Origin of the sequence: Microbacterium sp. 1154, from assembly GCF_031455375.1 — a bacterium.
Lineage (GTDB): Bacteria > Actinomycetota > Actinomycetes > Actinomycetales > Microbacteriaceae > Microbacterium.
In genome coordinates, this window is record NZ_JAVDSN010000001.1 from 1,021,222 (window position 1) to 1,077,478 (window position 56,257).

Genomic DNA, 56,257 nt, shown 5'->3' on the forward strand with positions numbered 1-56,257 from the left:
GCACCCGCGCGTCGTGCCGCTGCTCATGACGGAGCGAGCCTCGGCCCCCGTCCTCCTGGCGCAGTACGAGGACTTCGCGGCGGCCGCGGAAGCCGCCGGGTGGACCCTGCGTGAGGTCATCCCGCTGCTGACCGCCTTCGAGTCGTTCATCCTCGGCAGCGTCCTCGACATGTCGGGGCCGGCCGTGGTGTTCGACCCGACCGGGCAAGAAGAGGCCTTCCCGCGGTTCTCGGCGGCCTTCGCGACCCTCGCCGACGAAGACCCCGAGGACCCCGTGGCCACGCGCGCCTTCGAGTTGGGACTCGACATGCTCATCGCCTCCGCGCGGCCCCGGTAACACCGAACCCCCGGCCGCGCTCGAGGCAAGTCCTCCCCGGAGGGGATTGCGACCTGGGACGATCTCGGAATGGATGCCACCACCGACGAGCCCGCGATCCTCCCCGACCGGCCGCGCACAGACGCGCGCCGCCCGGTCGCTCTGATCGTGGGGGTCGTCGCGACCGTGCTGTTCGTGGCGCTGCGCGTGGCCGTCGACCTCGACGGAGGGGCGCCGCTGGCTCTCGACCAGTGGTGGGACGACGCGATGGCCTCGCTCGCCGACCCGGTCGCGGTCATCGTCGCCTGGATCCCCGCCACCGTGGGTGGCACGATCGGCATGATCGTCATCGGCGTCGCGACCACCATCGTCTTCCTCCTGGTCAAGCGACCGTGGGACGCGCTGAACGTCGCGGCATCCATCGCCCTCGTCGTACTCATCGGGGCGCCGCTCGCGGCCGTCATCGCCCGGGCCCGACCGGTGGATTCGCTTGCCGAGACCCAGGCGACCTCGTTCCCCTCGGGCCACACCGCCGTCGCGACGACGATCGCGGTGACCCTCGCGCTGATCCTGCGCCGCGGCTGGATCTGGGCGGCGGGCGTCGTGTGGGTGCTGCTGATGATGTGGAGCCGCACCTACCTGCACGCGCACTGGCTGAGCGACGTCACTGCCGGTTTCCTCGAGGGGGTGGCGGTGGCCACGCTCGTCTGGGCGCTGGTCGAGGTGTGGCGCGTGCGCCGGGCGCAACGCCTGGTCGCGGGGTCGGACTGAGCGCTAGGGTTCCCGGATGACCCGCGCCGCGACCGCCGCCGACAAAGCCCAGGACTCGACCGCGTTCCGCGTCGCCGCGCGGATCGGATACGTGGTCCTCGGGCTCCTCCACCTCTTGATCGGTGCGATCGCGGTGTCGATCGCCACCGGGGGCGGCGGCGACAGCGCCGATCAGAGCGGAGCCCTCCAACAGGTGGCCGAGGCTCCGGCGGGCGTCGCTCTGCTGTGGGTCGTCGTCGTCGGGCTCATCGCGCTCGCTGTCTGGCAGATCGCGGATGCCGTCGCCGAGCGCGACTCCGACGACAAGAAGCGCTGGGCGCACCGCGCGAAGTACGCCGGAACGGCTGTCGCGTACGGCGCGATCGCCTTCACCGGCTTCACCATCGTCACGGGTGGGCGCTCGGACTCCTCCGAATCGTCGCGCACCCTGAGCGCGCAGCTGCTCGCTCTGCCCGGGGGCATCGTCCTCCTGGTCGTCATCGGTCTCGCGGTCGCGGCGATCGGCGTCGCCTTCGTCGTCCGCGGGATCACGAAGGCCTTCATGAAGAACCTGTCGAGCCCGGGCGGGACGGCCGGTCGTGGCATCCGGACCTTCGGGATGATCGGCTACATCGCCAAGGGGATCGCGGTGGGCGTCGCCGGCATCCTCTTCGTCGTCGCGGCCTTCGCGCACGACCCGAACGCCGCCGGTGGCATCGACTCGGGATTGCGCTCGCTCGCGAGTCTGCCGTTCGGACAGGTCGTCCTGTGGCTCGTGGGGGTGGGGCTGGTCGTCTACGGGCTCTTCTGTTTCGCCCGGGCGCGGTACGCCCGCATGTGAGCGCGCTGATCAGGGAGTGACGACGCTCACGCCGGCCTCGGCGAGAGCGGCGGACAGCTCGGGCGACGGTTCGGCGTCGGTGATGAGGTAGTCGGCCTTCTCGAGAGGGGCGACCTGGGCGAACAGTCGTCGGTCGAGCTTCGAGGAGTCGGCGAGGATCGCGGTGCGATCCGCCCGCTGGATCATCTCGCTCATCATGGTCGCGTCGCCGAGGTTGCTCGTGGAGAAGCCGGAACCGTCGACCGCGCCGACGGCGATCAGGGCGTAGTCGCAGCGGATGTCGACCTCGGGAGTGTGCGAGTTCATCGACAGGGTCACCGGCCCGGTCGTCGCCTGCGTGATGGTGCGCACCGCTCCGCCGAAGATGTACAGATCGCGGAAGACGCTGGGGGAGATCTCGGCGGGGATGCGCAGGTTGTTGGTCGCGATCGTCAAGTTGCGGTGATTGCGCAGGGCGCGGGCGACGGCCAGCGTCGTGGTGCCCGCGTTGAGCATGAGGACGGACCCGTCCTCGATGAGATCGGCCGCGAGGGCGGCGATGCGCTCCTTCTCGGAGATCTGCATCTGCAGGCGCACGTCGAGGCCCCGGTCGCGACCGGGGACGGACATCGCGCTGACGGCACCGCCGTGGGTGCGCACGACGATCCCTTCGCGATCGAGCTGGTCGAGGTCGCGGCGGACCGTGTCGATCGAGACGCCGAAGTGCGAGGCGAGGTCGACGACGGTCACCTGGCCCGACTCGGCGACGTAGGCGGCGAGCTCGGCCTTGCGACCCGCCGGGAGGCGTCGCTTGACCGTGGCGGGGGATGCGTCCATGCCGTCATCTCTAGCACAGGGCCGCATGGCTGGCCGCAGAATTTGTGCGAAAACGGCAGAGAACAGCACGTATGACCCGCTCCGTGCCGCGAATAACGCGGTTGTCTGCCGAAATTGTCACGAATTTGCATCGAACGCTTGCGAGGTGGCGCAGAGCAGCGCATACTCGTGCTGAAAGACGCAAGAAGGCGCAGAACAGCGCGAAATGCGGCAGATCTCAACGAGGAGAAATGATGGACAACAGCGGGCGCCGGCGTCGGAACGCCATCAAGCTCGTCGGTGTCGCAGCAGCGGCCACGACCCTCCTGGCGATGGCGGGGTGCTCGTCGAACAGCTCGGGAGCCTCGTCCGACGGCAACGTCACGATCGAGTTCGCCCAGTGGTGGGAGCCCGAGCTCGGTGACGGACAGTTCCGCGGACTCATGGACGAGTTCGAGAAGGAGAACCCCGGCATCACGGTCGACCTGGTGAGCGGCCCCTACGCCTCCACCAAGGAGCAGCTGTTCGCCGGAGCGGCTTCGGGCACCATGCCCGACGTCGTCGGTCTCGACGGCGCGTGGGTGAGCGACTTCGCCAAGCAGGGGGTGATCGCCGACCTGTCGCAGCTGATGAGCGACTCCGGCTACGACGAGAGCCAGCTCGCCAGCCAGATCAAGGTCGACGGCAGCACGTACATGATCCCGGTGGTGAACTTCGTCTACCCCATGTTCACGAACGACGGGATCCTCTCGCAGGCCGGGGTCAGTTCCCCGCCCTCGACCCGCACGGAGTTCGCCGACGCGGCCAAGAAGATCAAGGCTCTGGGCGGGGACGTGTCGGGATGGGTCCTCCCCCTCTCGCTCGAGGCTCCCAACGGCGTGCAGAACGACGTCATGTCGTGGGTGTGGGCCTCGGGCGGGTCGATGCTGAAGGACGGCCAGCCCGATCTGACCAACGCCGACGTCACGTCGGCCACCGACTACATCCAGCAGCTGTGGGACGACGGGGTCATCGCCCCGGGGTCGTTCACGATGAAGGAGCAGGACAAGGTCGAGGAGTTCACCAACGGACGTGTCGGCATGATGATCGACTCGCTCGCGCACATCAACCTGATCCGCCAGTCCAACCCCGACCTGAAGTTCTCGATCTCGGCCATCCCGGCCGAGGACGGCTTCACCGGGGAGCGCGGCATCCCCTACGCCTCCTGGGGGATCGGTGTGGCCGAGAACTCGCAGCACAAGGACGCCGCCTTCAAGCTCGTGCAGTTCCTCATGGGCAAGGACGTGAACAGCGAGCTGTCGACGATGGCGAAGGCGTTCCCCGGCAACACCGAGAGCGTGCCGACGTTCGTCGAGGACGACGAGCTGTTCAAGACCGCTTTCGACATCTACAAGAAGGGCTACCCGGCGAACGAGTTCACGGGTCTCCCCGTCGCCGAGGAGCTCATGCGCCAGTTCGGCACGCAGCTCCAGTCGGCCCTCGACGGCCAGCAGTCGATGAGCGATGCGCTCACGAAGACGCAGGACGAATGGACGTCGGAGTTCTGATCCGACCCCGCACCGGGATGCCGCACCGCCACCGCTCGCGGTGCGGCATCCCGCTCAGCGAAAGCCGCACATCATGACCATGCGCACCCTCACGCCCCCCGACACCGAGGTGATCGTCACCGGACGACCCGCCTCCCGCCGCACGCGGCAGCTCCGCAAGGCCGGTGAGGCCTACGCGTTCCTGTCTCCGACGCTGATCCTGCTGTTCGTCCTGATGATCGTCCCGATCGTCATGGTGATCGGGTACTCGTTCCAGGACAACGTCATCCTCAACAAGAGCCCCGAGGTCGTGGGCCTCGACAACTACGTCGCGATCCTCACCGACTCGGGCTTCTGGAAGGCGACGGGCAACACCCTCTTCTTCACCCTCACGAGCGTCGCCGCGCACCTCGTGCTGGGCCTCTCTTTCGCGCTGCTGCTGAACAGCCGCCTGATCGGCGCCGTGCCCCGGGCCGTCTTCCGCGGCCTCTACGTGCTCCCGTGGTTGTTCACGGTCGCCGTCATCGCGGTGCTGTGGCGGATGCTGCTCGCCCCCAACGGCATCGTCAACTTCCTCCTCAACACCAACATCGAATGGCTCGCCTCCCCGCAGCTCGCCCTGGGCACGGTCACCTTCATCAACATCTGGGCCGGCTACCCCTTCTTCATGGTGAGCCTGCTCGCCGGCCTCCAGGGCATCCCGAGTGACCTCTACGAGGCGGCGACCGTCGACGGCGCGAGCCCCGTCCAACGCTTCTGGAACGTCACGATCCCGCAGCTGCGACCGATCATCGTGAGCCTGCTGCTGCTCGACCTCATCTGGACGTCGCAGCAGTTCGCCCTGATCTGGCTGACCACGGGCGGCGGTCCGATCGACGTCACCGAGATGCTCAGCACCTTCACCTACAAGCTCGCGTTCGCGAAGTACGACTTCTCGATGGCCTCCACCTCTGCCGTGCTGGTTCTGGCGATGTCGATGATCATCGCGGTGCTCTACGTCCGCCACCAGAAGGCGAGGGACTGACCATGGCCTCGACCACCACCACCCCGCGTCGGCGGGCCACCCGCACGGCCACGCGTCGCCGCCTCGCGAAGGCCGGCGTGCTCATCGGGCTGCTCATCGGCGCCGTCTTCGCCGCCGGCCCCGTGCTCTGGATGCTCTCGAGCTCGTTCAAGTCGAACACGCAGATCTTCGAGCTGCCCCCGCGCCTGATCACCGACACGTTCTCGTTCGACGCGTACATCTCGATCTTCACCAACCCCGAGACCGTGCGCTTCTTCATCAACAGTTACGTCGTGGCCGGGGCGGTGACGATCCTCACGCTGCTCGTGGCCATCCAGGCGGCATATGCCTTCAGCCGCTTCGAGTTCCGGGGCAAGCGCATCGTCAACGTCATCATCGTCAGCGTCCAGGCGGTTCCGCCGATCACGCTGCTGATCCCGTACTTCGGTCTGATGGTCGGACTCGGGCTGTACAACACCTACCCGGGCCTCATCTTCACCTACATGGTGTTCACGCTGCCCTACGCGATCATCATGATGACCGGCTACTTCAACACCCTGCCGAAGGAACTCGACGAGGCCGTCCGGGTCGACGGCGCCGGCTCCTTCACCGCCCTGTGGCGGGTGCTCGTGCCCATCTCCATCCCCGGGATCGTCTCGGTGGGCATCTACACGTTCATGATCGCGTGGAACGAGTTCCTCTTCGCGCTCACCCTCACGCGCACCATCGACATGCGCACGGTGCCGATCGGCATCCAGCTGCTCATGGGCCAGCACTCCTACGAGTGGAACCAGATCATGGCGATGAGCATCCTCGGCTCGATTCCGGTGCTGCTGCTCTTCCTCTTCTTCCAACGCTTCTTCATCAGCGGCCTCACGGCCGGCTCGGTGAAGAGCTGACTCCCGCACACCCAACCCCGAACAAGGAGAAATCCGTGCTCTACACCGGCAAGTCCATCCTCGACGTGGCGAACGCCCACAGCTTCGCCATCCCGGCCTTCAACATCAGCGACTGGGCGATGTTCACCGGGATCATGGACATCAGCGAGGAGAAGAACGCTCCGGTCATCATCGCGATCCACCCCGACGAGGTCTCGCACATCACCACCGACCTCCTCCCCGCGATGCACGCCCGCGCGCACCGCTCGAGCGTCCCCGTCGCCATCCACTGGGACCACGGCGGAACCTACGAGCAGATCGTCCAGGCGATCCAGGCCGGCTTCACCTCGGTCATGATCGATGCGTCGCTCGAGCCCTTCGAGCAGAACGTCGCCCTCACCCGCAAGGTCGTCGAGGCCGCGCACGCGGTCGGCGTGCAGGTCGAGGGAGAGCTCGGGACCATCGGCGCGAACGACAGCTACGGCGAGTCCGGCGCGGCCGAGATCATCTACACCAACGTCGACGACGCCGTGCGCTTCGTCGAGCAGACCGGTGTCGACAGCCTCGCCATCGCGATCGGCACCTCGCACGGGCTCTACCCGGCCGAGAAGAACCCCGAGTTGCGCCACGACCTGCTCGAGCAGATCAAAGCCGCGGTCGGCATCCCCCTCGTGCTGCACGGCGGGTCGAGCAACCCCGACGGCGAGCTGAGCCGCGCGGTCGAGCTCGGCGTGAACAAGATCAACATCTCGAGCGACATCAAGGTCGCGTACCACGACCGCATGCGCGAGGTGCTCGGCACCGACCGGCGCCTGCGCGAACCCAACGCGATCCAGCCCGAGTGCATCGCGGCGATGAAGGTCACCGCCGCTGAGAAGATCGACCTGTTCGGCGCCGCCGGTAAGGCCGACCTGTACTGAGCGGACGGAGACCAGCGTCATGGGGGAAGACCTCGTCCTCGGACTCGGCGGGACCGTCGACTACGAGATCCGGTGGGATGCCGAGGTGCTCACGGCCCTTGCTGCGGAGCACGGCATCCGCCTCGACGAGCTGACCACCACGACGCCCATCATCGACGAGCGCGCGCTCGTCGTGACGGTGCTCGCCTTCCTCGCCACGGGCGGGGGAGGCGAGCGCTTCGTGCTGACCTCGGACATCGTCGAGCGATTCGCCGCGCACTTCGACAAGACCGTCACCCTGGGCGGGACGGGGGTGCGCGCGGGCATCGCCCTCGACCGGATCGGCGTTCCCACGGTGCAGCACCTCGTCAGCATCGACGACCACGTCCGGCGGCTCCTGCCGACGTCGATGAGGATCGTCTCGTCGGCGACCCGCGACACCCTCGACCCGCACCTGATCGTGCAGTACCCCGAGGCAACGACCGTCCGCGTGGTCGACGGGGCGGTGACCGCTCCGGCATCCAATCGCCTCATCTTCGCCAACGACGCCCCCAACCGCGAGATGGCGATCGCCGACGGGCTCGGCGATGCTCTCGAGACGGCTGCGGCGTTCCTCGTCTCGGGGTTCAACACGATGCAGGATGCCGCTCTGCTCGAGACCCGGCTCGCCGACCTGGGCGACGCGATGCGGCGTCTTCCCGCCGAGGCTCTCGTCTACTACGAGGACGCGGGGTTCTACCGGCGCGAGCTGTCGGCGCGCGTGCGGGAGCGTCTGCTCGATCGCGTCGACGTGTACGGCATGAACGAGGACGAACTGCAGGAGTACCTGGGGCGGTCCGTCGACCTGCTCTCGCCCGGTGACGTCGCGGCGGCCCTGGTCGAGGTGCACGAGCTCATCCCGGCGCGGGCTCTGATCGTGCACACGAAGTACTGGGCGCTCGCCGTCGGTCCCACCGCGGCAGAGCACGAGGCGGGCCTGGAGAGCGCCGTGCGCACCGCGGCGACGCGCTATCGGCTCGGCGACGCGTGCACGGCCGCCGACCTCGACGTCACCGCGGGTCTGCCGCGACACCCCGGGGGAGCGGCGGTCGTCGCCGCCCTGCGACGGGACGGGAGGGCGGTCGGGGTGCCCGCGTACGTCGTCGACACCGCCGACCCCACGACGATCGGCCTGGGCGACACCTTCGTCGGCGGGTTCCTCGCCGCGGTTCCGGCCGCCGCCCGCCACGCGACCGCGGCGGCTCTGGATCGCGCTCTCGACGCGGTGGGCGGTCGCTCCGGCTGAACCGCCGCCGCCGGCTATCCGTCACCGCGCGGCCGTGTCGGCATCCGGATCCGAGAACGGCCCGCACGCGGCGATCACACGGCGAAGGCTCACCGCGGCCTCCCACGCGTCGAGGGACTCTTCGTGTGCGTCGATGGAGCGGAGGCTCCCGGTGTATTGCGTGAGGGACTTCTCCGCTTCGCGCAGCTGACCGGCGGTGGCCTCGGGCTCCGGGGGCGTCGTGACCAGCCGCGAGACCGCAGCGATCGCGTCGGCGAGGACGCGTCGCACCTCGGCGGGTAGGCGGGTGTCGACCTCGGGACCGGCGGTGAGTCGCGCCAGCGCCGCGGCCAGTTCGCGGGTCGCGTCGGCCGTGCCGGTCAGGGCGTCGAGGCGTCGCCGACCGAGATCGCGCGGTGTCTTCACGCGGCGGCCGCGCGGGTTGTAGCGGCGGCTCTCATCAGCGAGGTCGACCTCTTCGCGGACGTCGGCGAGGGTGGCCTCGAGGTCGGCGGCGGCCCGGTCGGCCGCCTCGGGGTCGAAGGAGCGACCCGCGAGCGACGACGACATCGCCCGCAACGCCTCGCCGAGGTCGTCGCGGAGCCGGCTCAACCGGTCATCGGCCTTCTTCACCCGCAGCGGCGGCACGACGAGCAGGTTCACCACGACCCCCACCACCACGCCGAACGCCATCGTGACCAGATACGACACCGAGTAGCCGTCGGGGTCGGCGCCGCCGAGCAACAGCACGAAGAGTCCGGCGATCGCCACCCAGTCCCGCCCCACGCCGAGGGCGCGCACGCCCGCGAGCAGCACTCCGATCAGGATCACGGCGGCGACGGCGACGATGCGGGGCAGGCCCATACCGACGACGGCGAGGCTGGCGAGGCCCAGGCCGATGCCGAGCGCGAGACCGACCACGGCCTGCACGCCGCTCGAGGCGGAGCGGGCGACCGTCGGGTACATGCTGACGAGCACACCGAGCGGGGCGTAATACGAATACTCGCTCTGCGCCAAGGGGACGAAAGGGGCGAGGTACCAGGCCAACGCCGCAGCGGCGGCGGTCTTGGCCGCGAGCAGCAGCCGGTCGGCGGTGATCGCATCGGACCACCATCGGCGGGGATCGAAGGAGGCGGGGACGGTCATGAGCGGAGGGTGCGCGGGCGAGTCGACACCACCCCATGCTCCGTGCCGGCGACCGAACCACCGCGGGGGTTGCCCCCATCGGAAGGCCGGGTTAGGCCTCAGCGGCCGGGGCGATACGCGTCCCAGAGAACGCGGGAGTGGCGGGCCTTCGCGCGCTCGACCCCGTCCTCATCGTGGCGGGCGGCGCTGATCCACTCGGCGAGACGGCTGGCCATGGCGCCCAGCACCATCGTCAGGTCGGCGTGAGCGGCGGGGGGTACCGCGGCCTCGGCCGCTGGCATCCGTCCCTTCGGCGCGAGCTCGTCATCGACGTGCCGAAGGACGAGGCGCGCGACCCCGACGGCGTGGCTGTTGACGACGCAGTGCGCGGCCCCCTCGATCTCCCACCGCCGAGCCTTGTGCGCGCGGGCCACGAGGCGCGAGTGCAGGCGGCGGGGGGAGGGGCGGTCGTGCTCTCCCCGAATCAGCAGCAGCGTCGCTCGTCCCGCGCCGATGCGGTCCGAGATGCGGTAGCGCAGCATGTGCGGGAGCGCCTCGAAGAAGTAGAGGAACCCGCACAGCAGGTAGGCCGACACCGCGAGCAGGGCGATGTGGATGGACTCCCGCACCGTGGACTGCACGAAACGCACGCCCTGGACGATCGCGTTCGACTCCGCCTCGTCGACGACGGGGCTCACCAGCACCGCGTGCGAGAGACCGGGCCGCCGAGCCAGCACCTCGGTGACCACCTGCGTGCCCATCGAGTGGCCGATCAGCACGGGGTCGTCCAGACCGTAGTGGTCGAGCACCCCTTCGACCTGGTCGGCGAAGAAGGCGGCGCTGGGGGACTCCCCGGATGCCGGGACCCCGCCGAACCCCGGAAGGTCGAGGGCGTACACCTCGCCCTTCTCGGCGAGCAGGGGCGCGAGGAACTCGAAGTACGTCGAGGCGACACCGATGCCGGCGATGAGGACGAAGGACCGCCCGGTATCCGCCTGGGTGGACACGCGCGTCACGCGTGTGCGGGCCGGGCCGCGGCGAAAGGTCTGGACGTCGACGTCGGCGGGGCGCTCGGTTTCGGGCATCGCCCCAGGATGCCCTACCCGCCCGGGCGGCGTGTCAATCCCGGTCCCCGTGTCGGATGCCCCGCCTAGCCTTCCCTCATGAGCGATACCTCCCGTGAAGAAGAGACCCTGGGTGCCGTCCGCGAGGGCGACAACCCCGCCGAGAAGGATCCGTCCGACTGGGTGACCGGCGACGAGCCCATGACCGCCCCGCAGCGCAGCTACCTCGACACGCTCGCGCGCGAAGCCGGTGAGGAGATCCCCGCCGATCTGACCAAGGCCGAGGCCTCGGAGCAGATCGACCGCCTGCAGAACGAGACCGGCCGCGCCACCGAGTGACCTCGAGGCGTCCCGCCACCTGGTCGTCAGGACGCGCGGGGCGCCTCTTCGTCTGCCGAGATGTCGTCGATGTCCTGCTGTTCTCCGCGGGCGATGTCGTCGAGGAAGTCGGCGACGATTCGTCGTTCGGCCGGGCCGAGGCGTTCTGCCGCGGCGGCTGCCGAGGCGCTGCGTACGGACAGGATGCGTCGAGCGGGGGAATCGGCATGGATCGTCTCGCGCACCACGATGGAGCGCCGGTCACCCGGATAGGGCACGCGCTCGACCCATTCGGCATCTGCGAGCCGGTCGATGAGTGCCGTCGTCGCCGCCGACGAAATGCCCAGCATCGACGCGAGCATGCGCGGGGTCACGGGCTCGTCATCGTCCGAACGCTGCAACAGGAACCGCAAGACCTTGGCGTCGTTGGGACCGATGCCGAGAGAGTGCAGAGCGTGACGCTCGGACGCGATACCGGAGTCGGTGAGGCCGTTGAGAGCCTTGACGACGTCGTCGGCGGAAGTCGCGTCTGCCATCTTTCCTCCTCAGATCTCTCGGCGGGTTAGTGTCTTCGGCGCCAATCAAGTAGGTAACCGTTGTACTTCGATGGTACCCGTCCCTCACGTGCACCGGCAGGGGGCTGCGCGCGGACTGGCATAAGATGCCCAGGTGGAATCAGGGTCCGAGTCGCGCTACTGGTACGGCGCGAGCGAAGAGGATCGTCGTCGTCGAGCGGTGGAGGTCCTCCAGGCTTTCCGCGTCTACCGCGCCGCCGAGGTCGCGATGCGTCGTCGCACGCGCGAGTCGATGTCGATGGGGGAGAACGAGTTACTCGTCCTGCGCTACCTCATCCGGGCTGCCGGCCAGAACCGTCAGGTCTCGCCGAGCGAGCTCACCCGGTACCTCGGGGTCTCCACGGCCTCGACGACCGCGATCGTCGACCGTCTCGAGAAGACCGGCCACGTGACCCGCGTCCCGCACCCGACGGACCGTCGCAGCATCTTCATCATGGCCACCGCCGCCAGCGACGACGAGGTCCGCGCGACGCTCGGATCGATGCACAGCCGGATGATGGCGGCGGTCGTCGACATGAGTCCCGAAGACAGTGCCGCGGTGATCGCCTGCCTCGGACGGCTCCAGGATGCCGTCGACCAGGTCGACCCGCACCCCGTCGACGCCGACTCCGCCCACTGAGATCGCGGACTGCCGTCACCTCAGGAGCCGGTCGGACTCGGTTCGTCGACGAGAAGCAGACCACCGGACGAGTTCGCCGACGTCGCGAGCGCCTCGACCCAGGCGCGACTCAGGAGCGCCGGTTCCGGCTCGTCGAAGACGAACCGCAGCGGAATCGACGGGTGCAGCCACACGGTGCTGCGCCCCACTTCCTGACCGGGACCGTGCGTCCACGACAGGGTGAAGCTCTCGCCGCGGCGCAGCTTGGTCGCGATGACCACCTTGACGTGCGCCAGAGCGCGATCCTCGATCTCGATCGGCGTCGCGACGTCGCCGTAGTAAAGCGTTCCCACACCGGCACGTTAGCCGTGCGCGAACCACCTTTCGACGGGGGTTGATTTCGCACGCCCGGACGTGGCATCCCGGAAAGCGGCCGGACGTGCGTTCCTCGGATAGGCTCGGGGGCATGGGTAGATTCATCTACGACACCGTTGCCAACGCGGTCGACATCGATGACCGCACGCTTGCGCACCTGCGCATCGTCGTGATGAACAAGCTTCGGCGTTCCGAGTCGTTCATGTTCGACGTCGAGGTCGGCGACGGCAGCGGTCGGCGCAGCTTCTGGATGCACCCCTCCGTGCCGATCCAGTTCCACTTCTACGGCAGCCGTCAGCCGCGCATCAACCGCGTCTGGGTCGAAGACCTCATGCTCGCGGCATCGGGTCCGAACGGTCTGGCGATCACGCCCGAGCCCAGCGAGGACGCCCTCGTCGAAGAGGGCTGAGCCTCAGCTCTTCTCGGCCTCCTCGGCCGGACTGATGTCCTCGGGCACGAGCATGATGCCGCCCGACGAGTTCGCGGAGTCGGCGAGTCGCTCGATCCACTCGCGGCTCAGCGTGGTCGGCTCGCTGTCGTCGAAGACGAAGCGGAGGGGGATCGCCGGGTGCAGCCAGAGCGTGCTGCGACCGCGTTCCTCGTCGTCGCGGTGGCGCCACGACAACGTGAAGCTCTCGCCGCGGCGGAGCTTGGTCGAGATGACGACTTTCAGGTGAGCCAGGGCGCGGTCCTCGATGTGGACGGTCGTGCCGCTGCCGCCGTAGTGAATGGTCCCCATGACGCCCACGATACGCCAGAGGGCGCCACGGATACGCGGCGGGATGCCAGGTGTCAAGACCGCCGGGCGTGGTGGGCACGCCTGACACGCTGGGGAGATTGCACGGAAGGAGGGCGCCGTGACCAATCCCCCCACACCTCGGCATCCCGAATGGTGGAACGACCCGGACGATCTCCCGGATGTGTTCCAGGGCTTGATCGGCATCGACGTCATCGACGGCGAGCTGGTCCCTCGAGCGACCGCGGAACCACCCCGGGGGTGATGCTCCCAGCGGCCTCGTAGTCGGGGTGGCTACGGTCGAGGGCATGTCGGACCCGCTGGACGAACAGCAGATCACGGTCTCGAGCGCGGCCCTGCGAGCCATGCGCGACGAGTTCCAGCGATTCCTCATGGAGTACCGTTTCGGGCTCGCCGAGGTGGAGACGAAGATCTCGATCCTGCGCGAAGAGTTCCAGGAGATGCACGCGTACAACCCGATCGAGCACGTCTCGAGCCGGGTGAAGTCGCCGGACAGTCTCGTGGACAAGGTCCGTCGCAAGGGCATCGAGACCGACTTCGACTCGATCCGCGCCTCGATCACCGACATCGCCGGCATCCGGGTGACGTGCAGCTTCATCGACGACGCGTACCGTCTCTCGAACCTGTTGACCCGGCAGGACGACATCACCGTGCGGGACGTGAAGGACTACATCGCCCACCCGAAAGCGAACGGCTACAAGAGTTTGCACGTGATCGTGGAGGTGCCGGTCTTCCTGTCGACCGGACGCGTCGACGTGCCCGTCGAGGTGCAGTTCCGCACGATCGCGATGGATTTCTGGGCCAGCCTCGAGCACAAGATCTACTACAAGTACGACCGTCTCGTCCCCGACGAACTGCTCGCCGAGCTCAAGAACGCCGCGGACACCGCCGCCGAGCTCGACACCCGCATGGAGCGATTGCACCGCGAGATCCGCGGAGCGCATCCCGGAGTGGTCTCGCTCTGACGCGGGCGACACAATGGAGCGATGAGCGACGACGACCCCCGCGTGGACCAGGTCGCCGTCGAACTCCTCGTCCTCCCGCCCTCGCGCTTCACCGCCGCCCGTAACGAACGGGCCGCCGCCGAGGGGGGAGCCGTCGGGCGGAGAGTGGCGAAGCTGCGCAAACCCACGGTCGCCGCCTGGGCGGTCAACCTGCTCGTGCGCGACGGGCAGCTCGGCGAGGCGGTCGAGCTCTCGCGTGCCCTGCACGAGGCGCAGGAGGATCTGGATGCCGCCGAGCTCGGGCGGCTGGGCCGCCAGCGCCGGCAGCTGGTCTCCGCGCTCGCCCGTCGGGCGGGAGAGCTCGCCGCCGAGGCGGGCGTCCCGCTGAGCGGGGCGATGTCGGACGCCGTCGAGAAGACGGTGAACGCCGCCGTGGTCGACGCGACGGCGGCGGCGGCCGTCCTGACCGGACGCCTGGTGTCGGCGATCGACCTCGCCGAGCTGCAGGACGGAGCGCTCGGGGAGGCGGTGGCAGGTTCCGTCCCGAACGATGTGCCGCAGCCGGCGCCCGCGCGCGACGACCTCGCCTCCCGCCGAGCGCGCAAGGCGGCGGAGCGGGCTGTGCGCGACGCGGAGCGCGCCAAGGCCGACGCCGACCGTGAGAGCGCCGCCGCCGATCGACGCGTGGACGCGGCGACCGAGCGGGCGACGCGCGCCCGCGAGCGGGTGGAGGGCCTTCGCGCCGACCTGGAGCGCGCCGAGAAGGACGCCGCCGAGGCCGACGCAACGCTCGCCCAGCGCACGAGCGAGCAGACCCGCGCGCGCGATGCCGTCCGGGCCGCGGCCGACGCCGTCGAGCGCGCCGAAACCGCACGTGACGAAGGGCTCGATCGATGAGCGGATCCCTGCTGTCCACGCTCCTCGACGAGGCCCGCCGGCGCCTCTCCGACGCTCCGCGCGAACGGCTCGGCGAGCTGCAGGAGGGGCGCCGGCTCCTCGGCATCCCGCGGGCTGCCCGCATCACGCCGCGCGGGACGGCCTGGCATCTCGGGGCCCTCCTGCTCACCGACGATGCTCTGCTCGCAACGGGCGACATCGTGCGCTCGCGCCCGGAGGTGCGGCGCGGGTTCGCGGCGGAGTCGCAGCGTCGCCGCGCGGAACTGTCGGCGGCGGCGGCGAGGGGTGGCGTGCCCGAGGGGGAGACCGTGCACATCGGTTGGCAGGTCATCGACCCGACCGCGGTCGGTGCGTCGACGACGCCCGTAGCACTCCGCGACGGCGAGACCCTCGTGCGGTGGAGCGCGGCCGGGGGCTACATGCCGTTGGGGCGGTACCTCGACGAGCGCATCGAGCTTCTGCGCCACCCGCCGGAGCGGGCCTGAAGACCCTCGCGCATAGTCGGGGGTAGACCACCTGTCAACAGCCGTCACCGTCGCGGTTCGCGGAAACGACGCTGGTCTATCGTGAGCGACGTGCAGCAGGTATGGCCAGGATCCAGTTATCCCCTCGGGGCCACTTACGACGGTAACGGGACGAACTTCGCCCTGTTCAGTGAAGGAGCAGAAAAGGTAGAGCTCTGCCTCTTCGATGAGGACGGAACGGAGACGTGCTTCGAGCTGATCGACGTCGACGCGTTCGTCTGGCACGCCTACCTTCCCAACATCCTCCCGGGCCAGCGGTACGGCTACCGCGTGCACGGGGAATACGACCCCGCGAACGGCAAGCGCTTCAACCCCGCGAAGCTCCTCCTCGACCCCTACGCCAAGGCCGTCGAGGGTCAGGTCGACTGGGGCCAGGCCGTCTTCAGCTACGAATTCGGCGATCCCGACTCGTTCAACGACGAAGACTCCGCCGCGCACATGATGAAGGGCGTGGTCGTCAACCCGTTCTTCGACTGGTCGGGCGACCGCCAGCCCAAGATCCCGTACGCCGAGTCCTTCATCTACGAGGCGCACGTGCGCGGCCTCACCCAGCTGCACCCCGACGTGCCGGAAGAGCTGCGCGGCACCTATGCCGGCATCGCCCACCCGGCCGTCATCGACCACCTGAAGAAGCTCGGCATCACCGCGATCGAGCTCATGCCGGTGCACCAGTTCGTCAACGACTCCACCCTCGAAGAGAAGGGGCTGTCGAACTACTGGGGCTACAACACCATCGCTTTCTTCGCCCCGCAGAACACCTACTCCTCGACCGGTGACCACGGCCAGCAGGTGCAGGAGTTCAAGGCCATGGTCAAGGCGCTGCACGCGGCGGGCATCGAGGTCATCCTCGACGTGGTCTACAACCACACCGCCGAGGGCAACCACATGGGCCCGACCCTCTCGATGCGCGGCATCGACAACGAGGCCTACTACCGCCTCGAAGACGACGACAAGCGCTATTACACGGACTACACCGGCACGGGCAACAGCATGAACGTGGGCAACCCCCACACGCTGCAGCTCATCATGGACTCGCTGCGCTACTGGGTGCTCGAGATGCACGTCGACGGCTTCCGCTTCGACCTCGCCTCGACCCTCGCGCGCGAGTTCTACGAGGTCGACCGCCTCGCGGCCTTCTTCGAGCTCGTGCAGCAGGACCCCATCGTCTCGCAGGTGAAGCTCATCGCCGAACCGTGGGACGTGGGCCCCGGCGGATACCAGGTCGGCAACTTCCCGCCCCAGTGGACCGAGTGGAACGGCAAATACCGCGACACGGTCCGCGACTTCTGGCGCGGTGAGCCGCAGGCGCTCGCCGAGTTCGCCTCGCGTCTCACCGGCTCGGCCGACCTCTACGAGCACTCGGGCCGCTTCCCCGTGGCATCCATCAACTTCGTCACCGCCCACGACGGCTTCACGCTGCGCGACCTCGTGTCGTACAACGAGAAGCACAACGAGGCCAACGGCGAAGACAACAACGACGGCGAATCGCACAACCGCTCGAGCAACATGGGCGTCGAAGGTCCCACCGACGACCCCGAGGTGCTCAAGCGCCGTGCGCAGCAGCAGCGTAACTTCATCGCGACGCTGCTGCTCAGCCAGGGCGTGCCGATGCTGCTGCACGGCGACGAGCTCGGTCGCACGCAGGGCGGCAACAACAACGGCTACGCGCAGGACAACGAGATCACGTGGCTGGACTGGTCGAACATCGACACCCCCCTCATCGAGTTCACCGCGGCCCTCGCCCGTCTGCGCAAGCAGCACCCCACCTTCCGCCGCAGCCGCTTCTTCGACGGCCGCCCCGTGAAGATGGAGGAGGGCGCTCCGGTCCCCGACGTGGTGTGGCTGCGTCCCGACGGATCGCTCATGCAGCCCGAGGACTGGGACAACGGCTTCGGCCTGGCGGTGGGGGTCTTCCTCAATGGTCAGGGCATCCGCGAGCGTGACCGTCGCGGCGAGTCGATCAGCGACGACCACTTCCTCGTGCTGTTCAACGCGGGCGACGACAAGGTCGACTTCCAGCTGCCCGACTTCGAGTACGCCCCGAGGTGGGACGCGTACGTCGACACCGCGGGAGAGCGCGCCAACACCGAGCCGCTGAGCCCCGGTGAGACGCTGCCGCTCGAGCCCAAGTCGCTCATCGTGCTGCGCGAGCACCACCTGCCCGAGCCCGAGGTCGACCACTCCGTCGCGGCTTCGCTCACGGCGCAGATCCAGGTGATCGGCACCGACGACCTGCCCGGCCAGGCGCCCAAGCCGGAGCTGTGAGCGACATGCGGCATCCGCTTTCGACCTATCGCCTGCAGATCCGCGAATCGTTCACCCTCGACGACGCCGCCGAGGTCACGGGGTATCTCCGTGACCTCGGGGTCTCGTGGGCGTACCTCTCGCCGATCCTCGAGGCCACACCCGGTTCGGACCACGGGTACGACGTCGTCGACGTCACGCGGGTCGACCCGGCCCGCGGTGGCGCCGACGGACTCGAACGATTCGCGGAGTCTGCTCGGGCCCAGGAGCTCGGCATCCTGATCGACATCGTGCCCAACCACATGGGCGTCTCGGAACCGCGCACGAACGCCTGGTGGTGGGACGTGCTGCGCCGGGGTCGGGCGTCGGCCTACGCGGATTCCTTCGACATCGACTGGGAGTTCGGTGGCGGCAAGGTGCGCGTGCCGGTGCTCGGCGACGACCTCGACGCGGTCATCGCCGAGATCTCGTATGACCCGACGCCGGCCGACGATGCGCCCGACGGACTGGTCCGCTACTACGACCACGTCTTCCCCGTCGCCCCGGGCACGGGGACCTCGGACGTCCGTGCCCTGCTCGACGCGCAGAACTTCGAGTTGCGCTTCTGGCAGGACGAAGCGGACGACCTCAACTACCGCCGCTTCTTCGCCGTGACCACCCTCGCGGGCGTGCGCGTCGAACTGCCCGAGGTGTTCCAGGCGACCCACGCCGAGATCCTGCGCTGGGTACGCGAGGGTCTCGCCGACGGTCTGCGCGTGGATCACCCCGACGGTCTCGTCGACCCGGGCGGGTACCTCGACCAGCTCGCCGTCGCGCTCGAAGAAGCGGGCGAGGGAGAAGTCGGTTACGTGCTCGGCGAGAAGATCCTCGAACACGGCGAAGCGTTGCCGTCGTGGTGGAAGACCGCCGGAACCACGGGGTACGACGCTCTTGCCGAGATCGACCGTGTGCTGACCGACCCCGCGGGCGAGGCGGCGCTCGACGCGCTCGACGCGCGCTTGCGCACGGACAGCGACCTCGAGCCCCTCACCGGCTGGCACGACCTCATCCACGACACCAAGCGCAAGATCGCGGACTCCATCCAGGTGTCCGAGATCCGTCGCCTGGTGCGCGGCCTTCCCTCCGGGCTCCGGGAGGAGTTCGGGGCCGAGACGCTGCAGGATGCGCTCGCCGAGATCCTCGCGTGCTTCCCGGTCTACCGCTCGTATCTTCCCGCCGGTCGCGCCCACCTCGACGCCGCTGCCGGCGAGGCCGAGGTGCGCCGCCCCGAGCTCGGCGACGTGATCGAGAAGCTCGTCCCGGTGCTCAGCGACACGAGCCTCGAGGTCGCCTGGCGCTTCCAGCAGACGACCGGACCCGTGATGGCCAAGGGCGTCGAAGACACGGCGTTCTATCGCTACACCCGCTTGGGTTCGCTCACCGAGGTGGGCGGCGACCCGGGGGAGTTCTCCCTCGACGTCACCGGCTTCCACACCGCGCAGGCCCTGCGCCACGCGTCGTGGCCCACGGCCATGACCACCCTCTCGACGCACGACACCAAGCGCGGAGAAGACACCCGCGCCCGCATCGCCGTGCTGGCCGAGATCCCCGAGCGCTGGGCCGAGGTGCTCGCGGAGTTCCGCGGCATCGCCTCGACCGGTCACGGTCCGTTCGACGCGCTGCTGTGGCAGGCGATCGTGGGGGCGTGGCCCGAGTCGGAGTCCACTCCCGAGGGACGGGAGGTCTACCGCGAGCGTCTGCACGCCTACGCCGAGAAGGCGGCGCGCGAGGCGAGCGAGGTCACCGGGTGGTGGGAGCAGGACGAGGCCTTCGAGGAGCGCATGCACGCGGTCGTCGATGCGGCCACGGGTCCCGCTGCCGAGCGCGTGCGCGCCTTCGTCGACGAGATCTCGCCCGCGGGCTGGTCGAACGGTCTGTCGGCCAAGCTGCTGCAGATCATGGGCCCGGGCGTCCCCGACGTCTACCAGGGCTCCGAACTGTGGGAGCAGTCGCTCGTCGACCCCGACAACCGTCGCGCCGTCGATTTCGTGGAGCGTCGTCGACTGCTCGCGTCGCTCGATGCCCCGGGCGCGACTTTTCCGGCGGTGGATGCCACGGGAGCGGCCAAGCTGCTCGTGACCTCACGTGCGCTGCGTCTTCGTCGGGAGCACCCGCTCAAGATCTACCGTCCGCTGGAGGCAGCGGGTGTGGCGGCCGACCACGTCGTCGCGTTCGACCGCGGCGGGGTGTTCGCGGTGGCGACGCGCCTGCCCCACGGCCTCGCGGCTGCGGGCGGCTGGCGCGACACCGTGGTGCTGCTGCCGGACACCCCCGTCATCGACGTGCTGACCGGTCGCTCCTTCTCCGGCGGCCCGGTGCCCCTGGCCGACCTGCTGGCGTTCTATCCGGTGGCTCTGCTGATCTTCTGAGTCTTCCGCCGCGTGAGGGGCCATTTGTTGTCGCCTCACGCGGCGTTGGGCGACACTTTTTGACCCCTCACGCGGAAGGAAAACCCCCATGAGCATCGAGGTTTGGGCGCCGAAAGTCTCGCGGGTGCGGGTGCGCCGGCTGGACGACAGCGGCGACACGGTCGTCGAAGACATCGAGATGGAGAGCGCCGCCGACGGGTGGTGGACGGCGCCGATCGACCTCGCGGACGGCGAGCGGTACGGCTTCGTGCTCGGCGACGGCGACGACCTGCGCCCCGACCCGCGCTCGCGGCGCCAGCCGGGTGGCGTGCACGAGGCGTCGGCGTGGTTCGACCCCTCGGTCTACGCCTGGAACGACACCGCGTGGACGGGCCGGCAGCTCGCCGGCGGCCTGATCTACGAGCTGCACCTCGGCACCTTCACCCCCGAGGGAACTCTGGATGCCGCGATCGGCCGCCTCGACCACCTCGTCGACCTGGGAGTGACGCACGTCGAGCTGCTGCCGGTGAACGGCTTCAACGGCACGTGGAACTGGGGCTACGACGGGGTGCTCTGGTACACCGTGCACGAGGCCTACGGCGGACCCGAGGCGTACCAGCGGTTCGTCGACGCCGCCCACGCGGCCGGTCTCGCGGTCATCCAGGACGTCGTCTACAACCACCTCGGACCCTCGGGCAACTACCTGCCCGAGTTCGGCGAGTACCTGCGCGAGGGCAGCCGCAACACCTGGGGCGACTCGGTCAACCTCGATGAGGACGCCGTGCGCGCGTACATCGTCGAGAACGCGCTCATGTGGATGAGCGACTACCACGTCGACGGACTGCGCCTCGACGCGGTCCACGCCTTGCTCGACCACCGCGATCCGCACGTGCTGCAGGAGATCGCCGAGCGCACGGACGCGCTGTCGGCGCACCGCGGCATCCCGCTCACGACCATCGCCGAGAGCGACATGAACGACCCGAAGCTGATCCTCCCGCGCGAGGCCGGCGGATACGGCCTGACCGCGCAGTGGTCGGACGACTGGCACCACACGGCGCACGTCGCCCTCACCGGCGAGACGATCGGGTACTACGAGGACTTCGCCGACCTCGAGGCGTTCCGCAAGGTCAGCGAGGGCGGGTTTTTCCACGATGGGACGTACTCGTCGTTCCGCGAGGAGAAGCACGGCAACCCCATTCCCGAGGACGTGCCGAACTGGCGCCTCGTCACCTTCGCGCAGGATCACGACCAGATCGGCAACCGTGCCGCCGGCGACCGACTGTCGCAGACGCTCGGCTACGACCGCCTGGCGGCCGCCGCCGTCCTCACCCTGACCGCGCCCGGCACGCCGATGCTGTTCATGGGTGAGGAGTGGGGCGCCACGACCCCGTGGCAGTTCTTCACGTCGCACCCCGAGCCCGAGCTCGGCAAGGCCACCGCCGAGGGACGCATCGCCGAGTTCGAGAAGATGGGCTGGGACGAGTCCACCGTTCCCGACCCGCAGGACCCCGCGACCTTCGAGAACTCGAAGCTCGATTGGGACGAGGTGGGCGAGGGCGACCACGCCCAGCTGCTCGGTCTGTATCGCGAGCTCGCGAAGCTGCGGCGCGAGCGTCCCGAGTTGACCGACCCTTCTCGTGAGGGACTGTCGGCGCAGGCGCGCGAAGCGCAGGGCGGCCGGGTCTACGAGCTCCGGCGCGGCGACCTCGTGGTGATCGTCAACCTCGCGGATGCCGAGGCCTCGACGTCGGTGGTGTCCGGCTCGCGCGTCCTGCTCGCCACGGCCGAGGGTGTCGTGCTCGACGGCTCCGAGGTGACGGTGCCCGCGGGTGCGAGCGCGATCGTCGGCCCCGCTCTCTGACGCTGTTCGAACGGCCCCACCCGCAGACGGGGTGGGGCCGTTCGTCGTTCTCGCGGGGTTGACGGCCCCCACGGCGGGTGGGAGCGTGGGTGCACCTCACGAAGGAGCGGAACATGGATGCCGGACTCGTCGCTGCCCTGTCCACCAGCGGTCTCGTAGTGATCGCCGCCGCCGCGATCGTCCTCGCCGCGGTCCGACGCCCGCGCGCAGGGTGGGGGACTGCCCGCCACCGTCCCGACAGCGAACTCGGCCGCGCTCGTGCGGAGATTCAACGGCAGATCGACCTCGGCCGCTCGTAGTCCGCCGCCGGGTCAGCCGGACACGGCGAACAGGCCCGCGATACCCAGGGCGTAGAGGACGAGGACGACGAACGAGTCCACGCCCATGCCGAGAATGCGTCGCTGCGGGCGGAAGATCAGACCCACCACGTACACGAGGGTCAGCAGGGCCGCCAGCGCCGTGAGGTAGATGTCGGCACCGTTCGCGCGCGGGAGGACCGCGGATCCCGAGATGACGGTCGCCAGCAGGAACAGCACGGGCAAGAAGGCGTTGCCGCCGAAGATGTCGCTGATCGCAAGGTTGTCGTCGCCCTGTCTGATCGCTTGCAGGCCCGTCGAGATCTCGGGGAGCGATGTCGCGAGAGCGAGGACGGTCGCGCCGAACAGCACCCCGGACAGGCCGATCTGCGACGATGCCGCGTCTCCCGCGCGCTCGAGGACGACGCCGGCGACAAGCGTCGCCAGAGCCGAGACCGAGAAGACGATCGTCGCCTTCTTCGTGCTCATCCGGTTGCCGCTGTCGGCCTTCGACGGCTTCGGACTCGCATCGGGGGCCCGCCCGTCCTCGTGCCAGGGCAGATGTGACCCGGCGCGCTGCACCAGGAGCAACCCGACGACCCACAGCGCCGCGATGAGCACAACGTCGGGGGTCAGCCGCAGCACCTCCAGCCCGTCCGGTAACTGGCTCCCGGCGATCACGACGGCGAGGACCGCCACCACGACCACCCCCTCCAGAACGAGGGTGAGGGATGCCGCCCGGTAGGTGAGCGGCTTCACCCCGCGCCCCCGCTTACCGAAGGCGTCGAGGATGACCAGCACCACCGTCTGCAGCGCGATCCCACCGAGGATGTTGCCGACGGCCACCTCGAGATTGCCCGAGACCGCAGCCGACACGGTGATCGCGATCTCGGGGAGATTCGTCGCCACGGCCAGAACGATCAGACCACCCAGCGCGCTCCCCAGGTGAAGCCGCGCATCGAGCACGTCGGTCGCCTTGGACAGCTGAATCCCGGCGACCCACACCACGGCCGCGGCCGCGACGAAGATGACGACGAGCAGGGCGAAGGGGAGGGAGTCCACGCGACGATTGAACTCCCCGAGGCCCTGGCATCCGCCCCTCTTGCGGGAGGGATGCCGGGGGTCTAGGCGTTCAGTCGACGCTCGGGCGGATGAGGCGCAGCACGCGAACGATCGCCGGCGGCAGCAGGACGACCACGGCGACGATGAGTGCGGTCACGCCGATCGGTGCGCTCTGGGGCTCGCCGGTGAAGCGCTCGATGGCGAGCCAGCTCAGACCCCAGGCCAGGGCGAGCGCGGGGGCGAGGCGCCATGAGCTGCGCCACGCGATCGCCAGCCCGATGAGGGCCACCGCGATCAGGACGACGATGCCGATGGCATCCGCGGCTCTCTCCCACTCCGCGGGCACGATCGTCGTCAGCCAGGCGGCCGTGTTGGCGACGGTCGCGAGGGTGACCCAGCCGAGGTGCAGCCCCGTGACGCCGTCGATGAGGACGGCGTCGACACCGCCCCCGCGCGGCTCGCGGGTCGCGACGGCCATCCGGAAGGTCCAGCCGAGCGCCGCGAGCAGGAGGACGATCACGACGACGGTCAGGAACAGCGTGCCGAAACGCGCTGCGACGAGCCAGAGACCGTTCAGGGTCATCGTCAGGGCGATCAGCCAGCCGAGGGCGCGCTGACGCGGGTTCGTGCGTTGACCGGGGAGGGCCTGCCAGATCGCGTAGGCGATGAGTCCGAGGTAGATGACCGACCAGATCGAGAAGGCCGGACCCGCGGGGGCGAGGTAGGAGCCGTCGGTGTTGAGGGCTCCGCCCTGCTGATCCTGCACCGCGGAGGCGCCGAAGGCCCCGGCGCCGATCACGGCCGCGATGAGCATGAACGTCACGGCGGAGAGGACGACGATCTGACGAGCGAGGTCTCTGCCCCGCCGCTGTGCTGCGGTGTTCATACAGAGAACACTAGAAAAGCTAGGTAAATGAGGGGATCGGGCTTGACATCGCGCAGAGAACGGTCGATGCCCGACGCACTCGTCGGGGTGACGACCTCAGGCGGCGACGGAGCGCGCGGCGAACGAACGGAGGAGCCGCGTGGGCTGCTCGACCGAGGCGGTGCGCACGTGCGCCGAGACCTCGTCGAAGGCATCGGCCTCGAAATACCCCGCATCGCGGTAGACGACCATGCGCGCCACGAACGCATCGGTGGTGGGCTCGGGGTGGAACTGCGTCGCCCACAGTCCCGAGCCGGCGCGGTAGGCCTGCACAGGACACGCGTCGTTCTCGGCGAGCAGCGTCGCACCCGGGGGTACGGTCGCCGTGCCCTCCTTGTGCGCGGTCAGCGCCTCGAAACGCGGTTCCAGGATGCCGAACAGCTCGTCGTCACGGCCCGCCTCGGTGAGCACGATGTCGGTGGGTCCGGTGCCCTCGGGGTGCCGCAGGCTCACGTGCCCGCCGAGCAGGCGTGTGACGACGCCGATGCCGAAGCACGTGAACAACGCATTCGTGCGGCCCTCGATGGCGGCGCCGGCCACGCGTTCCAGATCGCGCTCGAGGCGTCGCTGCTCTGCGGTCTTGTGGGGATCGGTGACGTTGAACGGGCTGCCCCCGACGACCACCGCGGCGTACTGGTCGAGATCCGCGGGGAGAGGATCACGCACGAGATCGTGATGGACGAGGTCGTCGTCTCGCACGCCCAGGCCATCGCGGAACGAGGCCCACTCGGCCACCGCCGCCTCACGCTGCGGGCGGACGCAGACATAGAGCAACGAAGCGGTCATCAGGGAATTCTACGCGCGTGGTCCTGCGCGCAGACGGGGGGTGACACGAAGGGAAACGTGGGTGCGCGGGTACCCGGTCAGCGCGAGGACCGCACGGTACGGCCGCGCACGACACCCACGAAGGCGTCGACGTCGGGGGTCGTGCGGTCGCGGAGCCAGGCGAGGGCGACCGTCGAGCGTGGACCGTCCCGCAGAACCCGGTACTCGACGTCGCGGCGCTGGTGAGCCCGGGCGAGCGACATCGGCACGATCACGACACCGACCCCCGCGGCCACCGTCGCGATGGCCTCGGCGGTGTCGGCCGGGGCGGCGAACGCCGGGGCGACGGCATCCGGTATCGACAGGTGCAGGACGTCGTCGGCGGCGACGATCACCACCTCGCCCCGCAGATCGGAGAGCTCGAGCTCGTCGGCGGCGGTCAGGTCGGAGTCGGTCGACATGACCACGACGGGCTCTTCCTCGTAGAGGGGGATCACATGGATGTCGTCGGACTCCTCGACGGGCAGGCGGACGAGGGCCGCGTCGACGCCGGCGAGCGCCTCGATCTGGGTGGCGACGGCGATCTCACGAAGTTCGAGATGCACGTGCGGCATGCGCTCGCGCCACAGGCCGATCCATTTGCCGGGGGTCGCTCCGGGGATGGCGCCGAGGACGAAGTCGCGCGGCGCCTCCCGCGGCGGTGGGGTGGGGCGCTCGGCCCGGGGCTTCGGCTTCGGCGTGCGCGCACGGCCCGACGCGGAGGGCTTCGCACCGCCCGCCCGTCGAGGAGCGCCACCGCGCCCGCGGGACCCACTGCCGTTCGCCATGGTTCCAGGCTAGCCGCGCGGCTAACGTAGAAGGCATGATCGGCATCCTTGCGCTCGTCTTCGCGGGACTCGCAGCCCTGCTCCACGTGTACATCTTCGTGCTCGAGAGCGTGCGGTGGACGCAGCCGAAGACGTGGAAAGTCTTCGGCATCGCCGACCAGCAGACGGCGGATGCCACGCGGCCGATGGCGTACAACCAGGGCTTCTACAACCTGTTCCTCGCCGTCGGCGCGATCATCGGCGTCGTCTTCTGGGTCGTGAACGGCATCGGCGACGTCGCCGGACGCACGCTGCTGATCTTCTCGCTCGGGTCGATGCTCGCCGCCGCCCTCGTGCTCGTCACGTCGGGCGCGAAGTACCTGCGACCCGCCAGCATCCAGGGGACTCTGCCCCTGATCGGGCTGGTTCTGGCGATCTTCGCCTGAGGTCGAGCGGTCCCCCGAGACGCGAAAACCCGCACGCTCCGAAGAAGCGTGCGGGTCGTGGATGCCGCGACGGGCGCGGCTGCGTCAGGCTGCCAGTCGCAGTCCCCGGCGGTCCGTCGCGACGGCTTCGCCGTCGTTGATGATCTCGTCGTCGCCGATGAGGGAGCCCACCGCGATGCGAGCGTTGTGGCCGACCTGGGTGCGGACGCCGATGTGGGCGCCGGCGCCGATGACCGCTCCGGCGCAGATGTGCGCGTGCGGCTCGATGTGAGCCTCCGGTCCGATCACCGCGTCTGACTCGATCCAGGCGCCGCGGCCGACACGAACACCCGCGGCGATCTGCACGCCGGGTTCGACGTAGGCGCCGTTCTCGACCAGCGCCGACGGGTGGACCTTCGCGCCGTGCGCGACGAGTCCGCGACCGTTGACGTGCTTGCGGTATCGCAGCGTCTCACCGTGGTCGTTTTCGATGTCGATGTAGTTCTTTCCCACGATCCCCTCCGGTCGGTCATCGGGTTGAGCCGACATGTATCACAACGGGTCGGGAATGGAGTTCATTCCCTGGAATGCTTCTTCGTCGCCGTTACCGTGATCGGTTTCCTCGATGTCGAGGAAAGGGCGACGCGCGGGGTGCGGCGTGGAGTTGTCCCCCTGTTCTCGCACGCTGGGAGAAAGGAGCCGGGCGGGTTGACACGGGCCGAAGAAAGGGTCGCTCCTGCGGGGGTCTCGTGCGGCGCCGCGGGGCGTCAGATGGGTGCGAGCGACGCGCGGTAGCGCCGGGTGTGCCGTGGTGGGGGTCAGCCGGGCTGGCAGGTGGGGCACCAGTAGACGTTGCGCTCGCTCGTGGCGTTGGCGCCGAGCGAGGTCGCGCGGATGGGGGTGCCGCAGCGACGGCACGGGGCTCCCTCGCGCCCGTACACCCAGAACCGCCGCCCGGGCCGGTTGTCGCCGGTGAAGGTGCGCTCGGGCCGCGGAAGGTTGGCGCGGATCATGCGCTCGCCGAGGGCGATGGTCGCCCGCGCATCGATCTCGGTGGCGGGGGTGGTCGGCGCGATGCCGCGGACGAAGAGCAGCTCGTTCGCGTACACGTTGCCGAAGCCGGCGACGTTGCGCTGGTCGAGCAGGGCGACGTGCGCCGCTCGTTCGTCGGCGGAGACGCGGCGGACGGCCTCGGCCTCATCCCAGTCGTCGGCGAGCAGGTCGGGGCCGAGATGTCCGATGACGGTGTGTTCGTCGCTGGTGCGCAGCACTTCGACCATCGCGAGGTCGAATCCGACGGCATCGGCACCCGCGACACCGACGATCGCCCGCGCCTTGAAGGCCTGTCGACGCCAGCGCTCGCCCGGGCGGTAGACGTCCCACCGGCCCTCCATCTTCAGATGCGAATGGAGGGTGTAGCCGCCGATGCGGTGCAGGAGGTGCTTGCCCCGGGCGGCCACCTCGTGCACGGTCTCGCCGCGCAGGTCGGCTGTGGCGCTTCCCGGCACGCGGATGTCGAACCGTGTGACGACCTTGCCGGCGAGGGCTGCCGACAGCTTCGCCGCGGCGCGGTAGACGGTATCTCCTTCAGGCACGAGCGGCCTCGCGCAGGGTGTCGCCGGCGGTGAGCTTGCGCAGTGTCAGGCCCTTGGGCGATTCGACGAAACCGCCCTCGCGGAGAGCCCGGCCCACCGCGGTGCCGTACACGAACTCCCCGTTCACCTGTTCGACGGTGAGTGTCTCGAGTCGCCTCTTCTTCGCGGTCTCAGCGAGGTGCCGGGCCGCCGCCTGCAACACCGCTTCGTCGTTCGTGAAGGCGAGCGCGCTGCGACCGCCGCGTTCGAGGTACAGCGTGAGCTCACCGTCGACGAGCACGACGAGACCGCCGGCCTTGCGGCCCGGCCGGTGCGTGACCCCCTCGATGGCGGGCCAGCCGAGCGCCGCGCCGTAGGGGTTGGCGGGGTCGGTGGCGGCGAGCGTCATGGTGCGCAAGGGCGGCGGGTCGGCGACCGCGGCGAACTCGCGCAGCCGGTCGACCGTGGCCGAGGCGGCGAACTGCGCGGCGCCGAGCTTCTCGATCACGTAACCGCGTCGGCAGTGTCCGGCCTCTTCGAAGCCCGCGAGGATGCGATACACCTGAGCGAAGCCGCCGGGCACGCCCTCGGACTGCACGGCGCCGCGCGTGACCACCCCGTACCGATCGAGCAGCAGGCTCGCGGTCGCCGTCGCCCGGGCGGCGGGATCGTCTTCACGCTCGGGAAGGAGCGACCATCGACCGCCCAGGGACGGTGGTCGCGGTGCCGACGTGGCGCGCGGCATCGTCGCGCCGCGGTACATCCGCGCTCGAGGGGCGCGACGGGCGACGCGGTGCGATTGTCCGCCCCCGCTCAGCAGCGTGCGGACCGGGGCGAACGTGTCGTTCGTGACCCGCCCCGCCCACGTGAGCGCCCAGAGTGCGTCGTTGACGGACTGCTCGTTCTCGGCGCCGGCGAGCTGTCGCAACTGGCCGGCGAAGTAGGCTCCCCCGCCCTCGAGGGCGGTCAAGATGCGAGCCTCAAGCGAGTCGGGCGCGGGATCGTCGGCGTCCTCGGGGTCTTGCAGGGTGAACGGCGCCGCCTCGGCCGGGTGCAGGGCGATCCACCCGTCGCGACCGGGCAGGGTGCCGTGGCCCGACCAGACCACCTCTCCCGTGGCGGTCAGCTCGTCCAGCAAGGCGGGGGAGTAGTCCGACACGCGCGAAGGCAGGATCAGCGACTCCCACGCGCTCGCCGGGATGGGAACGCCCGCGAGTTGCTCGATCACGGCGAGCACGCCGTCGATGCCCTCGAGAGGCCGACCCAGGTGCTGCCACACGGGGAGGAACCGCGCGTACGCGGCCGGAGGAACCGGCTCGACACTGCCGCGGATGGCCGCCAGTGAACGCATGCGCAGACGTCGCAGCACTTCGACGTCGCACCACTCGGTCTCGTCGCCGCGGCTGCCGCCGGAGGCCTCGGGGAGGAAGAACCCGCTCGTCAGGCGCCCCTGAGACTCGAGGCGCTGCAGCGTGAGGCGCGCGACCGCGACTCCGACGCCCAGGCGTTCGGCCACGGCGTCGGTCGTGAACGGCGCGTGCGTGCGGGCGAAGCGCGCGACGAGATCGCCCAGAGGATCGGGGAAGGGCTCGAGGAACGCGTTGGGGATGCCGACGGGGAGAGCCGCACCCAGGGCATCGCGGAGGCGGCCGGCGTCTTCGATCCCGGCTGTCCGCGAGATACCCGCGATCGTCACGCGGATGGCTCGGCGGTCGTCGACGAGGGTCGCGAGATGCCGCTCCGCCTCGACCAGGGCATCGCCCTCGGTGTCGAGTCTCGCCGCCACCTCGGCCGCATCGAGGGGCCCGAGGATACGCAGCAGGTCGGCCACGCCTTCGACGCCGCGGGCCCGGCGATCGGGATCGAGGCGTTGAGCCTCGCGTTCGAACTGCGCGATGACGTCGGGATCGAGCAGCTCGCGCATCTCGACCTTGCCGAGCAGCTCGCTCAGCAGCGCCGGGTCGACCGACAGCGCCGCCGCCCGTCGCTCGGCGAGAGGGGAATCGCCCTCGTACATGAAGGCGCCCACGTAGCCGAAGAGCAGATCCCGCGCGTACGGGGAGGGCTGCGACGTCGTGATCTCGACGAGGCGGATCTTGCGCTCACCGATCTGCCGCGTGAGGCGCAGGAGAGCGGGGAGGTCGTAGACATCCTGGAGGACCTCGCGGAGCGTCTCGAGGATGATCGGGAACGCCGGGTGCCGCTTCGCGACCTCGAGCAACTGCGCCGAGCGCTGTCGCTGCTGCCAAAGCGGGGAACGCCGATTCGGGTTGAGCCGGGGCAGGAGCAAGGCTCGGGCGGCGCACTCGCGGAAGCGCGAGGCGAATAGCGAGGACCCGCCGACCTCGTCGGTGACGATCTGCTCGAGCTCCTCGGGTTCGAACACGAAGAGTTCCGCTCCGGGCGGCTCCGCCGCGGCATCCGGGACCCGGGCGATGATCCCGTCGTCGCTCGCGACCGCGGCGCCCTCGACCCCGAGGCGTTCGCGGATGCGTGCATTGACCGCGAGCGCCCACGGGGAGTGCACCTGCATGCCGTACGGGGAGTGCAGGATGATGCGCCAGTCGCCGACCTCGTCGCGACTGCGCTCGACGGTGAGCGTGCGGTCGGTGGGAAGGCTCCCCGTCGCCTCGCGCTGCTCGGCGAGATAGGCGAGGAGGTTGGTGATCGCGTTGTCGTCGAGGCCCGATTCGCGCAGGCGCTCCTCGGCCTTGCCGCGGTCGGCGGCGGCGATGTCGCGGGAGAATTTGCCGAGGGCCTCGCCCAGCTCGGCGGGGCGTCCGATGCCGTCGCCGTGCCAGAACGGGAGCTTGCCGGGCTGTCCGAAGGCGGGCAGAACGTTCACGCGGTCGTGGGTGATCTCGACGATGCGCCAGCTGGTGGTGCCGAGCGTGAAGACGTCGTTGACGCGGGACTCGTAGACCATCTCTTCGTCGAGTTCACCGACGCGGGCGTTCTGCGATTCTCCCGCGATGAAGACACCGAACAGACCGCGGTCGGGAATGGTTCCACCGCTCGTCACGGCCACGCGCTGCGCGCCCGGGCGCCCGGTGAGGGTGCCGGCGTCGCGGTCCCACACGAGGCGCGGGCGCAGCTCGGCGAACTCGTCGGAGGGGTAGCGCCCCGCCAGCAGGTCGAGGGTCGCCTCGAAGGCGGAGCGGGGGAGGGAGCGGAACGGCGCGCTGCGTTTGACCGTCTCGAACCACTCCTCGACGTCGATGGAGCCCAGGGCCGCGGCGGCCACCGTCTGCTGAGCCAGGATGTCGAGGGGATTCTGCGGAACCGAGATCGCCTCGATACGCCCCGCCAACATGCGCTCGGTGACGACGGCCGTGTGCAGCACATCGCTGCGGTGCTTGGGGAAGAGGGCGGCACGGCTGACCTCGCCGACCTGGTGGCCGGCACGGCCGACGCGCTGCAGACCGGATGCCGCGCTGGGCGGCGATTCCACCTGGATGACGAGGTCGACGGACCCCATGTCGATACCGAGCTCGAGGCTGCTCGTGGCGACGACGCAGCGGAGGGTGCCGGACTTGAGCTCGTCCTCGACCTGAGCACGTTGTTCTTTGGATACGGAGCCGTGGTGGGCTTTGGCGAGGATCGCGGCGACGCCCGCCGAAGACCCCGCTTGTGCCATCTGCGCGGCGGGCACGGTCGGGTCGGGGACGTCGATGCCCTGCCGCTCGGCGTAGATCTCGTTCAACCGGCCGGTGAGGCGCTCGGCCAGGCGGCGCGAGTTGGCGAACACGATGGTCGAACGTCGCTCGAGGATGCGGTCGACGATCGCTTCTTCGACGTGCGGCCACACCGAGCCCGACACCTCGGTGCTCTCGGGTCGATCGGAGAACCACTCGCCGTCGCCCGCTTCGTCGGGGGCGGGAGACCCCGGAGGAGGGGGCGGATTGAGCATGTCGTCGACCGGGACGACGACCGAGAGGTCGAAGGCCTTCGTGGCCTTGGGCGCCACGATGTCGACCGGCTGTGCTCCGCCGAGGAACCGGGCCACCTCGTCGATGGGCCGGACCGTCGCCGACAGCCCGATGCGCTGAGCGGGCTTGTCGAGCAGGGCGTCGAGACGTTCGAGACTCACGGCCAGGTGCGCACCGCGCTTGGTCGCCGCGACCGCGTGCACCTCGTCGATGATGACGGTGTGCACGCCGCGCAGGGTCTCGGCCGCCTGGCTCGTGAGCATGAGGTACAGGGACTCGGGCGTCGTGATGAGGATGTCGGGCGGGGCCGTCACGAGCTTGCGACGATCGCTCGAGCTCGTGTCGCCCGAGCGCACTCCCACGGTCACCGAAGGAACCTCGAGACCGAGACGGCGGGCGGACTGGCCGATACCCACGAGCGGTGAACGGAGGTTGCGCTCGACGTCGACGCCGAGAGCCTTCAACGGGGAGATGTACAGGATGCGAGTGTCGGTGGGGATCGCCTTGGGAGCCTTCGGCGCCGAACGCCTGCCGCGCGGTGGGGGAGCGGCATCGGGGATCTCGGGCCCCTTCTCGCGGAACACGCGGTCGATCGCGAAGAGGAACGCCGACAGGGTTTTGCCCGAACCGGTGGGCGCGACGACGAGGGCGTTGCGCCCCGACGACACGGACTCCCACGCGCCCTTCTGCGCGTTGGTCGGCGCCGAGAAGGCGCCACGGAACCAATCCTGCGTGGCAGGACCGAATCTCTCCAACACGTCGGCCATGCCGACATCTTCTCGTGGACCTCCGACATCGGGCCGGGGTTGACGTTCGCTGGCCGCGGAACGTCGTGTTTACGCTGGCCGTATGGGTGCTTCCTCTCGAGCGCGAGGCGCGGCGGCCGTCGCCGCGGCCGTGCGCGCGGCGTGCGGAGACTCGTCGGGGAATTCGTCGGGGGACTCGGGTGGCGGGTCCGACTGCTGACAGACCCGCCTCCTCACGCGGGGAGCTCCCGCAGCCGTCCCTCGCGTAGCTCGAGCCGGAGGTCGAGATCGAGTCGCGACAGGAACGCGTCGTCGTGACTGACCACCACCACGGCGCCCCGGTAGGCGCGGACCGCGGTGACCACCGCGTCGACGGTGTCGAGGTCGAGGTTGTTCGTCGGTTCGTCGAGCACGAGCAGCTGAGGAGGCGGGTCGGCCAGCAGAAGTCGTGCGAGCGCCACGCGGAACCGCTCGCCGCCCGACAACGACGACACGGCCCGCGTCACCGTGTCTCCCCGCAGGAGGAAGCGGGCCAGGCGGTCACGCACCTCGCCGGGAGGCACGGCGGGTGACGTCGCCCGCACGTTCTCGAGCGCGGATGCGTCGTCGTCCAGGCCGTCGAGGCGCTGGGGGAGGTAGCCGACCCGGTCGACGTACGTGCGGCAAGGGAGGGATGCCGCGTCATCGGCGCCGCGGACAAGACGCTCGAGCAGTGTGGTCTTGCCGGCGCCGTTCGGACCGACGAGGGCGACACGCTCGCGTCCCGTGACGATCCACTCGCGCTCGGCGTCCCCCAGCGCGAGGACACGACGCGCGGCGGCGTTGCCGGGATCGGGCAGGTCGACGCGCACGACGTCGTCGTCGCGCACACGGGCGGACGCCTCCGTGAGCGCGGAGCGCGCCGACGCTTCCTTCCCCTGCATCTGCGTGCGCAGACGCCCCGCGCTGACCTGCGCGGCGTTCGCGCGCATCCCCGCGAACATCTTGGGAACGCGCTTCTCGACCTCGGCCTTGTGCGCGACGCGCGTGCGCGTGGCGAGCTTGTCCTGCGCCTCGATGCGTTCCCGCCGTTCGCGGCGGAACGCCTGGGCGGCATCGCGCTCGGCGCGCAGGGCGGCCTCCTGCTCCGCGTCTCGCTGCGCGCGCCACGCGCTGTACGGCCCGCCGACGACGCTCAGGGAGTGCGCGTACAGCTCGGCGGTGGCATCCATCAGCTCGAGAAGGCCGACGTCGTGACTGACGACGACGAGCGCGCCCGGCCAGGTCCGCACGAGCTCGCCGACGCGCGCCCGGGCGTCGCGGTCGAGGTCGTTCGTGGGTTCGTCGAGCAGAGTCACGGCCGCGCGGGAGGAACGCAGGCCGAGGAGCGCGACGAGCACGGCCTCGCCGCCCGACAACTGCCCGATCGTCCGATCGAGCGCTTCCGCCGGAAGGCCGGCGTCGGCGAGCAGCGCCTCCGCTCTCGCCTCGACGTCCCAGTCGTCGCCGACGGCGTCGAAGTGTCGGGGATCGACGTCGCCGGCCTCGATGGCGCGCAGCGCACGACGGGTCTCCTCCACGCCGAGGAGGGAGGCGACGGAACGGGCGGGATCGACGGCGAGGCGTTGCGGCAGCATCGCGACCGGGCCGGAGGTCGACACCTGCCCGGACGTGGGAGCGATCAGCCCGGCGGCGACGCGCAACAACGTCGACTTGCCGGCGCCGTTGCGGCCGACGAGGCCCGTGCGGCCGGCACCGATCGCGCCCGACACGTCGTCGAGCGCGACGCTGCCGTCGGGCCAGACCAGGCGGACACGGTCGAACAGGAGGGAGGAACGAAGGGATGACACGAGAAGACTCCGATGACGCGGGATGCGCGGACACCGGACCCGTCCGCGTCAGCGGAGGGCGGCCGAGGAAACGGCGGGTCGACGGGTCAGCGCGCGGACAGAAGCGCGGAAGCGTCGACGTTCTTCACCGGAGGAGACCTCGTTCTCGGGGGCGGGGGATGACCACGATAGCCGACGAGCGTGTTTGGCGGTACCCCGGTTCAGGTGACGGAGGCACCGGCGCGGTCGGCCAGACGCGCGTCGAGGAACGCCCGAACGTCGTCGAGCTCGTCCTGCGAGATGGAGTGTGTCAGCCCGGGATACACGCGTCCGCTCAATTCGCTGTGGCCCGGCAGCCATTGCGACGTGAGATCGATCAACGGTGCGGGGATGACGTCGTCGGCTGCGCCACGGCCCCAGAACACCGGTGGCCGGCGCTGGGCGAGGACGGCGTCACCCGGCAGCTCGCCACCCGCCGCGTAGCCGGCGAGGACGACGGCGAACGACACCGCGTCGGGGTCGACGCGCAGGGCCTGCAGGGCGACAGCGCCGCCCTGAGAGAAGCCGAGCAAGCCCACGGGCGCCGATCCGACGGCATCCTGCACCCAGTCGAGAACCGCCCGCGCGGCGAGCGTGACGGCCGCTGGATCGCGCCCGTCGAGACCCTCGATCGGGTACCACGAGGCGCCCGGGGTGGGCCACGGTGGCGCGAGCGGGGCGCGCACACTCGCGACGACGAAGGCGTCTGGCAGGTACGGCACCAGGCCGAACAGGTCGTGCTCGTCGGCCCCGTACCCGTGCAGCAACACCAGGACAGGCCGCCCCGCGCGCTCGGCGGGCGGCGCGGACCACCGCACGATGGACGGGTCGAGGGACGGCTGATCACTCATGCCGCCATTGTGGCAAAGGCCTCCGACATCGCGGCCGGAACGATGTCGGCGCGCGGGACACGCGGCATCCGGGGCGGGCGGTTGATATACAGGGAGCATGCCCGTGCGCACTCCCGATCCCGAACCCGGCGACAACGGCGACGAGCGCGAGCCGCTCTCGGCGTCCTTCTCAGGAGCGCAGGGAGGCCCGAACCCCAACCCGGGGTGGCTGAGCGAGGTCGAGCTCGCCGAGGCGCGGCGCCGTCTGCCGATGCTCTACGTCGAGGCTCTGCCCGTCCGCACCGACGGAATGGGGGCGGTGACCCAGGTCGGCATCCTGCTGCGGGCGACGCCCCTCGGCGAGATGACCCGCACGCTCGTCTCGGGTCGCGTCCGCTACGGCGAGACCGTGCGCGACGCGCTGTTCCGTCACCTCGAGAACGACCTCGGCCCCATGGCCTTCCCGCTGCTGCCGCCCTCGCCCACCCCGTTCACGGTGGCCGAGTACTTCCCGCTCCCCGGCGTCAGCGCCTTCCATGACGACCGTCAGCACGCCGTCGCGCTCGCCTTCGTGGTCCCGGTGACCGGCACCTGCGAGCCACGCCAGGACGCGCTCGAGGTCACCTGGCTGTCGCCGGAGGAGGCGGCATCCGATGCCCTCTCCGACGAGATGGAGGGCGGCCGCGGCACCCTCATCCGCCAGGCGCTGGCCTCGGTGGGTGCCCTGCGCTGACGTGCCCTCCCACCCGGGTCGACAGCGGATTCATCCCCGGCGCCGTTGCCGGTGTCGGTGGCCCTGTCTAGGGTCGAGGAATGGCGCATCCTCCCCTGGAACCCCTGTCCCTCCCGCACGATCTCGACGGATGGAAGAGCTTCGCGGCCGATCGTCCTGCCGAACGCCTGCAGCGCGTGGCGGCGATCGACGCACGTCTCGTCGACGAGCCCGGCCTGTCGCTGCAGGAGCGCCTCGCCCTGTGGAACGAGGCCGACATCGCTCTCGCCGAGGCCGCGGCGCCGTCGCACCTCGTCAGCGAATCGCACCCCGATGCCGAGGTGCGCGATGCGGCAGAGAAGCAGGCGCAGGCCGTCGATGCGGTGCAGTCGCGACGCCTTCTCGATCGCGGGCTCTGGCGGGTCTTCGCGGACGCCGACCCGTCCGGGCTCTCCTCCGACGAGCGGCGCTTCTTGGAGCAGGTGCGTCGCGACTTCCGACGCGGCGGCGTGGACCTCGCGGATGCCGAGCGCGAGCGCGTGCGCGAACTCACCGACCGTGACACGGAGCTCTCGCTGACCTTCTCGCGGAACATCCGCGAGGGGCGGCGCGAGGTTCGGGTTCCCGCGGCCTCGCTCGAAGGCCTGCCCGCGGATTTCCTCGCCGAGCACCCCTCCGACGCCGAGGGGATGGTCACCCTGACGACCGAGTACACCGACCTCATGCCAGTCCGGGAATATGCGCGGGACCGCTCCGTTCGACACGAGCTCATGGGGGCGTACAACGACCTCGCGTGGCCGGTGAACGAGCCCGTTCTCGCCGAACTGCTCGCGGTGCGCGCGGAGCGGGCGCAGCTCCTGGGCTACGGCGACTGGGCCGATTACGAGACCGAGACCCGCATGATCGGCTCGAGCACGGCCGTGCGCGCGTTCCTCGAGCGCGTGGCCGAAGCGGTCGCTCCAGCGGCGGCCGACGAGTACGAGCGCGTGCTCGAGCGGTTGCGCCGCGACGCCCCCGAGGCCGACGTGGTCACGACCGCCGACTTCTGGTACATCCTCGGGGCGCTCAAGCGCGAGGAGTACGACGTCGACGCGCAGCTCGTCCGGTCGTACTTCCGCTTCGATCGCGTGCTCGAGGGCGTGCTGAACACCACGGGACGCCTGCTCGACGTGCAGTACGTCCCGGTCGACGCCCCGTCGTGGCACGACGACGTCCGCACTTACGACGTGGTCCGCGGCGAGGAACGGCTCGGTCGCATCCACCTCGACCTGCACCCGCGCGACGGCAAGTACAACCACGCTGCGTGCTTCGGGCTGGCCCCGGGCATCGCCAGCCGGTCCCTGCCCGAATCGGTGCTGCTCTGCAACTTCTCGCGAGGACTCCTCGAGCACGACGAGGTCGTCACGTTCTTCCACGAGTTCGGTCACCTCGTACACGACATCCTCGGCGGTCATCAGAGCCGGGCGCGGTGGACGGGTGTTGCGACCGAGTGGGACTTCGTCGAGGCCCCGAGTCAGCTGCTCGAGGAGTGGGCGTGGGATGCCGAGGCCCTCGCCTCCTTCGCGGTGAACGATGCCGGTGAGCCGATCCCCGCCGACCTCGTCGACCGGATGCGCACCGCCGACGCCTTCGGCCGGGGCCTCGAAGTCACCCGACAGCTCGGCCACGCGACGACCTCCTACCGGCTGCACGTGGACCGGCCGGACGACCTCACCACGGCCGTCGACGGGTACTACCGCGCCGCCAGTCCGATCGCCCCGCTCGATGGAGCGCACTCGTACGCCGGTTTCGGCCATCTCACCGGATACGGCGCGTGCTATTACACCTATCAGTGGAGCCTCGTGATCGCCCGCGACCTGCTCTCCGCGTTCGGCGACGACCTGTTCGACGTCGAGACGGCCACCCGATACCGGCGCGAGATTCTCGAGCCCGGCGGGTCGCGCGACGCGCGCGACCTCGTGAAGGCCTTCCTCGGCCGCGAGTCGACCTTCGACGCCTACCGCGACTGGCTCGCCGGAGCCTGACGACGACAGAGGGCCGCGGCATCCCGATCCGGATGCCGCGGCCCTCTCGATCCGCTCAGGGTCAGGCGGTCGTCTCCCGCGAGATCGCGGCGACGAACGCGTCGATGTCGGCCTCGGTCGTGTCGAACGAGCACATCCATCGCACCTCGCGGCGCAGCTCATCCCAGTCGTAGAAGCGGAAGCTCTGGCGAAGCCGGTCCGCGACACCGGCGGGGAGCGTCGCGAAGACGCCGTTCGCCTGGGTGGGCTGAGTGAACTCCACGCCCTGGATCGACCCGTCGGCGAGGCCCGCCTCGATGCCGGCGCGCAGGCGCTGCGCCATGGAGTTCGAGTGCCGGGCGTTGTGCAGCCAGAGGTCGTTCTCGAGCAGGGCGACCAGCTGCGCCGACACGAAGCGCATCTTGCTTGAGAGCTGCATGTCGAGTTTGCGCAGATACGTCAGACCCGTGGATGCCGCGGGGTCGAGCACGACGATGGCCTCGCCGATCATGGCGCCGTTCTTAGTGCCGCCGAAACTGAGGACGTCGACGCCCGCGTCGCGGGTGAAGGCGCGGAGGGGAACGTCGAGGGCGGCGGCCGCGTTCGAGATGCGCGCACCGTCCATGTGCAGGCGCATACCGTGGCCGTGAGCGTGGGCTGCGAGCTCGCGGATCTCCTCGACGCTGTAGAGCGTGCCGAGTTCGGTCGACTGGGTGATCGAGACGACCAGCGGCTGCGCGCGGTGCTCGTCGCCCCAACCCCAGGCCTCGCGGTCCACGAGCTCGGGGGTGAGCTTGCCGTCGTCCGTGGGAACGGTGAGGATCTTGATCCCGCCGACCCGCTCGGGTGCTCCACCCTCATCGACGTTGATGTGGGCGGTGGATGCCGAGATCACGGCGCCCCAGCGGGGGAGCATCGACTGCAGCCCGACGACGTTGGCGCCCGTGCCGTTGAAGACCGGGTAGGCCTCGACGCCCTCGCCGAGGAGCGAGACGAACAGCTCCTGCAGGCGGGCGGTGTAGACGTCTTCGCCGTAGGCGACCTGGTGGCCGTCGTTGGCGGCGGCGATGGCGGCCAGCACGTCGGGGTGGATTCCGGAGTAGTTGTCGGAGGCGAAGCCGCGCACCGAGGAGTCGTGGAGGGTGGTCACCGTCCCAGCGTAACGACCGCCGGACTCCGCCCTTCCTCCCCAGGGAGGGATAACGAGTCGGTGTCCCCATTCCGTCCCGTCCGGCCCTCGGGTGTCGGTGGGGGCGGGGAGAATGGCGGGATGCACATGGACCCCGAGGCGCTCAGCATCGCCGGTGAGATCTTCTCCCCTGCGGCCATGACGCGTGCCGATCGGCTCCTCGTCTACGGCTCGGTCGAGGTCAGCGACGTCAAGACATTCGACGGGGTCCTCGTCGTGTCGGCGCATTCGTTCGGTGCGGCGGGCTACGAGCACCTCGAGCTGCGCGTGCCCACCGATTACACGCGGGTCTCGGGATGGTGCTCGTGCGGACGCGGTCCCGAGTGCGAGCACTGCTGCGCGGCGGCGGTGCTGCTGTTCGACCGTATGGTCTCGGCGGGGCGACCCCCGCGTCCCGAGTGGCAGCGCACTCTCGACGACCTGCTGACCGTCACCCCCCGGGTCCCCGACGAACCCCCGGTCGACCTGTGCCTCTTCCTCGCCATCCGCCGCGGCGGGGGCCACGGCCGCAGCACCGCGTTGACGCTCACCGCCCGGCCCGGCATGCGGGGCACGCGTGGCACGTGGATCAAGGGCCGCGCGGGCTGGTCGGGCTTGTCGTTGCTGTCGGCGGATCCCCGGGCGCGCGCGGCGCTCGACAGCCTGGGCCGCCTCGGTCGCTCCGGCAACGGGGCGTTCCTCTCCGACGAATGGATGCCGCTCTCCGCCGTGCCCCCGCACTCGCTCTGGATGCAGCTCGAGGCCGTCGTCGCCGCCGGGGTGCCGCTCGTGGCGGCCTCGGGTGCGCACCACCCCGTGCAGATCCTCGAGCAGGCCGCGACCGCAGCGGTCTCCGTCGATCGCCGCGGCTCCGCGCTGCACGTCCGGGGGATCGTCCAGGGCATCGACGACGAGACCGCCTCCCTACCGTCGTGGGTGGTGGGCGACCCGGCCGTGGCCGTCGCCTTCGTGGGGGATCGTGACGGCGACGACGAGCGGATCACGCTCGCGCCTCTCGCGGCTCCCGTCACGGGTCCCCTCCGCGGGCTGTTGATACGCGGGGCCGCGCTCACGGTCGACGGGAGCTCCGACACGTTCCTTCGCGACTACGTGCCCCGCTTACAGCTGGAGGCGCCCGTGGTGTCGCCCCGGGGCACGGTGGAGCTGCCGCCGCCGCCCCGTCCCGTCCTCGAAGTGTCCGTCGACCACCGCGCGGGACGCGCGTCCGTCGTCGTCCACTGGGACCGGTCGGCGACGAACGGTCGGCGCGACGAGGCGAACGAGGCGTCGACGTGGAGAGCCGTTTCGGCCGTCGCAGCGGAGCTGCGTATCGAGCTCCCGCAACCGTTCGCTTCGGGGAGCACCCCGCCGCGCTTGTGGGCTCCGGCAGAGGCGGCGATCTTCATCGCCGAGGCGATGCCGCGTCTCCAGGCTCTCGAGAACGTCCGGGTGATCGTGGCCGACGGGGCCGTGCCCTACCGTGCGGCCGCCGAGCCGGCGTCCGTCGAGCTGCGCACCGGAGACGACGACGGCAGCGACTGGTTCGACCTGCACGCGCGCGTCACCGTCGGCGACGCCGAGGTCGACTTCGCCGAGCTCTACACCGCGCTCGTCGTCGGTGATCGCGCGCTCTTCCTCGGTGACGGATCGTACGTCCGGCTGGACACCCCCGCTTTCGACCGGCTGCGCGCCGTCATCGACGAAGCGCGAACGCTCGCCGACCGCCCGGACGGCGGATTGCAGCTCAACCGATACAACGTCGGTCTGTGGGACGACCTGTCCGAACTGGGTCTGCTCGCGGCGCAAGAGGCCGAGTGGTGGCTGCGCGTGCGCGGTCTCACCGACGAGGCCGTCATCGCCCCTGTGGCGTCTCCCGAGGGATTGCGGGCCACGCTGCGCGACTATCAGCGCACGGGGTTGGACTGGCTGCACTTCCTCCGCACGCAGGGACTCGGTGGCGTGCTCGCCGACGACATGGGTCTCGGAAAGACCGTGCAGGCGATCGCGATGATGGAGGTCGCTCGCGAGGCCGACCCCCGGATGGCGCCGTTCCTGATCGTGGCGCCGACGAGCGTCGTCGGCAACTGGGCGCGCGAGTGCGCCGCCTTCGCACCGGGGCTCCGTGTCACGACCATCACCTCGACGGGGGCGCGACGCGCCACGTCCATCTCCCAAGAGGCCACCGGCGTGCACGTGGTGGTGACCAGCTACGCGCTGTTCCGCTTGGAGCAGGAGCAGTACGCCGAGGCCGAGTGGTCGGGACTCGTGCTCGATGAGGCCCAGCAGATCAAGAACCCCTCGTCGCGCGGCTATCGCGCCGCTCGCGCCCTGTCGGTGCCCTTCACCCTCGTCATCACGGGCACACCGATGGAGAACAACCTGCTCGAGCTCTGGGCTCTCCTGTCGCTCGTCGCCCCGGGGCTGTTGGGAACACGGGAGTCCTTCACGGCGATGTACCGCACGCCCATCGAGAAGCACTCCGACGGCGCCCGGCTCGACCTTCTCCGGCGACGCATCCGACCGTTCCTGCTCCGGCGTACGAAAGACCTGGTCGCCGCCGAACTGCCCTCGAAGCAGGAGACGGTGGTGGAGGTCACCCTGCACCCGACGCATCGAAAGCTGTACGACCGGCGGTTCCATCGCGAGCGCCAACGGCTCCTCGGTCTGCTCGACGATGCAGAAGGCAACCGCTTCGCGATCTTCCGCTCCCTGACGATGCTGCGCCAACTCGCTCTCGACCCAGCGCTCGTCGACGAAGGAGAAGCGCCCTCCGCCAAACTCGATGCGCTGGTCGAACTCGTGACCGAGGCCGCTGCCGAGGGGCACCGCGTCCTCGTCCTGAGCCAGTTCACGCGCTTCCTGCGGTCGGCTCGCGAGAGGTGTACCGAGGCGGACCTGGCTTCCGGCTACCTCGATGGCACCACTACGAACCGGCAAGCCGAGATCGACCGCTTTCGGGAGGGCGACGATCCCGTCTTCTTCATCTCCCTCAAGGCGGGAGGCGTCGGCCTCAACCTCGTCGAGGCCGACTACGTCGTGCTGCTCGACCCGTGGTGGAACCCTGCGGTCGAGGATCAGGCGATCGACCGTGCCCACCGCATCGGGCAGACCCGTCCGGTGATCGTCTACCGCCTCGTGGCAGCCGACACCATCGAGCAGAAGGTGGTGGCTCTGCGCGAGACGAAGGCGGATCTCTTCTCGCGAGTGCTCGACGGAGGCGGCGAGGGAGAAGCGTTCGGCGGTGGCGTTCGCCTGACGGCGGCGGACATTCGCGGCTTGATCGACTGACGTCACCCTTCGGATCGGCGCCCCGCCTGGCGTGGCCACGCGCTGAGCCGGGCGCGAACGTCCCGCCCCTGTCGCATGCGCTCCCTTCGCTCGGCGGCCGGACCCTGGTCAACGTCGGACCCCAGGTCTACCGTGGCGCTATGTCCGAGACTCCGGCCCCCGCTGCGCCTCCCGCTGCGGTCGCGTCCGCCGGGCGCCGCACCTTCTTGGCGGTGCTCGCCAACACGGCCGCGGCCAACGTGACGACGAGCTTCCTGTGGTTCGCCCTGACCTTCTGGGTGTACCTCGAGACCCGGTCCGTCCTCGCCACCGGCATCGTCGGCGGTGCGTACATGCTTCTGCTCGCCGTTTTCGCGATGGTGTTCGGTTCGCTCGTCGACCGCCACCGCAAGCACCGGGTCATGGTGGTCTCCGGGTTCGTGACGCTCGTGGCGTTCCTGCTGGCGGGGGCACTTTGGGTCGCGTTCTCCGAGGCCGTGCTGCTCGACCTCGGCGGGCCGTGGTTCTGGCTCTTCGCGGGCATCATCCTCGCCGGCGCCGTGATCGAGAACCTCCGCAACATCGCCCTGTCGACGACCGTGACCCTCCTCGTACCGGTCGAGAGACACGCCAACGCGAACGGCCTCGTCGGCACGGTGCAGGGCCTCGCTTTCGTGGTGACGAGCGTCTTCAGCGGCCTGTCGGTGGGCTTCCTCGGTATGGGCTGGACCTTGGTCATCGCCGTGGTCCTCACCACCCTCGCTCTCGCGCACCTGCTGACGATCCGCATCCCCGAGGAGCGACCTGCCGCCGGGCGGACCCCGGGCCCCGTCGTCGACCTGCGCGGGGCGGTCCGAGCCGTTCGCCTCGCACCCGGCTTGTTCGCCCTGATCGTGTTCTCGACGTTCAACAACCTCATCGGCGGCGTCTACATGGCGCTCATGGACCCGTACGGTCTCGAGATGTTCGACGTGAAGGTCTGGGGCATCGTCCTCGGGGTCACCGCGACCGGCTTCATCATCGGCGGGAGTCTCGTCGCGAAGTTCGGCCTGGGCGAGAATCCCATACGCACGATGCTCTGGATCGTGATCGCGATGGGGGCGCTCGGAGCACTGTTCACCCTCCGCGAGTGGTGGTGGCTCTACGTGCTCGGCATCTGGGTGTACATGGCCCTCCTTCCGCCGGTCGAGGCGGCCGAGCAGACGGTCATCCAGAAAGTCGTCCCCTTCGAGACGCAGGGGCGCGTCTTCGGCTTTGCGGCGGCGTTCGAATCGGCCGCGGCGCCCGTGACGTCGTTCCTCATCGCGCCGATCGCGCAGTTCCTGATCATCCCGTACATGGACGGCGAGAGCGGCCGCTCGACGTGGGGCTGGCTGCTCGGCGAGGGCGACTCGCGCGGCATCGCGCTGGTCTTCGCCGTCTCGGGTGTGGTGATGGTGATCGCGGCTGCCCTGGCGTTCCTCACGCGCTCGTACCGCACGCTCTCTCGGCAGTACCGAACGGGCGGGATCGATGCTGGCAGTCACGGGTCACCGACGTCCGCCCCCCGGTGAGAGTCGACCGAGGGGCGGACGTTCGAGATGTCGTCCCGACAGTCCAAGGGTCTGACACGCCGCTCTGGAGAGCAGTCCGACCGGTGACCCTGCGTGACGTCGTTGCGGGCGCGTCGCCTGCTGTCGTGCGCGCGGGGGGCGTCAGGCCAGACCGCGCGCGAGGCTCGCCGCTTCGTCCGGAGAGAGGTCGAAAACGGCCCCCGCTTGGGCCGAGGTGCTGGGGTCGGGGTTCAGCTGGCCGGAGATCTGCAGAAGGAAGGCGTGCTGGTCGTTGTTGATCTTGGTCGCGTCAGGACCGCACAGGCGGAGGAAGACGAGCAGGTCGATATAAGCCTGGCTGGGGACGATCCATTCTTTTCCGCCGGGTCCGACGGCGATGATGCCGGAACCCCACGTGTACAGGCGAATGGGTCGAGTATCGTTTTCGATCTTCCGGAAGAGTGCCGCCTGGGCATTAGCGTCGTACATGTCGTCCTCTGGTTCTTGGGGCTTCGGTGCGTAAGATCCGGCAAATGTCCAATGGTGATATTCGATCTGACTGAATCCGCCACCCTCCCACCACCAGCCGAACCGGCCGGCATTGTTGCGCATCCATTGGAAATCAGTGGTATTCGGGCCGAGATACACCTGCCCTCCGAAATCGACGGACAATGCCCAGCCATGATTGGACGTCCCCGGATAGGCGGCGAGATTGCCGCCGTTGTAGAGGTAGTCGTTATAGGCCTTCCGCTGACCCGCGAGGTCGCGATAGCCGTCGTTCAGGATGAGATCGTGCCCGCGAGCGTCCCGGAAGGCCGTCATCATGTCCCGCAGCGCGGCGGCAGCGTCAGCGCGCAGCCAGATGTTCCCCACGCGGGACAGAGCCGAAGTGGGTATTTCGCCGTTGTTGTAATTCCCCCATGCGCCCGTCGCCGTGGGAATTGCGTCGGCCTGAGCCGCCGAGGTGTTTCCGCCGACGGAATAAGTCGTTGCGGCAGCCGTCGCTATCAGCGACGAGACAATCAGGCTGCGACGGCTGACTTTCGAATCGACGACGTCTTCAGTTCTCGGCACGAGTCGAGCATATGAGCCGGTTATGGTTGTCGTATGTAGGCCGTTCGGGGGACATCTCGAAAAGCGCAAACGCAGAGGCGAAGGAACGATCGCTTTCCGGCGGGATGAGTGACCGGCAGGCCTCGCGCCGGCGGAATGCGGCTCTTGCTCACTTCCCGTCGGGTCGCTCGCCGCCGTCGATGAGGGGTACGGTGCGATCGTTCCACGCCCCGGCCGCGTCGTCCCACAGCGCGACGACGGCGGATGCCAACGCCGCCTCCAGCCCATCGAGGTTCCGCACGCGGAAGATCACGCCGGCGGCCGTCAGCTCGCGCCCCGAATCGCGTGCGGTTTTCGCGTACCCCTGCGCCACGGCTCGCGCCCACGCCTCGCTCGCGGCCTTCACCGCGGCGTAGTTCGCGCCTCCCGCCAGGGGGCGTGCGACGGCGGTGGACGAGACGATCGCGAGGCGACCGGCATCCGAGCCGCGGAGGTCGTCGTCGAAGGTGCGGCTGACGTTCCGCAGAGCCGTGAACGAGCGCAGCAGGACGGCGAAGTCCTCGTCGCTCTGTCCGGCGAGGCCGCCTCCGCCGCGCCAGCCGCCGACGAGGTGGATCACGCCGTCGACGTTCCCGTGCGCGATGTGCACGCGGTCGCGCAGAGCCGCCACCGCGGCCGGGTCGGTCAGATCGCACAGCTCGGTCATCGCTCCGGGAGCGGCGTCAGCGGCCTCCGCCAGGCGGCCGGCGTTCGATCCCACCACCACGACCCGCGCCCCCGCCGCGAGGAGGGCACGAGCGCAGGCCCGCCCGGCTGCACTCGTCCCGCCCGCGAGAAGGACGAGCCGTCCACGGAGCGGCTGCGAAGGCTCGACCGCGGAGTCGGTCGTCTCGTCGCTCATCGCAGGGCTCAGTCCGTGCCGCGGATGCCCTCGGTCGACGCGATCACCGGGCGCATCTTCTTCTCGAGCGCTTCGAAGAACATCGAGAGCGGGAACTCGTCGTCGAGGACCGCGTCGGTGTACCCCTTCGGCAGCCCCGCGAGCACCTCGTCGGGCAACCCGCGGGCCCACACCGAGGCGGGGTGGGGCGTGACGACCCCGCTCACGAGGTCGTAGGCGGCGAGCCAGTGCGCGACCTTGGGGCGGTCGATCGAGCGCCAGTACAGCTCGTCGATCGCGTCCGCGAGGGCGATGACCGCGGCGGGCACCTCGTCCCAGTCGAACGCGAGCGAGGTGTCGGTCCAGTGCAGCACGCGGTGCTGGTGCAGCCAGGCGAACAGCAGCTGGCCGCCGAGGCCGTCGTAGTTGCGCACGCGCGATCCGGTGATGGCGAAGCGGAAGATGCGGTCGAAGATGACGGCGTACTGCACGAGCTCGGCGTGCTCGAGCATGGCCGTCTCGGCGTCGTCGAGGTCGTCGCGCGCGGCGAGGCGGGCCTGCAGCGACACGCACTCGCGGAACGCGGTGAGGTCGCAGCGCAGCTCTTCGAGCGAGTAGAGGAAGAACGGCATCCGCTGCTTGATCATGAACGGGTCGAACGGCAGGTCGCCGCGCATATGCGTGCGGTCGTGGATGAGGTCCCACATGACGAAGGTGCGTTCGGCGAGGTCCTGGTCGTCGAGCAGGCGCGCGGCGGCGTCGGGCAGCTCGAGCTTCGTGATGTCCGCCGCGGCTCGGGTGACGCGGCGGTAGCGCGCGGCTTCGCGGTCCTGGAAGATCGCGCCCCACGTGAAGGTGGGGATCTCGCGCATGGCGACGGTCTCGGGGAAGAGCACCGCCGAGTTCGTGTCATAGCCCGAGGTGAAGTCGATCAGGCGCAGCGAGACGAACAGGCGGTTGGTGTACTCGGTCTCGAGCCGCGAGATGAACTCCGGCCAGATCGCTTCGACGAGCACGGCTTCGACGTGTCGGTTGCTCGAGCCGTTCTGCGTGTACATCGGGAAGACGACGAGGTGCCGGATGCCGTCGACGCGGTGTTCCTGCGGCTGGAAGGCGACGAGGGAGTCCAGGAAGTCGGGGATGCCGAGGCCCTCGTCGCGCCAGCGACGGAAGTCCGCGACGGATGCCGAGAGGTAGGCCTCGTCGTGCGGGAACAGCGGCGTGAGAGCCTCGATCGCGCTGATGACGTGGTCGATCAGCGGAGCGGCGGCGGCGGTGTCCTCGATGGAACCGTCCTTGACCTGGAGGTCCTGCAGCGCGCCGGCGGCGTTCTTGAGCTGGGCCCAGGCGGGGGTGTGCTCGACCGAGTCGACGCCGTGACCGTCGATCAGATCGTCGTCGGCACGGGTGGTCGCGGCAATGGTCATGGCATCCTCCGATCGGAACGGTAAAAATTCCTGCTAAGTACGGATGCTAACGGAAAACTTACGGAACGCGCCACATCCGCCCTGACGACCGCTGATACTGTCGAGCGCATGACCGAGGCTTCCCCCCGCGCTCCTCGCCTCGAGGATTCCGTCGACGCGGCGATCGTCCGCGAGATCTCCCTCGATGCGCGCGCCACGCTGTCGCACCTCTCCGAACGGGTGGGCCTCTCGGTCTCGGCCGTCCAGTCGCGACTGCGCCGACTCGAAGCCCGCGGGATCGTGAAGGGCTACCGTCCGATCCTCGACGCCGAGGCGCTGGGCAGGCCGCTCGCCGCCTTCGTCGAGATCACGCCCCTCGACCCCGCGCAGCCCGACAACGCCCCCGAACTCCTCGCCCACCTGACGCCCATCGAGGCCTGCCACTCCATCGCGGGCGAGGCGGCGTACATGCTCTTCGTCCGTGTCCCGACGCCCCGCGACCTCGAGGAACTGATCCGCGACATCCGGGCCGCCGCCCAGGTGAACACACGCACGACCGTGGTGCTGCAGACCTTCTTCGAAGCGCGGCCGATCGAGCCCGCCGACTTCCCCGCCTGATCCGCCCCCGGTCGCGTCGAAGCGGGCAGGGATACATCCCTGGACGGATGCCGTGCCCCGGGCCTCCCGCGTAGCGTGGCCGTGATGTTCGTTCTCCGCCCGCTCACCCGGTACCAGCTGGTCACCGACCTCGGCATCGCCGTGGTCTTCTTCCTGGTGTCGATCGCCATCGAGCTCGTCGCGAGCTCCACCCCGGTCGAGAACGTCGCCGGGGTCTTCGTCGCCCTCGCCTTCGCGGGCGCCGTGGGGCTGCGGCGCCTGCACCCGGGCCTCGCCCTGTGCACCGCGTGGGTGGCCGCCCTCGTGCAGATGGGGTTCGACCGGCAGCCGTCGCCCTCCGACCTCGCCATCTTCGCCGCGCTCTACACGACGGCCGCCTACGGGACGCGTCGTGTGTTCTGGTTCGGCTTCGGCTCGGCCATCGTCGGAGCGGCCCTGGTGCCGACGTACCTCGTGGGTCGCGGTCTGCAGGCCCCGCCGAGCGGCAACGACTGGTTCGCGGTCATCGCGCTGTTCCTCGCGGCGGGCTTCGCGCTCATGCTGGCCTGGGTCTCGGGCGCCCTGGTGCGGACCGCCATGCGGGCATCGGCGAACAGTCGGGCGCAGCGCGCCGCCGAGGCCGAGACGATCGCCGAGCAGGAGCGCGTGCGCATCGCCCGCGACATGCACGACGTCGTCGCCCACTCGCTCGCGGTGGTCATCGCCCAGGCAGACGGAGCCCGGTACGCCGCGGCATCCGATCCCCGGGCGACCTCCGAAGCGCTCACGACGATCTCGTCGACCGCACGCGCGGCCCTCGCCGACGTGCGGCTGCTCCTCACCCAGTTGCGGCACTCCCAGGCCGAGGGGCCGCAGCCCACCCTCGCCGACCTGGATGTGCTGTTCCAACGGATGCGCGCCGCGGGCGTCGACCTGCAGGTCGAGGTCGACCCGCTCCCGCCCGGCGAGCCCCCCGCCGCCATTCAGCTCGCGGTGTACCGCATCATGCAGGAGGCGCTGACGAACGCCCTGCGCCACGGCGTCGACCCGCGCGTGCGCGTCCACCTGGCGTGGTGGCCCGATCGCGTGGTCGTCGCCGTGCGCAATGCCCGGGCCACGGCATCCGTCGCGGCTCCTGCCGGCCCCGCCCCCGGTGGTCACGGCCTGATCGGCATGCGCGAGCGTGCCCAGCTCGTCGGCGGCCACCTGACGGCGGGACCCGAGTACGGCGAGTTCGTCGTCCGCGCGACCCTGCCGATCGGCGCCCCGCTGTGAACGCTCGTCGCAAAGAGCCGAATGGATGCCGACCCACCCCCGACCCGCGAGAGGAGCCGTCGTCATGACCGCCCCCGTCCGCATCGTCCTCGTCGACGATCAAGCCCTGTTCCGCGCCGGGATCCGCATGGTGATCGATTCCCAGCCCGACCTCGAGGTGGTGGGAGAGGCCTCGGACGGTCGAGAAGGCGTCGAGGTCGTGCGCGCAACGCGACCCGACCTCGTGCTCATGGACGTGCGCATGCCGGTCATGGACGGGCTGGCGGCGACCGCCGAGATCCTGCGCGAGCCCGACGCTCCGCGCGTGGTGGTGCTGACGACCTTCGACCTCGACGAGGCCGCCGCCCGGGCCATCCAGGGCGGGGCGAGCGGGTTCCTCCTGAAGGATTCCGAGCCCGAGTTCCTCCTGTCGGCGGTGCGGACCGTCCACGCGGGTTCCGCGGTGATCGCCGCGGAGGCCACGCGAGAGCTCTTCGCACACATCGCCGACGGCGGCGCGGGGGAGCCGGTGCCGCCCGCCTACGGCGCGCTCACCGACCGCGAGCGCGAGATCTTCGCCCTGGCGGCGGCGGGACTCAGCAACGCCGAGATCGCCGAGCGCGAGTTCCTGTCCGAGGCCACGGTCAAGACCCACATCAGCCGCATCCTGACCAAGCTCGCCGTGCGCGATCGCGTGCAGCTCGTCGTGTTCGCCTATCGGCACGGCCTTGCCTGAGGCGATCGCGCGTCAGGCGTCGTCGTTCTCGGGGTCGTGCGCCCACGTGGGGGCGAGTGCCTTGATGCGCATCGCCCGCCACTGCCAGGTCGCCCAGAGCGCCGGCCACAGCGCGGGAGCCGCAGCCCCGCCGATCGTCAACCGCTCGCGCCAGAGCGTGCGTCCCGGTTCGCCGGGCGCCTCCGACACCGCCATCTGGTGATCCCACACGTCGAGAACCGAGAGCGGCCCGGTCAGCGGCACGCCCCAGTCGCGGAACACGCGCACGCGTCCGCGCTCGTCGGCGGTGTCGCGATCGGCGACCGAGATGAGTTGACGCCCGACCGGCAGCAGTCCCGCGACGCTCATCTGCACGGGCACGTCGTCGCCCGACTCGAACGAGGTCGGCATCTCGCCGAGGGCCTCGACGTCGAGCAGGGGGCCGTACAGCTCCGCCACCGCGCGCGGCGAGTGCAGAGCACGCCAGGCGGCATCCGGGTCGCAGTCGATGACGAACTTCAGCAGGATGCGCATGATGTCGATCGTGCCCGATCCCGGCGATCGACGCGCACGGCTTGACGCGGGCCGTCTGTTCCGGGCGATTTACGATCGAGGGATGCCGTCTTCTCCCGCGCTCGCCCAGTCCGACTACCAGGTGCGTCTGGACTGGGGACCCGCAGGGCTGGAGCGTCTGGCCCCCGCTCACATCGTGGTCGTCGTGCAGACGCTGGGGTTGTCCCGGCGCGCGCTGGACGCGACGGAGGACGGCCACACCCTCGCCCTCGACGACGACGCGGCCGCAGACCTCGCGCTCGCCGCCGCGCGCGACGGTGCACACGTCGTCGTCGGCGGAGTGCGCAACGCGGCGGCTGTCGCGGCCCACGTGCTCGAGGTGCAGCGCGGGCGCGGGGAGCGCACCAGCATCTCGATCATCGCCGCGGGCTCTCCGGACGCCGGCGGCCTTCGCTTCGCGGTCGAAGACCTCCTCGGGGCGGGTGCCGTCGTCGCCGCGCTCGGCGACCGGGGGATCGACCACGCCTCTCCCGACGCCGCGGTGGCGGGCGAGGGGTTCCGGGCCCTCGGGGGCGCCGTACGACACCTGCTGACGGCGAGTGGGAGCGGCCGTCTGCTCGCCGCGGACGGCGCGCGCGCGGCGGTGCTGGCCGCGGCGGCGCGCGATGCGGCATCCGTCGTCCCGATCGTGCGAGACGGAACGATCGTCGCCGACTGAGCCCCGCTACCGAGGCGTGGACGCGGCCAGTCGCGTCGCGCGGCTGATGTCGCGGTGCACCCACGACAGGGCGAAACGCGGATCGAACGACGGGGCGCACTTCGCGCACGAGGTGGGCCGCGTCGCGCGGCGGTGCCGGTACGCGACGTGACCGGCCGGGCACGTACCCACCCACGGGGCGAGTTCGTTCGCGGTCTCTCCGGCGTGGGTCGTGCCGCCGACGTATCCGAGCCCCTGCGCCGTGCGCTTCCACGCCGGACCGTGCCCGGCCGAGGCTCCCGCGACGGCGTGCGCGACCTCGTGCAGCAGCGTCTGATGGTTGGTGTCGTCGTCGTAGCGCGCCGAGAGGTAGCGCGAGACGCTGATGCGTTTGCGCCCGTAGTCGCACAGGCCCGCGCGTCGCTTGGCGTTGTCGAAGGCGAACGTCCACGACTCGTCGAGGTGCAGGGCGATCAACGCCTCGGCCCAGATGCGTACGCGCTGCAGGTCGGACATGAGCGGGAGCCTAGGAGGGACCTACGACACTCAGCTCGCGACGACCTCGCGCGTGCGCCGACGCTCCGCGGCGTCGATCGCGAGCAGGGTCGACTCGAGCTGTGCGTCGGTGGCGCCGGCGTTCTGGCGCAGGAACAGCGCCTGCTTGAAGTCGCGGCGTGCGGCGTCGAAGTCGCCCTCGTCGTAGTGGACCTTGCCGCGGTGCTGCAGGGCGAAGGCGGCGATGCTCGCCCACCCCTGGCCCTCGGCCTCTTCGGCGCACATGGTGAGTTCCTGCTCGGCGGCGGCGTACGCTCCGCGGCACTGCATGATCGTGGCGTGCAGGATGCGCGCGCGCAGCAGGTCGCGACGGGTGCCGGCCATGCGGGCGACGCGCACCGACTGCTCCGAGATGGCGAGCGCCTCGTCGAACCGGTCGAGCACCTTGAGGAGCCAGACCCGCTCGAGCAGGGCGTGGAGGCTGCGCTGGGAGCCGATCTCGTCGAGCCGCTCCGCGCACTCGCGGGAGTCGGTGACCTCGCGCAAGGTGTCGGGGTCGTACCCGTGGATGTAGCTCACCATCGCTCCTCTCGTTCCGGCAGGACTTCCAGTCTGCGCCGCCCGGGCGTCGAGCGCCGCAGCGCCACGCGGTCGGGGAGCGAAGACGCCGGATTCATCTCTCGAAGAGGGATGCCGAGGGCTTCGGCGACGCGGTCGCATCGGCGTCGGTGGCCGCCCGCGACCCGCGCATGAACTCCTCGATCTCGGCGCCCTGGGCGACTTTGGCGGGGTGCGGCCCGGCCGCCATCAGGCGCGGGAGCCACTCCACCGGCAGCGGGGCGTCCGAGGCGGCGACGACGAGGTTGCCGAAACGGCGCCCCTTCAACACCTGCACCTCGGCCAGGACGATGACCTCGGGCAGGACGTCGCGGATGGTGGCGACCTGCCGGCGGGCGAAGGCGAGGCCGGGGCCGTCGGACACGTTCACCAGCAGCACCCCGTCCGCCGCGAGCAGCGCCGCCGCCTCGCGGTAGAACTCCACGGTGGTCAGGTGGGCGGGGGTCTGCGCACCGGAGTACACGTCGCTCACGAGCAGGTCGACCGCGCCGGTGAGGCCCGCCGGCAGCTTCGACAGACCCGCCCGTGCGTCGCCGATGCGGACGCGCACCGAGGCGCCGCGCGGCAGCGGCAGGTTCTCGCGCACGAGATCCCACAGCGCAGGTTCGAGCTCGATCACCTGCTGGCGCGAGCCCGGCCGGGTCGCCTCGACGTAGCGCGGCAGAGTCAGAGCGCCCGCACCGAGGTGGACCGCGGTGAGGGGCTGTCCCGGCATCCGGAGTCGATCGATCACGGCGCCCATGCGCGCCACGTACTCGAAGTGCAGGTGCGTCGGATCGTCGAGGTCGACGTGCGACTGGGGTGTGCCGTCGACCACCAGCTCCCACCCCGAGACGAACCCCGAGGGCGAGACGCGCGCAAGGGAGCCGTCCGACAACCGCGCGGTCGGGGCGTCGTCGGGTTCGATGCGCATGCGGGCCATGCACCCACGCTAGGCCCTCCGGGCGGCGGTACCGTGGCCGCATGCGGGTGGATCTGAACGCCGATCTGGGCGAGACCGTCGACGGGATGCCGACGGCCGACGACGATGCGATGTTCGCGGTGATCTCGAGCGCCAACGTCGCCTGCGGCGGGCACGCGGGGGATGCCGCGTCGATGCGCGCCTCGGTCGAGAGGGCGGCGCGCTACGGGGTGGCCGTCGGCGCGCACCCCTCGTACGCCGACCGCGAGAACTTCGGTCGCGTCGCCCGCTCGCCCGAGCCCGCCGAACTCCGCGCGAGCGTGACGGCGCAGCTGTCCGCTCTCGTCGCGGCCGGTGCCGACTTGCGCTACGTCAAGCCGCACGGAGCGCTCTACCACGCTGTCACCGCGAACCCCCGCCAGGCCGAGGCGGTCGCGGCGGCGGTGGCGGACCAGTCGGACCGGCTCGGACGCGCTCTGCCGATTCTCGGGCTCTCGGGCGCGATCGTCGAGGCCGCGGCATCCGCGGGTCTTCCCTTCGTGCGCGAGGCCTTCCTCGACCGCGGGTACACCCCGCAGGGGGGCCTCGTGCCGCGCGGCGAACCGGGCGACCTCGTCCACGACCCCGGCGCCGTGGCCGACCGCGCGCTGCGGCTCGTCCGCGACGGCGAGGTCGACACCGTCGAGGGAGCGCACGTGGCCGTCGACGCCGCCTCCCTGTGTCTGCACGGGGACACCCCGGCGGCCGTTGCAATGGCCCGCGCGGTGCGCGCGAGCCTCGACGGAGCCGGCATCGAGGTGCGCGCCCCGTGGTGACGCCGCCCGACGCGGCGATCGTCCTGCGACCGATGGGGGAGCGGGCGGTGCTCGCCGAGGTCGCCGACCTCGACGGCGTGGTCCGCCTGCACGCGGCGCTCGCCGCGAACCCGCCCGCCGGGATCGACGATCTCGTGCCCGCGGCGCGGACCGTGCTCGTCGGCTTCGACCCCGCGCGGATCGCCGCGCCGGCGGTTCGCGCGTGGATACGCACGGTCGCGGAGGCCCCCGCCGCCGACCCGCGACCCGGACCTCTCGTGGAGGTTCCCGTCCGCTACGACGGCGCCGATCTCGACGACACCGCCGCGCTCCTCGGCATCCCGGTCTCCGACCTCGTCGCGCGTCACGCGGCTGCGGAATGGGCGGTCGCCTTCACCGGCTTCTCCCCGGGATTCGCCTACCTCGTGAGCGAGCACTGGACCTTCGACGTGCCCCGACTCGACCAGCCGCGTACGCGCGTCCCCGCGGGCGCGGTCGGGCTCGCCGCCGGCTTCACGGGCGCGTATCCCCGCGAGACCCCGGGCGGCTGGCGCGTGATCGCCTCGACCGATGCGGTCCTCTTCGATCCGGATGCCGCCCACCCGGCGCTTCTGCCCCCTCGAGCCCGCGTGCGGTTCGTCCCCGAGCGACCGCGGGTCGAGGTGCCGATCGGGCCGTCCGCTCCCCGGAACGCGACGCGGGATGCCGCCGACTCCTCGCCCATGCCGGGAACCCCCGCCCGTGACGACGGGCGTCCCGCGCTGCGCATCCTCGACGCGGGCGCCACGACCACCGTTCAAGACCGGGGCCGCCCGCACCGCGCCGCCCTCGGGGTCGCCCGATCGGGAGCGCTCGACGGCGGCGCGCTGCGCACCGCGAACCGGCTGGTCGGCAACGACGACGGGGCGGCGGGCCTCGAGATCCTGCTCGGCGGCTTCCGCGCCCGCGCCGAGACGGACACGTGGGTGTGCGTCACCGGGGCGCTCGTCGAGGTGCGGGTGGGTCGAAGGGCCGTCGATCTCTATAGGCCCCTCCTCGTCCCCGCCGGCAGCGAGCTGTCCATCGGGGTCGCCCGGGTGGGGCTCCGCACGTACCTGGCCGTCCGCGGCGGTGTCGAGGGTGCCGCGGTGATGGGCTCGCGCGCTCACGACTCGCTCGCGGGTCTCGGCCCCGCCCCGCTGCGCGCCGGCGACCTCGTCCGGGCCGGGGTGCCGGCATCCGCGATTCCCCCCGTCGACGTCTTCCCCTGGAGCGTTCCGCCCTCGACGATCGACGTCGCTCTCGCCGAGGGCCCGCGCGCCGACTGGTTCGCCCCGCGCGCCCTGGCGACGCTCCTCGCCGAGCCCTGGACCGTCTCGGCCGACCTCGACCGCGTCGGCGTCCGTCTCGACGGCCCCGTCCTCGAACGGATACGCCCCGGGGAACTGCCGAGCGAGGGGATGACGCCCGGAGCGCTTCAGGTACCCCCGCACGGGCGGCCGGTCGTGCTGCTCGCCGACGGGCCCGTCACCGGCGGCTACCCGGTGATCGCGGTGGCGACGGAGGCCGGCACCTCGGCGCTCGCACAGGCGCGTCCGGGAGACAGGGTGCGCTTCCGGCGCGCCTGACGGAGACACCGCGGGGAATTTCGGACGAGCGCACGCGGTTATACCGCAGGTCCGAGAACGCGTCAAGAATTGGACTGGACACGGCGAGTCCTCCCGCGTATGCTTGGACTTTGCGCTCCTCGATTCCCCCTGCCCTCATATGGTGGTCGGCTGAGCCTGTCCGTCCCCGCTTCACCGCGGTGTGCGACGTGCAGGTTATCGGGGCAGGAACGCACTCCACCTGACGACAAGGAATCACGAGCCCCTCGCCCGGGCTTCTGGAGGTTATTCCCTTGGCTGCTGCGAGCAACGCATCCACCACCACCACCCCGAAGAGCGGACGCGGCGCATCTCGCCTCTCGTTCGCGAAGATCTCCGACAAGCTGACCGTTCCCGATCTGCTCGCGCTGCAGACCGAGTCGTTCGACTGGCTCGTCGGTAACGACGCATGGAAGGCGCGCGTCGCCGAGGCTCAGGCCGCCGGTCGCACCGACGTCCCCGAGATCAGCGGACTCGAGGAGATCTTCGAGGAGATCTCGCCGATCGAGGACCTGAGCGAGACCATGCAGCTCTCGTTCACCAACCCCTACCTCGAGCCCGAGAAGTACTCGATCGAAGAGTGCAAGGAGCGCGGCAAGACCTACGCCGCCCCGCTGTACGTCGAGGCCGAGTTCATGAACCACCAGACCGGTGAGATCAAGACCCAGACGGTCTTCATGGGCGACTTCCCGCTCCAGACCAACAAGGGCACGTTCATCATCAACGGCACCGAGCGTGTCGTGGTGTCGCAGCTCGTGCGTTCGCCCGGTGTCTACTTCGACAAGACGCCCGACAAGACCTCCGACAAGGACATCGTGTCGGCGCGCGTCATCCCCTCGCGCGGTGCCTGGCTCGAGTTCGAGATCGACAAGCGCGACCAG

Annotated in this window: 54 protein-coding genes (2 of these 54 running past the window's edge); 31 read left to right on the forward strand and 23 right to left on the reverse strand. The window is 70.2% G+C overall.

Annotated elements, in window-relative coordinates; translation table 11 throughout:
* From J2X55_RS04675 to J2X55_RS04685, 3 genes are all read left to right on the forward strand, one after another.
* A protein-coding gene (locus J2X55_RS04675) for a TetR/AcrR family transcriptional regulator C-terminal domain-containing protein (protein WP_309822109.1) crosses the window boundary here: on the forward strand, positions 1-337 show its 3' portion. It extends 260 nt beyond the left edge of the window; the window shows 337 of its 597 coding nt (coding positions 261-597); its start codon lies off the left edge, out of view; its stop codon occupies positions 335-337.
* A 69-nt stretch (positions 338-406) separates the two neighbouring features.
* The gene (locus J2X55_RS04680; protein WP_309822110.1) at positions 407-1,087 is read left to right on the forward strand and encodes a phosphatase PAP2 family protein; all 681 of its coding nucleotides are present in this window, start codon (positions 407-409) and stop codon (positions 1,085-1,087) included.
* 16 nt (positions 1,088-1,103) lie between these two features.
* Entirely contained in the window at positions 1,104-1,907 is an 804-nt protein-coding gene (locus J2X55_RS04685) for a DUF1206 domain-containing protein (protein ID WP_115915973.1), read from the forward strand.
* Positions 1,908-1,916: 9 nt separating this feature from the next.
* Here the strand turns inward: J2X55_RS04685 and J2X55_RS04690 are convergent, their stop codons facing one another.
* Positions 1,917-2,723 carry a DeoR/GlpR family DNA-binding transcription regulator gene (locus J2X55_RS04690; protein WP_115915972.1) on the reverse strand — a complete coding sequence of 269 codons (807 nt, stop codon included), beginning with the start codon at positions 2,721-2,723 and terminating at the stop codon, positions 1,917-1,919.
* 230 nt (positions 2,724-2,953) lie between these two features.
* On the opposite strand from J2X55_RS04690, the gene J2X55_RS04695 reads away from it, so the two are divergent.
* The 5 genes from J2X55_RS04695 (at position 2,954) to J2X55_RS04715 (ending at position 8,293) form a co-directional block, all read left to right on the forward strand.
* A complete protein-coding gene (locus J2X55_RS04695) occupies positions 2,954-4,249 on the forward strand; it encodes a sugar ABC transporter substrate-binding protein (RefSeq protein WP_309822112.1) in 1,296 nt (431 codons plus the stop codon).
* 73 nt (positions 4,250-4,322) lie between these two features.
* Positions 4,323-5,252, forward strand: coding sequence for a carbohydrate ABC transporter permease (locus J2X55_RS04700; RefSeq protein WP_115915970.1), 930 nt, complete (start codon positions 4,323-4,325; stop codon positions 5,250-5,252).
* 2 nt (positions 5,253-5,254) lie between these two features.
* A complete protein-coding gene (locus J2X55_RS04705) occupies positions 5,255-6,130 on the forward strand; it encodes a carbohydrate ABC transporter permease (RefSeq protein WP_115915969.1) in 876 nt (291 codons plus the stop codon).
* A 35-nt stretch (positions 6,131-6,165) separates the two neighbouring features.
* Complete coding sequence (locus J2X55_RS04710; RefSeq protein ID WP_115915968.1) at positions 6,166-7,029, forward strand: ketose-bisphosphate aldolase; 864 nt, start codon at positions 6,166-6,168, stop codon at positions 7,027-7,029.
* Between the two features lie 19 nt (positions 7,030-7,048).
* Positions 7,049-8,293 (forward strand): ADP-dependent glucokinase/phosphofructokinase, encoded by a 1,245-nt coding sequence (locus J2X55_RS04715; protein ID WP_115915967.1) that lies wholly within the window; start codon positions 7,049-7,051, stop codon positions 8,291-8,293.
* 21 nt (positions 8,294-8,314) lie between these two features.
* On the opposite strand, the gene J2X55_RS04720 is transcribed toward J2X55_RS04715, so the two are convergent.
* Both J2X55_RS04720 and J2X55_RS04725 read right to left on the reverse strand, forming a co-directional pair.
* Positions 8,315-9,418 carry an FUSC family protein gene (locus J2X55_RS04720; RefSeq protein WP_115915966.1) on the reverse strand — a complete coding sequence of 368 codons (1,104 nt, stop codon included), beginning with the start codon at positions 9,416-9,418 and terminating at the stop codon, positions 8,315-8,317.
* 98 nt (positions 9,419-9,516) lie between these two features.
* Positions 9,517-10,482 carry an alpha/beta fold hydrolase gene (locus J2X55_RS04725; protein WP_115915965.1) on the reverse strand — a complete coding sequence of 322 codons (966 nt, stop codon included), beginning with the start codon at positions 10,480-10,482 and terminating at the stop codon, positions 9,517-9,519.
* Positions 10,483-10,560: 78 nt separating this feature from the next.
* Here J2X55_RS04725 and J2X55_RS04730 point away from each other — a divergent pair, with 78 nt between their 5' ends.
* Positions 10,561-10,800, forward strand: a complete 240-nt coding sequence (locus J2X55_RS04730) for a DUF3072 domain-containing protein (protein WP_115915964.1) — start codon at positions 10,561-10,563, stop codon at positions 10,798-10,800.
* Positions 10,801-10,826: 26 nt separating this feature from the next.
* Here the strand turns inward: J2X55_RS04730 and J2X55_RS04735 are convergent, their stop codons facing one another.
* Positions 10,827-11,315: a MarR family transcriptional regulator gene (locus J2X55_RS04735; protein ID WP_309822121.1), complete on the reverse strand. Its 489-nt coding sequence runs from the start codon at positions 11,313-11,315 to the stop codon at positions 10,827-10,829.
* Positions 11,316-11,448: 133 nt separating this feature from the next.
* On the opposite strand from J2X55_RS04735, the gene J2X55_RS04740 reads away from it, so the two are divergent.
* Positions 11,449-11,973, forward strand: a complete 525-nt coding sequence (locus J2X55_RS04740; protein WP_115915962.1) for a MarR family transcriptional regulator — start codon at positions 11,449-11,451, stop codon at positions 11,971-11,973.
* Between the two features lie 20 nt (positions 11,974-11,993).
* Here J2X55_RS04740 and J2X55_RS04745 read toward each other — a convergent pair whose 3' ends face one another.
* Positions 11,994-12,305 carry a hypothetical protein gene (locus J2X55_RS04745; protein WP_115915961.1) on the reverse strand — a complete coding sequence of 104 codons (312 nt, stop codon included), beginning with the start codon at positions 12,303-12,305 and terminating at the stop codon, positions 11,994-11,996.
* 113 nt (positions 12,306-12,418) lie between these two features.
* Between J2X55_RS04745 and J2X55_RS04750 the strand changes: the two genes are divergently transcribed.
* Positions 12,419-12,736, forward strand: a complete 318-nt coding sequence (locus J2X55_RS04750; RefSeq protein ID WP_056226105.1) for a hypothetical protein — start codon at positions 12,419-12,421, stop codon at positions 12,734-12,736.
* 3 nt (positions 12,737-12,739) lie between these two features.
* On the opposite strand, the gene J2X55_RS04755 is transcribed toward J2X55_RS04750, so the two are convergent.
* Positions 12,740-13,066, reverse strand: a complete 327-nt coding sequence (locus J2X55_RS04755) for a hypothetical protein (protein WP_309822122.1) — start codon at positions 13,064-13,066, stop codon at positions 12,740-12,742.
* Positions 13,067-13,184: 118 nt separating this feature from the next.
* Here J2X55_RS04755 and J2X55_RS04760 point away from each other — a divergent pair, with 118 nt between their 5' ends.
* The 8 genes from J2X55_RS04760 to J2X55_RS04795 all read left to right on the forward strand — a co-directional run bounded on the left by J2X55_RS04760 (position 13,185) and on the right by J2X55_RS04795 (position 22,240).
* Positions 13,185-13,328, forward strand: a complete 144-nt coding sequence (locus J2X55_RS04760) for a hypothetical protein (protein ID WP_309822123.1) — start codon at positions 13,185-13,187, stop codon at positions 13,326-13,328.
* A gap of 43 nt (positions 13,329-13,371) precedes the next feature.
* Positions 13,372-14,049, forward strand: a complete 678-nt coding sequence (locus J2X55_RS04765) for a GTP pyrophosphokinase family protein (protein ID WP_115915960.1) — start codon at positions 13,372-13,374, stop codon at positions 14,047-14,049.
* A gap of 21 nt (positions 14,050-14,070) precedes the next feature.
* Positions 14,071-14,925 (forward strand): transposase, encoded by an 855-nt coding sequence (locus J2X55_RS04770; protein ID WP_309822124.1) that lies wholly within the window; start codon positions 14,071-14,073, stop codon positions 14,923-14,925.
* Entirely contained in the window at positions 14,922-15,410 is a 489-nt protein-coding gene (locus tag J2X55_RS04775; protein WP_309822125.1) for a glutaminase, read from the forward strand. Before J2X55_RS04770 ends, J2X55_RS04775 begins: the two co-directional genes overlap by 4 nt.
* Before the next feature lie 81 nt (positions 15,411-15,491).
* Positions 15,492-17,714, forward strand: a complete 2,223-nt coding sequence (glgX, locus tag J2X55_RS04780; RefSeq protein ID WP_309822126.1) for a glycogen debranching protein GlgX — start codon at positions 15,492-15,494, stop codon at positions 17,712-17,714.
* Positions 17,715-17,719: 5 nt separating this feature from the next.
* The gene (gene treY / locus J2X55_RS04785; protein ID WP_309822127.1) at positions 17,720-20,101 is read left to right on the forward strand and encodes a malto-oligosyltrehalose synthase; all 2,382 of its coding nucleotides are present in this window, start codon (positions 17,720-17,722) and stop codon (positions 20,099-20,101) included.
* A gap of 88 nt (positions 20,102-20,189) precedes the next feature.
* Complete coding sequence (gene treZ / locus J2X55_RS04790; RefSeq protein ID WP_309822129.1) at positions 20,190-21,941, forward strand: malto-oligosyltrehalose trehalohydrolase; 1,752 nt, start codon at positions 20,190-20,192, stop codon at positions 21,939-21,941.
* 113 nt (positions 21,942-22,054) lie between these two features.
* A complete protein-coding gene (locus J2X55_RS04795) occupies positions 22,055-22,240 on the forward strand; it encodes a hypothetical protein (protein ID WP_309822133.1) in 186 nt (61 codons plus the stop codon).
* 12 nt (positions 22,241-22,252) lie between these two features.
* Here J2X55_RS04795 and J2X55_RS04800 read toward each other — a convergent pair whose 3' ends face one another.
* From J2X55_RS04800 to J2X55_RS04815, 4 genes are all read right to left on the reverse strand, one after another.
* On the reverse strand, positions 22,253-23,299 hold the full coding sequence (locus J2X55_RS04800; RefSeq protein WP_309822134.1) for a sodium:calcium antiporter: 1,047 nt from the start codon (positions 23,297-23,299) through the stop codon (positions 22,253-22,255).
* A gap of 70 nt (positions 23,300-23,369) precedes the next feature.
* Positions 23,370-24,185 (reverse strand): tryptophan-rich sensory protein, encoded by an 816-nt coding sequence (locus tag J2X55_RS04805; protein ID WP_309822135.1) that lies wholly within the window; start codon positions 24,183-24,185, stop codon positions 23,370-23,372.
* Between the two features lie 96 nt (positions 24,186-24,281).
* Positions 24,282-25,010: a glutamine amidotransferase-related protein gene (locus J2X55_RS04810; protein WP_309822137.1), complete on the reverse strand. Its 729-nt coding sequence runs from the start codon at positions 25,008-25,010 to the stop codon at positions 24,282-24,284.
* A 77-nt stretch (positions 25,011-25,087) separates the two neighbouring features.
* A complete protein-coding gene (locus tag J2X55_RS04815; RefSeq protein ID WP_309822138.1) occupies positions 25,088-25,816 on the reverse strand; it encodes a LysR substrate-binding domain-containing protein in 729 nt (242 codons plus the stop codon).
* Between the two features lie 35 nt (positions 25,817-25,851).
* Here J2X55_RS04815 and J2X55_RS04820 point away from each other — a divergent pair, with 35 nt between their 5' ends.
* Positions 25,852-26,241 carry a DUF1304 domain-containing protein gene (locus J2X55_RS04820; protein WP_115915951.1) on the forward strand — a complete coding sequence of 130 codons (390 nt, stop codon included), beginning with the start codon at positions 25,852-25,854 and terminating at the stop codon, positions 26,239-26,241.
* 84 nt (positions 26,242-26,325) lie between these two features.
* On the opposite strand, the gene J2X55_RS04825 is transcribed toward J2X55_RS04820, so the two are convergent.
* The 5 genes from J2X55_RS04825 to J2X55_RS04845 form a co-directional block, all read right to left on the reverse strand.
* Positions 26,326-26,733, reverse strand: coding sequence for a transferase (locus tag J2X55_RS04825; protein ID WP_056226142.1), 408 nt, complete (start codon positions 26,731-26,733; stop codon positions 26,326-26,328).
* A 305-nt stretch (positions 26,734-27,038) separates the two neighbouring features.
* Positions 27,039-27,815, reverse strand: coding sequence for a DNA-formamidopyrimidine glycosylase family protein (locus tag J2X55_RS04830; protein WP_115915950.1), 777 nt, complete (start codon positions 27,813-27,815; stop codon positions 27,039-27,041).
* Positions 27,808-32,490, reverse strand: coding sequence for an ATP-dependent helicase (locus tag J2X55_RS04835; protein WP_309822139.1), 4,683 nt, complete (start codon positions 32,488-32,490; stop codon positions 27,808-27,810). Before J2X55_RS04835 ends, J2X55_RS04830 begins: the two co-directional genes overlap by 8 nt.
* 212 nt (positions 32,491-32,702) lie before the next feature.
* Positions 32,703-34,298, reverse strand: a complete 1,596-nt coding sequence (locus J2X55_RS04840) for an ATP-binding cassette domain-containing protein (protein ID WP_309822140.1) — start codon at positions 34,296-34,298, stop codon at positions 32,703-32,705.
* Positions 34,299-34,498: 200 nt separating this feature from the next.
* Positions 34,499-35,167 carry an alpha/beta fold hydrolase gene (locus J2X55_RS04845; RefSeq protein ID WP_309822141.1) on the reverse strand — a complete coding sequence of 223 codons (669 nt, stop codon included), beginning with the start codon at positions 35,165-35,167 and terminating at the stop codon, positions 34,499-34,501.
* Positions 35,168-35,264: 97 nt separating this feature from the next.
* Between J2X55_RS04845 and J2X55_RS04850 the strand changes: the two genes are divergently transcribed.
* Positions 35,265-35,879, forward strand: coding sequence for an NUDIX hydrolase family protein (locus J2X55_RS04850; protein ID WP_056226157.1), 615 nt, complete (start codon positions 35,265-35,267; stop codon positions 35,877-35,879).
* A gap of 80 nt (positions 35,880-35,959) precedes the next feature.
* On the forward strand, positions 35,960-37,882 hold the full coding sequence (locus J2X55_RS04855; RefSeq protein ID WP_309822142.1) for a M3 family metallopeptidase: 1,923 nt from the start codon (positions 35,960-35,962) through the stop codon (positions 37,880-37,882).
* 61 nt (positions 37,883-37,943) lie between these two features.
* Here J2X55_RS04855 and J2X55_RS04860 read toward each other — a convergent pair whose 3' ends face one another.
* Entirely contained in the window at positions 37,944-39,011 is a 1,068-nt protein-coding gene (locus J2X55_RS04860) for a low specificity L-threonine aldolase (RefSeq protein WP_309822143.1), read from the reverse strand.
* A gap of 120 nt (positions 39,012-39,131) precedes the next feature.
* Here J2X55_RS04860 and J2X55_RS04865 point away from each other — a divergent pair, with 120 nt between their 5' ends.
* Together J2X55_RS04865 and J2X55_RS04870 are read left to right on the forward strand one after the other, a co-directional pair.
* Positions 39,132-42,317 carry a DEAD/DEAH box helicase gene (locus tag J2X55_RS04865; protein ID WP_309822144.1) on the forward strand — a complete coding sequence of 1,062 codons (3,186 nt, stop codon included), beginning with the start codon at positions 39,132-39,134 and terminating at the stop codon, positions 42,315-42,317.
* Between the two features lie 140 nt (positions 42,318-42,457).
* Positions 42,458-43,849 (forward strand): MFS transporter, encoded by a 1,392-nt coding sequence (locus J2X55_RS04870; protein ID WP_309822145.1) that lies wholly within the window; start codon positions 42,458-42,460, stop codon positions 43,847-43,849.
* Between the two features lie 141 nt (positions 43,850-43,990).
* Here J2X55_RS04870 and J2X55_RS04875 read toward each other — a convergent pair whose 3' ends face one another.
* The 3 genes from J2X55_RS04875 to J2X55_RS04885 form a co-directional block, all read right to left on the reverse strand.
* Positions 43,991-44,902 (reverse strand): M15 family metallopeptidase, encoded by a 912-nt coding sequence (locus J2X55_RS04875; RefSeq protein WP_181906358.1) that lies wholly within the window; start codon positions 44,900-44,902, stop codon positions 43,991-43,993.
* Between the two features lie 148 nt (positions 44,903-45,050).
* On the reverse strand, positions 45,051-45,782 hold the full coding sequence (locus tag J2X55_RS04880; RefSeq protein ID WP_309822146.1) for an SDR family oxidoreductase: 732 nt from the start codon (positions 45,780-45,782) through the stop codon (positions 45,051-45,053).
* An 8-nt stretch (positions 45,783-45,790) separates the two neighbouring features.
* Complete coding sequence (locus J2X55_RS04885; protein WP_115915940.1) at positions 45,791-47,188, reverse strand: DUF6421 family protein; 1,398 nt, start codon at positions 47,186-47,188, stop codon at positions 45,791-45,793.
* A 108-nt stretch (positions 47,189-47,296) separates the two neighbouring features.
* Between J2X55_RS04885 and J2X55_RS04890 the strand changes: the two genes are divergently transcribed.
* From J2X55_RS04890 to J2X55_RS04900, 3 genes are all read left to right on the forward strand, one after another.
* Positions 47,297-47,785 carry an Lrp/AsnC family transcriptional regulator gene (locus J2X55_RS04890; RefSeq protein ID WP_115915939.1) on the forward strand — a complete coding sequence of 163 codons (489 nt, stop codon included), beginning with the start codon at positions 47,297-47,299 and terminating at the stop codon, positions 47,783-47,785.
* 84 nt (positions 47,786-47,869) lie between these two features.
* The gene (locus tag J2X55_RS04895) at positions 47,870-49,039 is read left to right on the forward strand and encodes a histidine kinase (protein WP_309822148.1); all 1,170 of its coding nucleotides are present in this window, start codon (positions 47,870-47,872) and stop codon (positions 49,037-49,039) included.
* A gap of 64 nt (positions 49,040-49,103) precedes the next feature.
* Complete coding sequence (locus J2X55_RS04900; RefSeq protein WP_115915938.1) at positions 49,104-49,754, forward strand: response regulator transcription factor; 651 nt, start codon at positions 49,104-49,106, stop codon at positions 49,752-49,754.
* A 12-nt stretch (positions 49,755-49,766) separates the two neighbouring features.
* On the opposite strand, the gene J2X55_RS04905 is transcribed toward J2X55_RS04900, so the two are convergent.
* A complete protein-coding gene (locus tag J2X55_RS04905; protein ID WP_115915937.1) occupies positions 49,767-50,267 on the reverse strand; it encodes a hypothetical protein in 501 nt (166 codons plus the stop codon).
* Positions 50,268-50,349: 82 nt separating this feature from the next.
* Here J2X55_RS04905 and J2X55_RS04910 point away from each other — a divergent pair, with 82 nt between their 5' ends.
* Positions 50,350-50,964, forward strand: a complete 615-nt coding sequence (locus J2X55_RS04910; RefSeq protein WP_309822151.1) for a 2-phosphosulfolactate phosphatase — start codon at positions 50,350-50,352, stop codon at positions 50,962-50,964.
* Between the two features lie 6 nt (positions 50,965-50,970).
* Here the strand turns inward: J2X55_RS04910 and J2X55_RS04915 are convergent, their stop codons facing one another.
* The 3 genes from J2X55_RS04915 to J2X55_RS04925 all read right to left on the reverse strand — a co-directional run bounded on the left by J2X55_RS04915 (position 50,971) and on the right by J2X55_RS04925 (position 52,978).
* Complete coding sequence (locus tag J2X55_RS04915) at positions 50,971-51,459, reverse strand: SprT-like domain-containing protein (protein WP_115915936.1); 489 nt, start codon at positions 51,457-51,459, stop codon at positions 50,971-50,973.
* 30 nt (positions 51,460-51,489) lie between these two features.
* On the reverse strand, positions 51,490-52,017 hold the full coding sequence (locus J2X55_RS04920; protein ID WP_115917368.1) for a hypothetical protein: 528 nt from the start codon (positions 52,015-52,017) through the stop codon (positions 51,490-51,492).
* A 94-nt stretch (positions 52,018-52,111) separates the two neighbouring features.
* A complete protein-coding gene (locus tag J2X55_RS04925) occupies positions 52,112-52,978 on the reverse strand; it encodes a spermidine synthase (protein WP_115915935.1) in 867 nt (288 codons plus the stop codon).
* Between the two features lie 41 nt (positions 52,979-53,019).
* Between J2X55_RS04925 and J2X55_RS04930 the strand changes: the two genes are divergently transcribed.
* From J2X55_RS04930 to J2X55_RS04940, 3 genes are all read left to right on the forward strand, one after another.
* Complete coding sequence (locus tag J2X55_RS04930) at positions 53,020-53,772, forward strand: 5-oxoprolinase subunit PxpA (protein ID WP_309822153.1); 753 nt, start codon at positions 53,020-53,022, stop codon at positions 53,770-53,772.
* Positions 53,766-55,358, forward strand: coding sequence for an urea amidolyase family protein (locus tag J2X55_RS04935; protein WP_309822155.1), 1,593 nt, complete (start codon positions 53,766-53,768; stop codon positions 55,356-55,358). The genes J2X55_RS04930 and J2X55_RS04935 overlap by 7 nt, the downstream gene beginning before the upstream one ends.
* A 272-nt stretch (positions 55,359-55,630) precedes the next feature.
* Positions 55,631-56,257 carry the beginning of a DNA-directed RNA polymerase subunit beta gene (locus tag J2X55_RS04940; protein ID WP_210110721.1) on the forward strand. It continues 2,871 nt past the right edge of the window, so only the first 627 of its 3,498 coding nucleotides appear in the window; the start codon lies at positions 55,631-55,633; its stop codon lies beyond the right edge, outside the window.

What these genes read in the sequence shown, in the direction of transcription:
- J2X55_RS04815 (WP_309822138.1), bottom strand. Translation starts at nt 25,816, where the DNA reads ATGGCGAACGGCAGTGGGTCCCGCGGGCGCGGTGGCGCTCCTCGACGG.
- J2X55_RS04770 (WP_309822124.1), top strand. Translation starts at nt 14,071, where the DNA reads ATGAGCGACGACGACCCCCGCGTGGACCAGGTCGCCGTCGAACTCCTC.
- J2X55_RS04720 (WP_115915966.1), bottom strand. Translation starts at nt 9,418, where the DNA reads ATGACCGTCCCCGCCTCCTTCGATCCCCGCCGATGGTGGTCCGATGCG.
- J2X55_RS04730 (WP_115915964.1), top strand. Translation starts at nt 10,561, where the DNA reads ATGAGCGATACCTCCCGTGAAGAAGAGACCCTGGGTGCCGTCCGCGAG.
- J2X55_RS04865 (WP_309822144.1), top strand. Translation starts at nt 39,132, where the DNA reads ATGCACATGGACCCCGAGGCGCTCAGCATCGCCGGTGAGATCTTCTCC.
- J2X55_RS04915 (WP_115915936.1), bottom strand. Translation starts at nt 51,459, where the DNA reads ATGTCCGACCTGCAGCGCGTACGCATCTGGGCCGAGGCGTTGATCGCC.
- J2X55_RS04855 (WP_309822142.1), top strand. Translation starts at nt 35,960, where the DNA reads ATGGCGCATCCTCCCCTGGAACCCCTGTCCCTCCCGCACGATCTCGAC.
- treZ (WP_309822129.1), top strand. Translation starts at nt 20,190, where the DNA reads ATGAGCATCGAGGTTTGGGCGCCGAAAGTCTCGCGGGTGCGGGTGCGC.
- J2X55_RS04835 (WP_309822139.1), bottom strand. Translation starts at nt 32,490, where the DNA reads ATGGCCGACGTGTTGGAGAGATTCGGTCCTGCCACGCAGGATTGGTTC.
- J2X55_RS04930 (WP_309822153.1), top strand. Translation starts at nt 53,020, where the DNA reads ATGCGGGTGGATCTGAACGCCGATCTGGGCGAGACCGTCGACGGGATG.
- J2X55_RS04870 (WP_309822145.1), top strand. Translation starts at nt 42,458, where the DNA reads ATGTCCGAGACTCCGGCCCCCGCTGCGCCTCCCGCTGCGGTCGCGTCC.
- J2X55_RS04680 (WP_309822110.1), top strand. Translation starts at nt 407, where the DNA reads ATGGATGCCACCACCGACGAGCCCGCGATCCTCCCCGACCGGCCGCGC.
- J2X55_RS04750 (WP_056226105.1), top strand. Translation starts at nt 12,419, where the DNA reads ATGGGTAGATTCATCTACGACACCGTTGCCAACGCGGTCGACATCGAT.
- J2X55_RS04705 (WP_115915969.1), top strand. Translation starts at nt 5,255, where the DNA reads ATGGCCTCGACCACCACCACCCCGCGTCGGCGGGCCACCCGCACGGCC.
- J2X55_RS04880 (WP_309822146.1), bottom strand. Translation starts at nt 45,782, where the DNA reads ATGAGCGACGAGACGACCGACTCCGCGGTCGAGCCTTCGCAGCCGCTC.
- J2X55_RS04735 (WP_309822121.1), bottom strand. Translation starts at nt 11,315, where the DNA reads ATGGCAGACGCGACTTCCGCCGACGACGTCGTCAAGGCTCTCAACGGC.
- J2X55_RS04755 (WP_309822122.1), bottom strand. Translation starts at nt 13,066, where the DNA reads ATGGGGACCATTCACTACGGCGGCAGCGGCACGACCGTCCACATCGAG.
- J2X55_RS04820 (WP_115915951.1), top strand. Translation starts at nt 25,852, where the DNA reads ATGATCGGCATCCTTGCGCTCGTCTTCGCGGGACTCGCAGCCCTGCTC.
- J2X55_RS04700 (WP_115915970.1), top strand. Translation starts at nt 4,323, where the DNA reads ATGACCATGCGCACCCTCACGCCCCCCGACACCGAGGTGATCGTCACC.
- J2X55_RS04900 (WP_115915938.1), top strand. Translation starts at nt 49,104, where the DNA reads ATGACCGCCCCCGTCCGCATCGTCCTCGTCGACGATCAAGCCCTGTTC.
- J2X55_RS04810 (WP_309822137.1), bottom strand. Translation starts at nt 25,010, where the DNA reads ATGACCGCTTCGTTGCTCTATGTCTGCGTCCGCCCGCAGCGTGAGGCG.
- J2X55_RS04725 (WP_115915965.1), bottom strand. Translation starts at nt 10,482, where the DNA reads ATGCCCGAAACCGAGCGCCCCGCCGACGTCGACGTCCAGACCTTTCGC.
- J2X55_RS04905 (WP_115915937.1), bottom strand. Translation starts at nt 50,267, where the DNA reads ATGCGCATCCTGCTGAAGTTCGTCATCGACTGCGACCCGGATGCCGCC.
- J2X55_RS04775 (WP_309822125.1), top strand. Translation starts at nt 14,922, where the DNA reads ATGAGCGGATCCCTGCTGTCCACGCTCCTCGACGAGGCCCGCCGGCGC.
- J2X55_RS04845 (WP_309822141.1), bottom strand. Translation starts at nt 35,167, where the DNA reads ATGAGTGATCAGCCGTCCCTCGACCCGTCCATCGTGCGGTGGTCCGCG.
- J2X55_RS04795 (WP_309822133.1), top strand. Translation starts at nt 22,055, where the DNA reads ATGGATGCCGGACTCGTCGCTGCCCTGTCCACCAGCGGTCTCGTAGTG.
- J2X55_RS04925 (WP_115915935.1), bottom strand. Translation starts at nt 52,978, where the DNA reads ATGGCCCGCATGCGCATCGAACCCGACGACGCCCCGACCGCGCGGTTG.
- J2X55_RS04895 (WP_309822148.1), top strand. Translation starts at nt 47,870, where the DNA reads ATGTTCGTTCTCCGCCCGCTCACCCGGTACCAGCTGGTCACCGACCTC.
- J2X55_RS04765 (WP_115915960.1), top strand. Translation starts at nt 13,372, where the DNA reads ATGTCGGACCCGCTGGACGAACAGCAGATCACGGTCTCGAGCGCGGCC.
- J2X55_RS04885 (WP_115915940.1), bottom strand. Translation starts at nt 47,188, where the DNA reads ATGACCATTGCCGCGACCACCCGTGCCGACGACGATCTGATCGACGGT.
- J2X55_RS04805 (WP_309822135.1), bottom strand. Translation starts at nt 24,185, where the DNA reads ATGAACACCGCAGCACAGCGGCGGGGCAGAGACCTCGCTCGTCAGATC.
- J2X55_RS04715 (WP_115915967.1), top strand. Translation starts at nt 7,049, where the DNA reads ATGGGGGAAGACCTCGTCCTCGGACTCGGCGGGACCGTCGACTACGAG.
- J2X55_RS04690 (WP_115915972.1), bottom strand. Translation starts at nt 2,723, where the DNA reads ATGGACGCATCCCCCGCCACGGTCAAGCGACGCCTCCCGGCGGGTCGC.
- J2X55_RS04685 (WP_115915973.1), top strand. Translation starts at nt 1,104, where the DNA reads ATGACCCGCGCCGCGACCGCCGCCGACAAAGCCCAGGACTCGACCGCG.
- J2X55_RS04890 (WP_115915939.1), top strand. Translation starts at nt 47,297, where the DNA reads ATGACCGAGGCTTCCCCCCGCGCTCCTCGCCTCGAGGATTCCGTCGAC.
- J2X55_RS04850 (WP_056226157.1), top strand. Translation starts at nt 35,265, where the DNA reads ATGCCCGTGCGCACTCCCGATCCCGAACCCGGCGACAACGGCGACGAG.
- J2X55_RS04695 (WP_309822112.1), top strand. Translation starts at nt 2,954, where the DNA reads ATGATGGACAACAGCGGGCGCCGGCGTCGGAACGCCATCAAGCTCGTC.
- treY (WP_309822127.1), top strand. Translation starts at nt 17,720, where the DNA reads ATGCGGCATCCGCTTTCGACCTATCGCCTGCAGATCCGCGAATCGTTC.
- J2X55_RS04910 (WP_309822151.1), top strand. Translation starts at nt 50,350, where the DNA reads ATGCCGTCTTCTCCCGCGCTCGCCCAGTCCGACTACCAGGTGCGTCTG.